Raw genomic sequence first — 57,671 nt, 5'->3', positions numbered from 1 at the left:
AATGGTTTTGTCTTGGTCACACGATGACGCCATATTTTCGAGTGATGACTTTAATACGTTTAGCTCTTCAATGCGAATAATGACGTCTGATAAATGCTTAGCTATTAACGTATTGATATTTGAACAGCTCTGATCTGGCCTCGAACGACTGTCCATTAGCGTTTTTACTTCCATGATAGACATATCTAATGAACGACACTGTTTGATAAACAGGAGTTGTTCAATAGTCCCCTTGTCGTAGACACGATAATTTCCACTTGAGCGCTTAAGCTCAGGCAAGAGCCCCTTCTTTTCATAAAAACGAATGGTCTGAATACTACAACCTGTCGTCTTTGCGACATCACCAATTTTCATTTTTTTCTCCTAACCGTTGACTCTATACCAAGTATAGACTTTATACTCATACTATTCATCAGTAAAGAGTGTGTTTCTAATGAGCGGATGTGGGTGCGAAGTTGAAATAAAAGACCAGTCTCAACGACAGGTTTTGTATTGGCTTTTGGGAATAAACGCGACAATGTTTGTTATAGAAATGGGGATCGGGTTGCTTGCTAATTCAACCGCATTAATAGCCGATTCACTTGATATGCTCGCCGACGCAGTTGTCTATGGTGTTGCCCTTTATGCTATTGGTAAATCGCTATTGCACAAAGCCAATGCGGCTAGAATTAGCGGCTTTTTTCAGATGGCACTGGGTGTGTTGATTATCATTGATATTGTAAGACGGTCAATTTACGGTAGCGAACCTGTATCGGGACTAATGATGGCTATGGGGGCAGTTGCACTGGTTGCTAATGTCATTTGTCTTGTGATCATACGCAAACAAAGAAATGAAGAAGTGCATATGCGGGCAAGCTGGATATTTTCAGCCAACGATGTTATTGCCAACTTAGGTGTTATCTCTGCTGGCGTTTTGGTGTTTTGGCTCGATTCTCGATGGCCTGATCTGGTTATCGGTGTGATAGTTTCGTGCGTTGTGTTGCGCGGGGCAAAAATGATCCTCGAAGATGCTGGAAATGAAAGACAGCGAGCGCTTAATGCGCAAAGTTGATAAGAACATGCCAATTTTTAATTGCACATCAAAACTGCGTAGGTTGGCATGGCTACTTATTACTTTGCTCATGTGTCAATCGGGCTTTTCGTTCGCCGCTCAATGCGATGACTACCCTGCGGAGGTATCGTCAGTCCCTGAACAATCAAAGTCGATAGGCACTTATGATGTTCCCGAAAAAAATGTAAATGCTGGTGATAATACGTCGAGTGAAGAGTCTAAGTGTTTCCATTGTGTGCTGTGTCAATGTGGACAGATTAAGTTTCTGGCACAGCACCCAATAAATGACGTATCTAAACCGTTATATACCAATCAATACAGTTATTCCCGCAACGTCACTGACGGCCTAGTCGAAGGCCTTTTGCGCCCACCTCAACATTAATCCATTCCCTCCTATATGTTTGCATGGGTGCTTTCCATGAATGTCGTTATCTTATGAACAAAAGGTTCTTTTATGAGTTCTTCACGCCCATTGGGCATAAAAAAAGCTAGCTCAGCGTATCTGAAATTGATATCTGCTGCACTGGTAACCATGAGTATATCTGTTCAATCTGCCAATGCGCAAAAGTCTTCAATCACGCTTGAAAATGCGCTCAAACGCACATTATCAAACAACCCAGATTTAGTTGTGTTCGAATTTAAATCTTCGGCTTTGGATGGTGAATCAAAAATGGCCAGCTTACGACCTGAAATGTCTGTTGGGGTTGAAGTTGAAAATGTGTTGGGAACAGGCGAAGTGTCTGGTATCAAAGATGCCGAATTGACACTGACCTTATCGTCGGTCATCGAGCTTGGAGATAAAGTCAGCGGCCGAATGAATGTGGTGAGTTCAAAAAAAGCACAACTGCTTACACAACGGCGCATTCGTACGCTGGACATCTTGGGTGAAACAACTCGACGATATATCAATGTCATTGTCCAACAAGCGTTGCACAAGACTGAGCAACGAGCTGAAATGCTGGCTCGCACAATGCTTCAGACAGTCTCTACACGGGTTGAAGCGGGGGCTTCTTCACCACTTGAGAAAAAACGTGCAGAGTCAGCGTTGTCGCAGGCGCGTTTGTCGTTATTGATAAGTGAACAAAAACTCAATGAGTATAAACGCGACCTGGCCATCATGTGGGGTGACACTAACGCTGCGTTTGCGGAAGTTGAAGGGACACTGTTATCGTTTCCAAATTCACTATCACTTGAACATATGCTTTCACAGCTTCAAAGCAATCCACACGTTCTGCTTTATGCTGATAACTATCGGGTACAAGAGGCCAGATTGAGAGTGGTTCAGGCCAGTCAGCAGTTCGACATTGCGTGGGAAGCCGGTATCCGAAGAATGCAGGGAATTGATGACACAGCGTTAGTCGCCAGTATTTCGGTGCCGTTAAATACCAAGCAGCGGAATCTAGGTGAATACGAACAACAGCGCGCATTGCTTGACAGTATAGACTATCAAAAACAAGCGAAAATTCGTGAACTCACTCGCCAATTAAATCAAGTCATTAGCGCAAAAGACCAAGCCTTGCTCACTGTTACGACCCTTCAAGACAATGTCGTCCCAACATTGGAATCTGCATTGAAATTGGCGCGGGATGGCTATGAAAGTGGTCGCTACAACTACATAGAGTGGGTGACAACGCAACAGCAACTCATAGATATGCAACGAACTATGATAAAAGCCGCAGGCTTAGTTCACCTTCGAAGCGCAGATCTAGAGGCACTTACGGGAATTCCCGTGTTTTCTGACTCTCCCTCGACGTCTGCTCAATCATCACAATGAATAGAGAAAAAATAATGAATAAATCACAATTTACATTAGTTACTAGCGCACGTGACTTGCTTGGCATGTTAGTCATGCTAGTTACTTTACTGTTTGCTTCTGTCGCCCTGGCTGATGATGACGATGAGGAAGCCGAAGAAAGACCCGAGTACGTAGTGTTATCTCAAGAACGGATGCTTGAACACGATATCGTGACTGCATCGGCCGCATCAGGAACATTATCGCTCACAACCAGAACCTTTGGGCGGATAGTTCATGATCCTGCGTCACTGAGTCATATTCGTGCCCGCTTCGACGGTGTTGTAAAACGTATCATGGTGAATATTGGAGATAAAGTAGAAAAAGGTGACACACTGGCAATCATTGAGTCAAACGAGAGTTTAAATCAATACTCAATCACCTCACCGATGTCTGGAAAAATCATAGCTAGACACGCCAATGATGGTGAGCTCACCAACGGTCAAGTACTGCTTTCTGTTGCTAATTACTCTCGCGCAATTGCTCAATTGGCTATTTTCCCCAAACAACGTACTCGTATTGCCGCTGATATGGAAGTCACTTTAAGGCTTGAGGAATTGCAGCAACAATCAAGTATAAGCCACATTACGTCCTCACCTGATGACAAACCTTATTCTATCGCGTTTGTGAACGTTGATAATGGCAGTGGTTATTGGCCTTTAGGCGCTATGGTAGAGGGTTATATTCAGATTGGGTTCCAAGAAGTCAATCTGGCTCTCCCCAAAAGTTCAATACAAGAGTTAGATGGGCAAACCATTGTTTTTGTCAAAGAAGGGGAGCGATTTTACCCCCGCCAAGTAAAGCTTGGGAACACGGACAACCGTTTAGTAGAGATTGTGAAGGGCGTTCAAATAGGCCAGCAAGTCGTTGTAGAAAATAGCTATCTACTAAAAGCTGATTTATTAAAAATGGAGGCGGGCGATGATGACTAATTACCTGCGCATTTATTGTCAAAAGCAAAGCCAAGTCCATAAAAACGGTGAGGTGAGAACATGATAGCACCAATACTCCGTCTATCCATTGAGCGACGTGGTGTCATGATGTTGTTCGCCTTGTTTGTCGCCTTTTTTGGTATGTACAGTTACAAACAATTGCCGATTGATGCTGTGCCTGATATCACCAACGTGCAAGTGCAGATAAATACCGCAACCCCAGGTTACTCGCCTTTGGAGACTGAACAACGCATAACGTTTATAGTTGAAACCTCGCTGGCCGGTTTGCCTAATTTATCGTATACCCGCTCGATATCACGCTATGGTTTGTCGCAAGTCACAGTCGTGTTTAAAGAGGGCACTGATTTATATTTCGCACGAAATCTCGTCAACGAGCGTCTCACCGCCATCGCGGCGCAATTGCCAACAGGGTTAACCCCTGAAATGGGCCCTATCTCCACAGGCTTGGGTGAAATTTACATGTACTCGTTAAGTGCTGAGCCTCAGGCGCGACAGGACAACGGTCAACCCTATGATGCTATGGCATTAAGGGAGATCCATGATTGGGTAATTAAGCCCCAATTGTCGCTTGTTGAGGGGGTGACCGAGGTTTATGCGATAGGCGGATTTGAAAAGCAATATCATGTGAATCCTAATCCAGTCGCAATGATAAACTTTGGGATAAGTACAGGTGACCTTCTCAGTGCGCTAGAACGCAACAATGCGAATCAAGGCGCTGGTTTTGTAGAACAAAATGGGCAACAAGTACTGATCAGATCGGAAGCCCAACTTAAGGGCATCGACGATATCGGCCAAGTGGTTGTTAAGATCATTGATGGCGTACCGGTAAAAATTCAAGACATCGCCCAAATCAACCTCGGTAAAGAGCTGCGCTCTGGAGCCGGCACGTTAAATGGCCAAGAAACAGTGATTGGCACGACAATGATGTTAGTGGGAGAAAACTCTCGTACGGTCGCCAAAGCTGTGGACAGTAAGCTCGAAACCATTAAAACAAGCTTACCCGAGGGCGTAATCCTTGAAGCGGTTTACGATAGGACAAGCCTCGTTGACAAAACCATCGACACAGTGCAGAAAAACCTCGTCGAGGGCGCTTTACTTGTCATCGTTGTGCTATTCGTTTTGCTTGGGAATGTGCGAGCTGCACTTATTACCGCCGCTGTAATACCCTTGGCAATGCTTGCCACGATATCGGGCATGGTCAAAACAGATGTGTCTGCTAACTTGATGAGTTTAGGCGCACTGGATTTTGGCTTGATTGTCGATGGCGCAGTTATCATTGTTGAAAACTGTATCAGACGATTATCCGAATCCCAGAAACAAAACGGCGCTACTCTACCGCTCAAAGAAAGGCTGAATGTTGTATATGAAGCCACTAATGAAGTCATACGCCCCAGTTTGTTTGGTGTATTGATCATTACCATTGTTTATATCCCCTTGTTCACGCTCACTGGCGTCGAAGGTAAAATGTTCCACCCCATGGCAGCGACCGTGATAATGGCTTTGCTTGCCGCAATGGTATTTTGTTTTACCGTAGTGCCTGCGGCGATAGCAATTTTCATGAGAGGTAAAATTAGCGAAAAAGAAAGCCCAATTATTAAAGGTGCAAAGGCAGTCTATCGTCCTGTTTTAACCGGAGCGCTGCGTTTTAGATGGCTAGTGGTAGTAGCAGCGAGTGCTTTGGTTGTCGGCAGTTTATGGATGGGCAGTAAATTAGGCTCCGAGTTTATTCCCCAGCTCAATGAAGGTGATATCTTAGTACAAGCGATACGCATCCCTGGGACTGGGGTAGAACAAGCAGTTGAAATGCAAAAAACTCTTGAAGCGAAACTTATGCAGTATGAGCAAGTTCAGACGGTATTCGGTCGCACGGGTACGGGTGAGGTCGCTACCGATCCTATGCCGCCCAACATTACTGATACGTTTGTTATTTTGAAGCCTAGGGAACAATGGCCCGATCCATCAATGACTAAAGCCGAGCTAGTCGAAACGTTTGAAGAGGACTTGTTTACCTTGCCCGGCAATAATTATGAATTTACCCAACCTATTCAAATGCGGTTTAATGAATTGATCAGTGGGGTAAGGGCAGATTTGGGCATAAAACTATTTGGGGATGACTTAGATACCCTCTTTGCATCTGCTTCTGACATTTTGTCCGTTATTTCAACGATTGAAGGGGCTGATGACGCGAGGCTTGAGCAGGTAGAAGGCATTCCAATCTTCACCGTCACACCAAAGCCTAATCAATTGGCACGCTTTGGTTTGGATATAGCCGACTTGCAGTTATGGCTCAATGCTGCGACAGGTGGAAAAACCGCTGGAATGATTTTTGAAGGCGACAGACGCTTTGAAATTGTCGTGCGATATGCCGACGACATTCGAAATGAACTCACTCAGCTTGAGAGCGTTCCCATAGTCACGCCCTCTGGTGAGCATGTACCAATAAGCGAATTAGCCACACTTGCATTTAAAGAAGTACCTAGCCAAATAAGCCGGGAGAATGGCAAACGTAGTATTGTTGTCACAGCAAATGTGCGTGACAGAGATATTGGCACTTTTGTTGAAGAAGCTCAGGCGAGAATTAATGATGAAGTAGATTTACCTGCTGGTTATTGGCTCGACTATGGTGGAACCTTTGAGCAGCTCGAAAGTGCGAGTCAACGATTGACGATTGTGGTACCGGTTACGTTGTTTGTGATTTTGACAATGCTGGTAATTGCGTTTGGTTCTATACGCGATGCGTTGATTATATTCACAGGTATCCCTTTGGCATTAACAGGCGGTGTAATGTCTCTTTGGTTAAGGGATATGCCTTTATCCATATCCGCGTCGGTAGGATTTATCGCGTTGTCTGGGATTGCCGTATTAAACGGATTGGTAATGCTGTCCTTCATCAAGCAACGTTTGCTAGAAACCGGAGAATTAGTGAATAGCATTGTTGAAGGGGCACTTATTCGTTTGCGTCCGGTATTAATGACAGCACTAGTGGCAAGCCTTGGGTTTGTGCCCATGGCGTTCAATACGGGCATAGGTGCAGAGGTGCAACAGCCTTTGGCCACGGTGGTCATCGGCGGGATAATATCGTCAACCTTGCTAACACTGGTAGTGCTGCCTGTACTCTATCGACTCGTGCATAGTAAAGGGGATCAGTAGTGTTCTTGGGCATTTATTCGTAAATGCCCAAGTTTTACCTGAACGATTTTTAGGTACCTATTGACTCTTTATAAGTGGTACATCATGTACACATATTGATTATTTACATGAGTAACATTGGCGCTTTTGCGCAAAAGCACCACGCTATACCTATCGACTTCACCCCATTTAGGCGCTGTATAGCGCGTCTAGCATTGAGTATTCACTTTTACATTCACTATTTCACCAGTTACGGATGAAGCTACGATAAAATCGCAGGCTTGAGCGCGCCAAGCCGACTCACTGGTTGTCATTTTAACGCGTAAAACCCCCTTAAATTAGGTAAAAAAGCGCCTGACCACATAATAAAAAAGTGAATTTTTTCACTTTTTCATCTCAGACTTTTAGCTGCTAAGACTCTATGAAATAGCCATATTGAGACACGGTGAATCCTTTTTTATGGGCATTAATTGATACGTTGGTATATTAAAAAGTGAATTTTTACACTTTTTTATCTCAGACTTTTAGTGTGCTAGCGTGTCGTAAATGGCCAGATTGAGACACTTTTCACTCGCATTTTTCACGATTAAAACTGTCTCAAATGTTAAAAATTAGACGTTTTTGTGTCTCATTCAAAAAGCTAGATCGCGCGCAAAGCCTTGCTGTGTAAGGGTTTGAGGGGAGGGGAGCGTTTTCTTCTAATAGCGGGAACTATTGGATGGGTTTTCTTTAAATTTCAATGGTTTATTTGGTTTGAGTCGTGTTTTATTACTGTTTAAAGTGAAGTGATTTGAGTGTAAGTGATTGATTTTAAATAGTTTGAGGTTGATTCAAGACCAGTTCGCGTCCTTGTTTAAAACGTATCCACACAGAGCGCTAAAATCGACACCTGATAGGCACTTATAAAGTTGATAATATCACGGGGTTTTATTGTTGCGACGCTTAGTTTGTTTTTTATTTATATTTCAATTGCTTACCTAGTTTGAGCCGTGTTTGATGATTATTTAAAGCAAGGTGATTTATAATCAAGCTTCTGATTTTATGTAACTTAATTATAAAAAAGGGCCAATTCTGTCCCCTGTTTGAAATGTGACTAATAAAGAGTGCTAAAACAGACGCACGAATAAATAAACCTAAAAGCACACTATTTAACGGTATTTGCGGCATTCTCGTTCTATAACGTGAAGCGTAATTTAGTATTTATACATACTTTAAATTATTTTTAAACACAATTTAAGCTCGACCACGCAGTGCAGAAATACAGCTTGCTAGAATTACAAATCCTAAAGACATTTTAAACGCCAATGAAATGGTACTCATTAATGCGGGGCTATTTTGCGCTGAAAAAGTACTGTCTCCAAGGTAATACTGCACAATTAAGTTGATTAAGCTCATACCAAATAAATTACCAATCGTGCGTGACAAATTCATTGAAGAAGATGCGACACCTAGCTCGCTTTTATCTACTGCGCCCATAATGGCATTGTTATTTGGGGTCGAAAATAAGCCAAAGCCAATGCCCAATAATAGCAGTGAGCCGCTAATATAAGTTGTGCTTGAGTTCACCGTTAGTAGAGAAAGTAGAAAAAAGCCAATCATAACAATGATACAGCCTAATGTGGCAAGTAAGCGTGGTTGTATTTTATCGGCAAATTTACCTGCCAGTGGCGCCATGATAGCCATTGAAACCGCTTGGAGTAACACTATTTTCCCAGCATGTGCGGGGCTTAATCCTTTAATGTATTGCAAATACAAACTTAACAAAAAGGCCAGTGAAAAGTTACTGGCATACATTAAAAATGACGTAGACAGTGAGAGGCTAAATACACGGCTTTCTAAAAACATTTGTACCCTAATGAGTGGCCGCCGGCTGCGACTTTGATGAACAATAAATAACATCAAAAAGGTGATTGAAAGTAATGTTAAAAGCCAGCCTGACATACGTGGTAAATCACTTAACCCTAATACTAAGCACAGTGCGAAAAGCGAGAAGATAACGGTGCCCCACCAGTCAAACGGTGATTTTTTATCGTTTTTCCACTCACCCTGTAAAAACAATTTAATGGTAATGAGCAGCATAAGTACCAGTGGGATCTGCGAGTAAAACACGGCGCGCCATCCCCACATTTCAGTAAGCCAACCACCCATTGCCGGGGCAGCACTGAGCCCTATATACACACATGCCGCAGAGGTGCCCAGTGCCATCCCTCGTTTATTATCAGGTGTGACAGAGGTTATGATGGCAACGCCGATACCAAAAATCATGGCGCCTGCGGCTCCTTGTATAAAGCGCCAAAAAAGCACCCACTCAATCGATGTTGCCAGCGCACACATAAGCGAGGCCAGCGCATTTAAGGCTAAACCAGAAGCATATACGCGTTTGCGGCCATAGTTGTCTGCTATTTTTCCGCACGGTAGCATAAACATGACGCTACTGAGTAAATACAAGGTGGGCATCCACGCGATCATTTTCGCGCTCGCATTTAAATCTTCAGCGAGATTTGGGATCGCTATGTTAACGCCTGCCATGCCAAGTGGCCCTATGATAGAGCCGCTACAAACGATAATAAGTGCAATGGTAGTCGAGGGAAGTTTAAACAAGAAGAGTCCTTTTATTTACTAGTCTTAAAAATGATACGTGTAGATATTTGCTTGTAAAGGCTTTGATGTCGTTGAGAGCGAAGCAATGACTTTAGGTCAGTATAATTGCGTGATTCCCCCAAACAGGTGATTATTTACCAGGTTGGCATACTTGCATCTGGCTCAGAGTATCATTCCAGAGAAAGCGACAGCGCTTATATGTGCTACGCATTATGACTAAAAAAGGGAGGAAGATCTTTATGATTTGAAAATTAAAATGTTCAATATTAAATGCTGTTTAATAAAAGTTTTCATTGTGGATAATTGAACGAAATGGCAGCTTTACACACTGTGTACTAAGACTTCATTTACCTATGGTTAATTTTTATTATTTAGCGATTTCCACGAATGTTTTTTCTCCTAAAATTTCGCGATATTTATTTGCGAGCGCATTTTTCGCATCATCATCGCCATGCACTATTTTTATATGGTTGGGCTTTTTACGCATGCCGGTTACAAATTTTATTAACCCATTTTGATCTGCGTGGGCGCTGTAGCCGCTTATAGTGTGTACTTTGGCGTTTATGATAATGCGAGTGTCGTTTACAAATACATAGCCGTTACGAGGGCCATAGGTTTGTATATCATGCCCTAATGTGCCGCGTCCTTGATAGCCTACAAACAGTATGTCGGTGGTTTTGTCACTTAAAAAACGCGCTAGGTAATTTACAATGCGCCCGCCGGTGCACATGCCGCTGGCGGCTAAAATAATGGCGGGGGTTTGGCGAGTGGCTAAGTAGTTAATAATGGCCACATGCTCTTTATGAGTGTCGATTGTGGTTAGGTTTTTAAAGTCGAGCGGGTGGCGGCCTTTGGCAACTTTGCGTTTGGCTTCAGCGTCCCATAAATGTTTAAAATTTCTGTACTGCTCAGTAAAATTTGCCGCCATGGGGGAGTCTAGTATTACGTGTATGCTGTGCCATGGTGAGTTTTTAGGTGCGCTGTGAATTAACTGCTCTAGTTCGTAAAGTAGCTCTTGAGTTCGACCTATACTAAACGCGGGCACGAGTACTACGCCGTTATCGGCAACCGCACCTTCGATTACTTTTTTTAATGTTTGAGTACGCTCTTTACGCCCTTGATGGTTTTTATCGCCATAGGTCGATTCAATGACTAGAGTGTCGGCTTTATACGGCGGCTTAGGTGTGGGTAATAGGGGAGTATAGGGCGCGCCTAGATCGCCAGAAAACACCACGCGATGCGTACTTTTACCTTGTGTGTTGTTAGGAGTGGTTTTAGTGCTTTTGTTCTCAAGAATGTCAATTTCAACATAGGCTGAACCTAAAATGTGCCCGGCTCGCTGAAACCGTGCTTTGGCTGTTTGGGTATTTTCAGCATTATTAACGCTTGGATTGATAGGTAAGTTAAACCAGGTTTTAAAATCAACCGCAACAATACGCTTGGCTAACAAGCTTAAACAGGCAGCAATTATTTTAGGATCGCGTGTTACCCCTACTTTTAATGCATCCTCTATCACCAGTGGTAATAAACTGGCCGACGCTTTAGTGGTGTAAATAGGCCCTTTAAATCCCGCAGCCAATAAATACGGTATGCGCCCCACATGATCAATATGGCAATGAGTAACAATTAATGCCGTAACATTAGTTATATCAAACCCAATAGCTAAATCAGTTTTTGAATCCTCCCCCTGAAATAGTCCACAATCAATGAGTATTGATGTGCTGTTATTTATCACTAGTTCATGGCACGAACCGGTAACGCCATTAACAGCCCCATGATGCAGTATTTTCATTGTTCGTCCATTTTCATTGTTCGTCCTTGTATGCTTAAAAAGGGCGGTGATCTACTTTTAGCCGTAACTTTCAATTAAAGATGAAAGCAGCTTTTAAGTGTTTTAACGTATTGTTTGTAACAGCTTAGTTTTAATTAGTTTAAATGCAAGGGTAGGTAATGGGTTGCGATTAGTTTTCAGTTAGAAATAAAAATAAGGGCAGAGTGTGTTGCTAGTGTGTTTTTTGCACTTTTCAATTTGCCTATAATTTAGCCTTAACTATACTTTTAGCTGATATAGAATATTTTAAATATTAGGGATGAATATGAAGGTAACAGTTGTAGGTACTGGTTATGTTGGTTTGTCGAACGCCATGTTACTAGCCCAGCATAACGAGGTTATAGCACTTGATATAGATGAGCAAAAAATAGCCCTTTTAAATAATAAGCAATCGCCGATAGTCGATTTTCATATAAGTGAATATTTACAACGAGATGATATAAGTTTTACTGCAACAACTAATAAAAGCATGGCGTACTGTAACGCTGACTTTATTATTATAGCGACCCCTACCGATTACGATACCCACACTCATAATTTTAATACCAGCTCTGTTGAGGCCGTGATAAACGACGCTTTGGCTTATAATCCTCACGCGGTAATAATTGTTAAATCGACAGTGCCAGTGCGTTTTACGCAGCGGATGAAAGCGCAGCTGGGCGTAGACAATATTATATTTTCTCCTGAATTTTTACGTGAAGGTAAGGCGCTTTACGATAACCTACACCCATCACGCATTGTGGTTGGTGAGCAAAGTGAGCGTGCTGCTGTATTTGCTAATTTACTTAAGCAAGGGGCGATTAAACAAGATATAGCAGTGTTGTTTACTGAGTCGACCGAAGCTGAAGCCATTAAATTATTTTCAAATACCTATCTTGCAATGCGGGTCGCATATTTTAACGAACTTGATACGTATGCCGAAGCGCATGGATTAAATAGTAAACAAATTATACAAGGGGTTGGACTTGACCCTCGCATTGGTAATCATTATAACAATCCATCGTTTGGCTATGGTGGCTATTGTTTGCCAAAAGATACCAAGCAGTTATTAGCAAATTATAAAGACATACCCAACAATATGATTTGCGCTATTGTTGATGCCAATACCACACGTAAAAATTTTATAGCGGATTCAATTATTAAACGAAATCCTAAAGTCGTTGGAATTTACAGGCTCGTTATGAAAACGGGATCTGATAACTTTAGAGCGTCTGCTATTCAAGGGATCATGAAGCGAATTGCAGCCAGTAATGTGCAAATGGTGGTGTATGAGCCAGAGCTTAAAGAAGATGTTTTTTATAACTCTCGCGTTATTAGAAACTTAAATGAATTTAAACAAATATCTGATGTAGTTGTTTCTAACCGTATGGTTGAAGAGTTGAGTGATATTACAGATAAAGTATACACACGCGATTTATTTGGTAGTGATTGAAAGTAAATAGCAGATAGCAGGTAGCAAGTGGTCAGGCAGAAATAAGAGTTGAAAGAGCCAGCTAAAGGTTCAAGGGCAGTGGTCAGGTTTTAGTCATAAATAAAGAGCAGAGTAGTGTTTGATAGTGTGACTTTATAGCATTTGATTACTACGATTTTAAATAAAAACACCGCGTTTAAATAAACGCGGTGTTTTTTTGAAGTCTGATTGCTGACCTCTAGTATCTGCTTACATTATACTTTTTGAAAAGCATCTTGTAGTGGTGGTACTACTTGCTTTTTACGGCTCAGTACGCCGTCTAGCCATACTTTTCCGTCTGCTGGTTTTTCACCATAAGCTTGCTCTACTAGGTTTGCGTCGTCTGATGCAATTAGCATTTCTGAGCCTTCTTTCATGATGTCGGTAAGCAGTAAAAATACTGAGTGGCGGTTACCTTCAGTTTTAAGCTTGGCAATATCGGTCGCTAAATCAGCTTTAATATCGTCAAATACTGCAAGGTCGATCACTTCTAGCTGGCCTATACCTACTAGGTTGCCGTTCATGTTAAAGTCTTTAAAGTCGCGCATAACCAGGTCGCGTATAGGCGTGTCGGCAACTGCCGATTTAACGCGAAACATCTCCATGCCGAGCTCTTTAGGATCGTCAATACCGGCTATTTCTGCTAGCGCTTCAACACATTTAATATCGGCAGTAGTGCACGTTGGCGATTTAAAAATAACGGTGTCGCTTAAAATAGCGCACATCATAATACCGGCGATGTTTTTAGGGATTTCTACATTGTAAAAATCGTACATCATTTTAATTATGGTGTTTGAACAACCTACAGGGCGGATCCAGCACTCTAGTGGTGCTGATGAGGTTAGGTCACCAAGCTTATGGTGATCTACCACGCCGACTATGCGAGCTTGGTCTATATCATCTGGTGCTTGGGTTTTTTCTGTGTGGTCAACAATATACACATCTTCGCCGGCGTAGCTAAGCTTTAGCTCTGGCGCTTCGAAGCCAAATTTATCAAGAATAAATTGAGTTTCTGGTGAAACTTCACCAAGACGCGTTGGAATGGCTGGTTCATTAATTTGGTTTTTTAAATAAGCGAGTGCAATTGCGCCGCATATTGAATCTGAATCTGGGATTTTATGGCCCACTACATACATTGACATTGATGAAACTCCTAAAAATTTGCGCGTATTCTAACAAAGTATAGTGGATTTAACATATAGACAGTGTAATTAAGTTTTGGTTACACTTTAAACTATTGAACTAATTAGGAACATCGAGCATGCAATTAAGCCGTAAAGGTTGGAACAACGTTATTATTTTTTCGATGTTGATTATGATCTTCTTTTTAAATGGTTGGCATAAAAATATTGGTGGTAATAATAACGAGCCGGTACTGCAACCAGTGTTACCAATACAAAGTTTTGTATTAACGTTGAGTTTTGTTGATCAAAAAATTGAACGTATAGGCACAAGTTGGCGTACAACCGCATTACAAACCGATGTGCCGCTTACTTGGCAAGGTACGGAGCAGCAGCTAGGCGAACTGGTTAACTTATGGCAAAGTGCTCAGCTTATGTCGGTTCATGAATCGGTGGTGTTTAATCCTAATGCGCCACTCTCGGTAGCTACCTTTGAACTGGCGGGCGAACCATTACCTTGGGTGTATTTACTTTACAAGGGCGATGGCCAGTATTATTTACTCGAAAAAAATAGCCAGCGTGTATTTGCGCTTGATTTAGCCGTAGTTAAACAGTTGTTTCCTAGCTCAACCCCGAGCGAACAATGATCTTTATAATAAGGTGAGTGTATAAATGCCTGAATTACCAGAGGTAGAAGTAAGCCGCATGGGCATAACCCCGCATGTTTTAAACCAATTTGTTACTAAGGTAAATATTCATAATGGCAGCATGCGTTGGCCGGTGCCTGACGATGTATATCAGTTAACGGGTTTAACCGTAACGGGCGTTGAGCGCCGTGCAAAGTATTTATTATTGCATTGTGAGTTAGGCGCTACTATTTTGCATTTAGGTATGTCGGGGAATTTACGCGTAGTAAGTGCTAACGAGCCACTTAAAAAACACGATCATATAGAATTTATTTTTGCTAACGGTAAAGCGCTGCGCTTAAACGATCCGCGCCGCTTTGGTTGTTGCCTATGGCAAGCGCCGGGCTCAGTTCATAAGTTACTGGCAAAGCTTGGGCCTGAGCCGCTTACGGACGAATTTTTTGCGAAACAGGTATATCAGCAATCACGCAATAAAAAAGTGCCGGTAAAACAATTTATAATGAATAACGCTATTGTCGTAGGGGTCGGTAATATTTACGCTAACGAATCATTATTTAAAGCGGGAATAGATCCTCGCCGCGAAGCCGGTAAAGTATCACTGAAAAGTTTTGAAGCGCTTATCCCTATAATTAAAGACACGCTAGCCGCAGCAATAACCCAAGGTGGCACTACCTTAAAAGATTTTGCCCAAAGCGATGGGAAACCGGGTTACTTTGCTCAGCAACTTTTAGTGTACGGTCGCAAAGGGCAACCTTGCTTGGTGTGTAAAAGCGAATTACAAGAAGTTAGGTTAGGGCAAAGAAGTACTGTGTTTTGTGGGAAGTGTCAGAAGTGAAGGGCAGCGAATAGTACTAAAGATTCTCATCTACCCTCTTTGTGCAAAATGCTTTTAAGTGATTAATTCACAAAGAGGGTGAGATCGTGATGTGGAGGGGGAACCTTACCCGCTGAAACCTCCGGTTTTAAAGCTCAAACGGAGCTACGCCTACGGCTTTCATTGTGTAGCCTACTTGGGCTATTTCGCCTGACCATGTTTGGGTGCTAATTACACCAGTCACTACTATGGCGTCGTATAGGCTGTCGATGGGGACTCCGCCTTTAATGGTTACATGTACTATTTGATTTGGCGGCGGCGGCGGTACGTGTATGCAGGCGCCAAAATAAGGAACCAGTAAAAATTCGGTAATTACTTCACTGTCGCCTTCAAGTGGTACTACAAAGCCCGGTAGGCTTACCGATTTACCATCAAGTGCTTTTACTACAGGTGCGTTTAGATCTGGTTGAACCCAGTTTTGTTCACTGCCTTCGTGGTTAGCTTGCGCTTGGGTGTTTATTTGCATATGACCTTGTGGAATTAGGTCTTCCCAAAAAATTTCTTTGGGTGGATTTGCACTACTAACAAAGCTGGTTAGTATTAAGCTTACCAAGGCGATGTATTGAAAAGTTGTTTTTAAAAACGTCATGATTGTCCTAGTTATATTTTTATACTCATGCCATCGCTGAGTGAGTAAAAGTAAGCGCGAGTAGCGGGAATTAAACCAATAATAAATCCTGCAATCATAATAACGCCTATAAGTGTGAGTTCATAGTAAGAGAGCATGGCAATATTAATGCTAATACCAGCGTGACTTTGTAAGTAACCTGCGCCAAAAAACATCAGCGCATAAAATAATACACACCCAACTATGCAGCCGAGTAAAGTGGTAAGCAGTGACTCTATGCTAATGAGAGTAAATAATTGCCATGGCCGAGCGCCTACTGAGCGTAATATGGCAAGCTCTCTGCGGCGCTGATTAAGGTTAGCTAGGAGCGTGGTTAACATGCCAAGCAAGCTAATAATGACTACCACAACAGAAAATAGCAGCAGTATTTTTTCAACAATAGCGAGCATTTCCCATAACTCTTTTAGTGTTACTGTGGGCATAATACCCAGCAGTGCTTCTTTTTTATATTGGTTTATATTGCGCCTAATTTGCAGCGTGTAAAGTGGTGAGTTAAAGCCCATTAAAAACGCAGTAATTTGTTTTGGGTGGCCAACTAAGTTGCTATGTTCCTCGTGCTCATGTTTGTCATGCTCTGCACTATGGCCACCATGGATTAAATCGATAGCGGCCAGCGGTATATGCAGCGTTTTATCTACTGGTGTGCCGGTGGCATTTAAAATACCGACCACTTTAAACGGGTTGTCATCATGATGATGAAAACTAGTGCTGCCCATACCATGAGATATAACAATGCTGTCGCCCAGTTTATAGTTTAATTTACTCGCTACCTCACTCCCCAGTACGACTTGGTTAATCGTGTTAAATGCGTGGCCTTGCTTAAAGCTCAGTGGCTGCTTTTTGCCAAACCGATAATAATTAAAGTAATCAAGGGTGGTGCCTAATACTGCTTGGCCTTTGTGGCTGTCGCCAAGGCTTATTGGAATGCTCCACTTTACGCCGCGTTGTCCGGTTATGTATTCATAACTTTGCCAACTCACACCATTGTTAGTGTGGCCTATTCTAAATACGGACGAGAGCAGCAATTGAATATCGCCAGTGCGCGCACCGACAATTAAATCGGTGCCCGAAATAGTATTACTAAAACTGCTTTTTGCGTCTATGCGTACCCGTTCAATGCTTAGCAGTAACATGACGCTAATGGCGATGGTAAGTAAGGTTAACAGCACGCTACTACGACGGTTTAATAGGCTTTTATAGGCGAGTTTAATTAAGATCATGATGCTGCCTGCAAATTAACTAAATCGATGCTGCGATTAAAAAGTGGTTGCAAACTTTCGTCGTGGCTAACAAATACTAAAGTACTGTTGGCGTGCTTAGCTTGCTCAAACAGCAGTTTTATAAAGCTTTGACGGTTGTTGGTGTCGAGCGCCGATGTGGGCTCGTCGGCAATAATTAACTCTGGGCTGCCAATAAATGCACGCGCGGCAGCCACACGTTGTTGCTGGCCAATGCTTAATTTACCCACATCTTGATGATGTAAATGTTGCGCTAACCCTAAGGCATTAAGCAATCTTGCGGACTCTGCGGTTAAGCAGTGTGATTGCAGCAGCGCCCGTTGTTGGCGCTGCTTTGAAAACTGGCAACCCAAGCTTACGTTTTCCAGCGGCGTTAAATAGGGGAGCAAATTAAAATTTTGAAAAATATAACCAATATGATCCGCTCTAAATACATCGCGTTGAGTATTACTTAGGGTGTTTAAGTTTTTATTCAAAATACTTACCTCACCGCTGGTGGCGGTATTAATACCCGCTAATAACGACAGTAAAGTAGACTTACCACAGCCACTTGGTCCATGTAAAAACACATGCTCGCCTTGCTTAATGTTCAGCTGGTTAATATTAAGTGTGGGGCTAACTGCATTTTTATGCCATTTAAATAACAGCTTAGAAAGTGTGATCATAACAACTTAATAGTTAAACATTTATAGTTGTGATGTTAAGCGATAATAAAAGGGAAAGGAAGGAGGGGCGCGTTCAGTGGTTATATTTCAGCGGCCAGTAGGGCTGGTACTAGGCAAGTGGTTGATGCGGAAACGATAACCTAAACACTAAACTTGGTTAATTCTTACCTAAAACCTGATACCTGACAGATAAAATCTGTCCTTTAGCCTATTGTTTAATTTACCAACCCCAGTAATTTAGTTTTTTACGCATTTTAAACTGTCTGATCAGATTGAGTGGTTTGCTTTTTAGTTTTTCATTACTAAGCAGTAGTTCATTGGTTGCGGCAAGTACTCTTTCGCTTGATTTACCATCGGCATACGGATGTAACTGTTGGCAATATTCCTCAATATTATTAATTAGTTCAGCTGGATAAGTAAAAGCATGTTCTATTGCGGCTTCAACCTCTTGTGCATTGGTGATATCAAGTAAATACTTTGCGGGAGCTTTATTGCAAAAAGTCACTACAGGTTTTCGCTGTACTAAAAACATCTGCAATATAGATGACGTATCGCACAGCATTACATCAGCTGCTTGAAGTAGAGGTAATACGTTGTCAGTTTCAACGAAGGTTAAATTTTCATTGCTGAGTGCTTTGTACTTAGTGATCCACTCTGTGGGCATTTTAGGATGAAACTGCATTAAAATGCGCCATTTACCGTGTTGGCTAAATTGCTTTATTTGTTCATATAATTTAGGCGCGAGCGATAGGCGCTTAGAAAAAGTAGAGCAAATTAATAATGTGGGGCGCGTGTCGCTGCTATCTTTGTAACGGTTAGTGTCTTCGGTAATAAAAAAACGATCCAACGGCGGCCAGCCTGTTTCGGTTACTTTAAAATAACCCAGCTGCTGTTCTAATGCTTTAAATGGCCCAGTAGTATTTGGGCCTTGTGTACAATACAGATCAAAACAGCCTCTGGCTTTAAAGTGGTCATTTTCGCCTTTTTTATTTAGCTTACCGGCATCAAAACCATGAAAAACAGCAACTTTTTTACCTGGGAAAAAAGTAGGTATTAAATTAGCTGGGGCAAAAGTCGCATCGGGCGACCACTGTTTTATTGCTTTAATTGAGTTAAGTTGTATTTCATCATCGGCTAAAAAGTCAGGATTAACGTCATTACCTTCTAAAAACCAACAAACTTCACCACCGTGAGCCAAAATTTGTGCTTGTAAAGGCCTTAAAATAGCATATGAGTAATTTTGAGAAATATACATTAAATATTTTTTATTTTTGCTGACGGCTAGGTAGTCCAATTTAACTCCTTAAGATTTTTGAACAGCTCAAGTTTACTCCATTGTTACTTGCAGATAAATAAAGTCGTTATATTTGTTTAGGCGTAAGATTGAGCTTTGCAGTTGGCTGCATTATTATATGCTCTCTTTAACCCCAATTCCATACTTTGCTCTTTGAGCATGCCTAACCCCGGAGATAGCATGACTAGCTATAAAGTTTTAGACGTAAACGATGATCTACCTATTCGTACCAAAGGTGACGTACACAGTGGTAAAGTACGCTCGGTTTATTGGCTAACCGACGCAGACAGCAAACGTTTAATTAACGAAAAGGGCTATAAAGTGCCGGCCGATACTGAGCTGGCAATTATGGTTATTTCCGATAGAATTTCGGCTTTTGATTGTATTTGGCAAGGTGAAAACGGTTTAAATGGCGTGCCAGGTAAAGGCATAGCGTTAAACTCGGTGGCTGCGCATTGGTTTAAGTTATTTGATGAGGCAGGCCTTGCGGGTAATCACATTGTTGATATTCCACATCCATATGTTTGGATTGTACGTAAAGCCAGTACGGTAAAAGTAGAAGCCATTGCCCGCCAATATATTACTGGCAGCATGTGGCGCGACTACGCTAAAGGCGTACGAAACTTTTGTGGTATTAATTTACCAGAAGGTTTAACAGCTAATCAAAAGCTCGATAAAGTATTAATTACCCCCTCTACCAAAGGCATTATTACTGGCGTGGCAGATATTCCCCCAGTTGATGATGTAAATATAACGCGTAGCAATATTACTAATAACCTAAGCGTATTTAACTTTAGAACGGCAGATGATGTAGCCCAATACGAAAAGTTATTAGTGGAAGGTTTTGAGCTAATAAGTGGCGAGCTGGCTAAGCTTGGGCAAATATTTGTAGATACCAAATTTGAATTTGGCTATGTAGAAGATATAAATGGCGCAGAGCAGCTTATTTATATTGATGAAGTAGGCACGCCTGATTCATCACGTATTTGGGATGAGGCATCTTATAAAGATGGCAAGATTGTTGAAAACTCAAAGGAAGGTTTTCGTCAGCTGTTAATTAATAACGTGCCAGAGAGCGACGTACTACTTAATAAAGACCGCATGGATGAGCGTGAGCAGCTAGCTAAAGATTACATTTTACCTGAGTCAGTAATGCTTGAAGTGTCAAATACCTACGTAGGCATTGCCAGTAAAATAGTGGGCAAAGAGATTGTTATTCCTGCTGATCCGCGTCAAGAAGTAATTGCTATTTTAGATGCCGATTATGGATTAATTATAAAATAACACGACTAAAGTGCTAAAAAATGAATGCTAAAATGTTTATTTTTAGTGACTGAACTATATTTCTTGCAATTGGTGCTCGTCTCTAATTAACTGAACTTAAAATTAATATTTGAGTATGGTTATGTTTGAACGAGCATTGCAATTTTTTGCAAAAAAACGTTATTTATTCGCTTTAAGTGTGCTTTTTAGCCACGCTGCTATTAGCGCAAATATTGATTTAGTAATAAAAGATCAACACGGTATGGTATTACCCAATGCCGTTGTTGAAATAGGCCAAGCAAACACTGCTTTTAAGCCTACAAATCCAAGTGTTAAAAAGCTCCCCGTTGCGGTAATAGATCAGGTAAATAAGCAGTTTTTACCTGAGCTACTTATTGTGCAGCAAGGGCAATTAGTTAACTTTCCTAATAGCGATAATATTCGCCATAACGTGTATTCGTTTTCAAGCGCTAAATCTTTTCAATTAAAACTCTACTCAGGGCAACCCAAAGAGCCAATTATTTTTGACACTCAAGGTGTTGTGGTACTAGGCTGTAATATTCATGATTCTATGGTGGGTTATATCTATGTGGCTAAGAGTGAGCAAGTTTATAAAACCGATAAAAACGGAGTTGTAAGTTTGCCTGTTACTACGCAGCCTTTGCAAATAAGTATTTGGCATGCGTTGCAAACTGCGCCTTTAGAAAATAAAAAAATGATGAATATAGAGCCACAAGCTATTTTACCTATAACCATAAATACTTCCTCGCCAGCACCACGTAACACCTTTGGCAGTCAGTTTAAGGGCGGTAATGACTAACAATTTGCGAAACCGTATAACCATTTTATGTGTAGGCTTGGTGTTATTAACCACTGTGGTTAGTTTGCTGAGCTTTTGGTGGTCTACAAGTAAGTTTCAAGAAGAAAAAGTCAATCAAGACATAAGCGTGGCACAAAATGTTTATAAACAATATTTAAACTCGAAAGAAAACCTACTATTAACTGCCGCTAAAGTACTCACCTCCGATTTTGGCTTTAAACAAGCGGTTGCCACGCGTGACGCTGCTACTATAAGCAGTGTTTTATACAATCATAGCCAGCGTATAAATGCCGAACTAATGCTGCTGTTAGATTTGTCGGGGCTGTTAATATCAACCAATGATGATGAGGACAACTTTACCGATAATCTGCAGCCTTTAATGAGTGAGTTATTAACTACCGCGGAGCGCTCTAGTTTTGTGGTATTAAATGGCCAGCTGTATCAGGTTATTTTACTGCCAGTTAAAACCCCGCGCACCATAGCTTACAGTTTGGTGGGTTTTAAAATAACCAGTAATGTAGCTTCAGAACTTAAAAGCCTAACCGGTATGGAAGTAAGCTTTATAGCGAACGCAGATAGCTTAGTAAAAACCTCACTGGTAGCCCCTCCAGCAAACTTTCGACCAGTTGATTATTTTAATAGCAAAACGACGTCGCGATTTTTTGGTGATTATTTAGTATATAAAAATCGCGATATTGAGCTACCTGCACTACAAGCTCACCCGGTAATAATTTTGCTCAGCGCCGATTTAACCCAAAGCTATCGCGATTTTGAACAGCTATTTATTACGCTGATTATACTTGCCATACTTACTTTAATTGTTGGGGTAGTAACCAGTAGTTTATTAGCAAATAATTTAACTACACCACTGTCGCAATTGGCCGTGGTGGCTAAGCAATTTGCAAAGGGTAATTATAATTTTGAATTTAAAGGCAGCAAACAAAGCTGTGAAATAACTACCCTTATGGATGCTTTTCATCACATGGGGAGTGATATAAATAAGCGTGAACAGCAAATTAGCTACCAAGCTCGCCATGATGCGCTAACCGGATTTTATAACCGCTCGGCTATGCTAGAAATGCTAGCTAAACAATTAAATAAAAGCACTGCACACACGTTAGTAGCTATCGATATTAAAGGCCTGCGACATATAAACGATAAGTTGGGGCCACGCATTGGTGATAAGTGCTTAAAAGCGGTGGCACATCGTATTCGTGAGTTTTCAGAGGAGTTGGGTGGGTTTCATGCGCGTATTGGTGGTGATGAATTTTTAACCGTATTTCCGGCGGGGGCAGTGAGCGAATTTAAACGCGGCATTATTGCTTTAATGGCGCAGCTCCAAGCGGGTTACACCATTCAAAACTTAAAAATAAATTTACGCTTTAGTGTGGGGGTGGTGCAATATCCGCTACACGGTGAACAAGCTGAGGATCTAATTCGTCGAGTACTTATAGCAGTAGAAAGCGCAACCAGCCATCATCAAAATATTCATTACTATCAACAAGGCGAAGACGAAGCGCATTTAGAGCGCTTAGTTATGCTTGATGAGCTTAAGCAAGCTATAAGCGATGATGACGGCCAGTTATTTATGACCTATCAGCCAAAACTAAATATGAAAATACAAAAGGTTGATAAGGTTGAGTCCTTAATTCGCTGGCAACGTAAAGATGGTAGTTGGGTGTCGCCTGAGGTGTTTATTGATTTAGCCGAACAGTCGGGATTAATTGTTGAGCTCACTGCCTGGGTGGTTAATACCGTTATTGCACAAGTTGCCGCTTGGCAGCAAAAAGGCATACATTTACAAGCGGCTATCAATGTATCGGCACAAGATATTGCGTTTGCGGGGTTTCATTCGTCATTAGTACGTACTTTAAAAAAGCATAAGGTTAACCCTGCGTTGATCACCATTGAGCTCACCGAGCGCGATATGATCGAAAATGAAGAAAAAGGCATAATTGCCCTCGAAAACTTAAAAGCTATTGGGGTAAAAATATCGCTTGATGATTATGGCGTAGGGCAAACATCGTTAGGGCGTTTAAAAATGCTGCCAATTGATGAGCTTAAATTAGATAAGTGCTTTATTTTAAAGCTTGATGAGTCGCAAAAAGATCAATTTATTGTGCAGTCGAGTATTACTTTAGGGCATCAATTAGGGTTTTCGGTAGTTGCCGAAGGAGTAGAAACTGTAGGAACCTTAACATTACTTAAGCAGATGCAATGCGATCACGCACAAGGTTATTATTTAAGTCGACCATTAAAAGCTGAGCTATTAGAGCAGTGGTTAGAGGAATACGATGGCGTACATTAAGTGTTTTATGGCGGGGGTATTACTCACAGCCAGTTTTATTACTGCTGCGAGTAGCGGTAAATTATTAGCTACTCCTGGGGTGTCTCAAGTTGAGGGCGCTGGTGGCGGTGGCCTTGTTCCGTGGGCGCAACTTGCTGGGTATGCCAGTGAGGATGAGGTTTCGGTTAATGGTTTTTGTAGCCGTGCAGATGTAACCGACTATACGTTAGATGTATGTGGCGCACAGCTTAATTTGTTTAATCGCGTTGAGCTTAGCTATGCGCAGCAAGAGTTTGATGTACCCGCGCTGAGTACGCAAATAGAGCAGTCGATAACTGGTGCTAAAGTTCGTTTATATGGCGACATTGTTTACAGTAGTTGGCCACAGGTAAGTTTAGGTATACAGCATAAGTCGTTAGACGATGGCACGGTTGCAAAGCTAGTGGGTGCAGAAAGCACCAGCGGCACCGACTTTTACTTAGCGGCAAGCAAGTTACACTTAGGTGCTATTGCAGGATACAACTGGTTTTGGAACGTGACCACCCGTTACAGCAAAGCCAACCAACTAGGGTTACTGGGTTATGGCGGTAATAATACCAGCAATAAATTGTTATTTGAGGCAAGCACAGCAATATTTTTAAGCCGTGAAGTAGCGTTAGGTGTTGAGTATCGTCAAAAAACAAATAACCTAGGATTAGGCGAGCAAGATTGGAAAGATGTGTTTGTAGCTTGGATGCCAAATAAACATATGAGCGTAACCGCCGCCTACTTAGATTTAGGCAGTATAGCTGGAGCAAGCGATCAAACCGGTTGGTATTTATCGGTGACAGGATATTGGTAATGAGAATTTTTATACTATTTTTATTGGCTACAAGTGTATTAGCTGGCTGTAGCAGCAAGCCTAAACAGAGTTTGTATCAGCAAATAAATGGTAATGCCGGCATAGAAAAACTAGTGGATAGCTTTATTTATCAAATTGGTAATGACAGGCAAGTGTTTCACTATTTTGAGCACAGTAACATTACTCATTTTCGCCAAGGCTTTATAAGCCACTTATGCGCGCTAACAAACGGCCCGTGTGAGTATAAAGGCGACTCTATGGTTGCTATTCATACCGGCATGAATATTAATGAAAAAGATTTTAATCATGTAGTCGATCTGCTAATTAATGCGATGGACGAGCAAAGTATACCCCATCCGGTACAAAATAAAATAATATCGAAAATGGCGCTGTTACGGAGCAATATTATTAAAATGTAATCGAACATTGCGAAAAATGAGATGGCGCTTTTATTATTTACCAATAATGCTAGAAAGATCTGCTGTTTTATACTGTCTTTGCCTATAAATACTCGATCTGTGGATTAAATTTCTGATGAATGTACTGTGGTTAGAGTGTTTACCGCCATTCATAGTTGATATTTCACTAATAAAACTTCGATCTTCGGCAATTGGGTAGGGTTTTATGCCAATCATATTTAGCCCTACTTCTGTGTGAAATTGTATATCGACATCTACAGGTCTAAAAAATGGCTTTCTTTGCAGTAGCTTTTTAGCGCCGCTTAATGTAATGATGTAGCCTTGAGTACCGTTAGGGGCTTTTTTATAGTTGCCTACTGTTAGATTATTTTCTAATATAGCACTGTCTATAAATGGAAAGTTTCGGTCATTTGATAGCTTTATTAAATCCCAATTATTTAATTTAATCGCTACATCAACAACATCTTTAAGTGAAGCCTTAATGGAGAGATCATCTTCTAATACGACACAAAAAGATATATTTTCATCAACTATTTTTTGCCAAATACGCATATGGCTAACATAGCATCCAATTTCACCCAATGTCAGATCGCGGTTGTAGCGTTTTTTATTTTTTTTCGGGCAATACCAGTTGAGGATCTCTTGCTCACTAAGATTTTTGCCAATGGTAGCTTCAAAGCGTTCAGCCGTTAAATGCAAGTTGGTTAGTTGCTTTTGAGTTGCTTCCCAACGCTCTTCACAGCCTTGCATGTTGATAATGTAAAAAGGGATTGACATAATTTTTACTCTATTTAGAAATATCAAAGCAGCTATTTTAGCATTTTTCTAATTTGTAACCAGCCTAAATTTTATTTATAAGCAGACTTTAACAAAATATAGTTATTGCATGCCTTCAAATTTGGTAAAAAATGAAAAATATAGTCAGCACACAATGGTTATATGCGCGTTTAGAGCAAGCTAAACTCGTTATTCTTGATGCAGGGATGTTGCGCGCATCCTTTATTGGGGAGTACTCTCCAATAGCTATGCTGCCTAACGCGCAGCGCTTTGATATTAAAAATGAACTAGCAGATCGCTCTAACCCATTACCTAATACTTTGCGTAGCGAAACGCAATTTACTCAAGTAATGCAAAAGGCAGGCGTTAACCACGATTCGTACATTGTTATTTATGAAGATGAGGGCTTGTTTAGCGCAGCTAGGGCATGGTGGATGCTAAAATCTATGGGCTTTGATAATGTAAAAGTGCTCAGTGGTGGGCTAAGTAAATGGCTTGAGAGTGGCTACCCGGTACAGCAAGGCTATAGCAAGGCAAAACATAATGGTAATTTTTTTGCACGTTATAAAGCGGGTTATTTTATTAATAAGCAACAGGTACAAAACGCAATTGATGATCCGGCCATAGTATTACTCGATGCGCGTGCACATAAACGCTTTACAGGCGAAGACCCTGAACCCCGTGCTGATATGCGCAGCGGCCATATTCCTAATAGCCTTTCATTACCTTATAGCGAATTATTGTGCAGTGGTGAGACTAAGTCACTTAGCGAAATACAGCAGCAATTTAAAGCCCTAGTCGGTAATGCAGAAAAACTACAATTTACATGTGGCGCGGGTATAACCGCCTGCATATTAGCGTTATTTGCTGATGAGTGCGGTTACGCTAACTTAAGTGTTTACGACGGTTCATGGAGTGAATGGGGAAGAAAATAAAGAGTAGATAAAGCCGCGGTGAGTTATTAGTAAAAACGATCCTGTAACAAACACCGCGCTAAACCTAAATACCGGCCCTGCGTGCAAATTCACTTCGCATTCATCTAATATCGCTTAAAAATATAAAGCCTACTTGCACAATGAGAAGCCAATGAGCAAACAAAAGCAATAGATTACACCATATTGCTCGTTGCCTTAACTCATAGCCCTTAGCCATAACTAATTACTCCTCTAAAGCGCAGCGTCTCTTATGCTCTTTGTGAATATTTCACTTAAACACTTTTTGCACAAGGAGAAGATAATGAGCGTAAATGAGAAGAGATCAGGCATTAATTAAACACTAAATTAGTTTAGCTTTTTAGCTGAACACTGCTCTTTCGTAGATGCGACGACTAACTTGAAAAACTCCGCTAACGACAAACACCAAACCTGTAGATGCGAATTTATTTCGTGCTTTTTAATTAAAAAAAGCGAGGTATAAAACCCCAACCAGCTACCCAAAACTTAAACCTCGTATCTACTTTATCGAGGTCGTATCAAAATCTAACACCTGCTATTACTTATACGGGCAATTTTTGCAGCCATTTTTACAGCATGTGCCACGCTTTAAAAAAAACCACTTACTAAATACCATATAGCTGTTTTGCATAGTGTAATCGAGCCCTTCAATCAGCTCTCCATTATTTTTAAATTGCTTAGCAAACGCGAGTTGTATTTTAATCGGCTGCGAGTAAAGGCTTTGTAAGTAAGTGTTTATTTTAGCCAGCGTACAGTTACGGCATAAACAGCTTGTAGCGTTAAGATCTAACGGTAAAATAGCGGGTAACTCGTTGCACCAACATGCTGATATGTCAGTCACATTACAGGTAAGAGCAGCATTACATTGGGGGCAGTTAATTTGGGTCATTATTTTACTTTTAAATCACGGTGAGCGCAGAATAACAATATTATGGATATACAAAAAGCATTAGCGCAGTTTATTACCTTCGGGCCAGAAAAAGACGAGGCTATTGCTGTTATTGTATCTGCGGCAGCAGCAAAACAGCCATTATTTACCCTAAGTACGTCAATCATACTAAATGTGTTTGAGCGTTGTTTACATAATGAAATAGTACTTGATGACTTGGAACTGTGGGCGAATGTGATTGAAGCGCGAGATGATATTGATTGCGCTGAGTGTGAAGGCGTTATTTATGCACTTAGTAACAGTGAGCAAATGGGCGAGCTTAATTATGAAAAGCTCGCCAAATTAGCCACGCTTTTACAAGAGTAAAAGCTTGGCTAATTTTTAGTCAAGTATTAAAGGTACGAGATCTCAGGTGTTGATAAAATACCGAACCGTAGGCGGGAGTTTACCTCGCGCATTTTATAAATTTAACAAGCGCGGCATAAAGCCCCGCCTTGTATCTACGGTTAACTTAAACACCGCGCTGGCTTAATTCTCGCCTAAAATCTGATACCTAAAACCTTGTATTTCTATTTATTACTTATGATATCCCAAGCAGGTTTCTACTTCGTTTTTTGAGCCTAAAATTACAGCTACGCGCTGGTGAATGGCATTAGGTTGTATGTCCATAATGCGCTCGGTGCCAGTTGAGGCAATCCCGCCAGCTTGCTCTACTAGCATGGCCATAGGGTTTGCTTCGTAAAGCAGACGTAGTTTATTTGGTTGGCTTGGGTTTTTGGTATCGGTTGGGTAGGTAAATAACCCGCCACGGCTTAATACGCGGTGTACATCGCCTACCATTGCAGCAATCCAGCGCATATTAAAGTTTCGAGCGCGTGGGCCAGTGTCGCCAGCTACAAGGTCGTTAATGTAGTTTTGCATAGCCGGTTGCCAATGGCGTTGGTTTGACGCATTAATAGCATATTCATTGGTATCTGCTGGTATTTTTGCAAAATCTTGAGTTAATAAAAAGGTGCCGTGAGTTTTATCTAGGGTGAAAAAGCGGGTGCCTTTACCTGTCGTTAGCGCCAATATAGTCGATGGACCATATAATACATAACCTGCCGCTACTTGATTAATACCCGGTTGCATAAAAATACTTTGGTCAGCAGGATCTGCGCCTTCAGGCGCTTTCATTACTGAAAAAATAGTACCTACTAACGAGTTTATGTCGGTGTTTGATGAGCCATCAAGTGGGTCAAACGCTACAATATATTCTGCATCAGGATTACCAGCAACTGTGTGGTCTTCTTCTTCAGAGGCGATGGCTTTTACGTAGCCCGATTCCAATAATATATCTTTAAGCAGTTGGTTGGTTAAAACATCAAGCTTCTTTTGAGTTTCGCCTTGAATATTCTCGTCAAGTGTTGAGCCTAATACACCCGATAATTCGCCTTGGCCAACACGAAATGAAATTTCTTTACATGCGGCTAAAATAGTTCTGATCAAAGAGATTAACTCTCTTGGGCAACCATCTTCAAGTAATACTGGAGGAAGTCTACGCATTCTATTTTCCTGATAACGTGATTAAACTAATCATAATGTGAGAGGGATTAGTTTGGAGCGCTGAAATTCGTCTTAAATAACTGTATTGTTTAAATTCCCCCCTATAATGGGGTTACCTAATCGTACTTAAAACGCCAATAACAAAGATAAGATTATGCAAAAAATAAAACTACTAGGTTACATTCTCTTTACTGTGTTGCTCACTATGATAACTCAAGCGCACGCAGCAATTAAGTCTATTGATGAATTTACTGGAAAGATGAATCATTTTCCGGGATATTTTTCATTTTTTTACGATACAGAAAACGGCAAGGTTTATTTAAAAGTAGATAAACTAGAGCAGCAATTTTTGCTACAGCAAAGCTTGCCAAATGGCTTGGGCTCTAACGATATAGGGCTCGATAGAGGGCAGCTTGGTAATACACACTTAGTGCAATTTGAGCGCTTTGGCGACAAAGTAATGCTACGTGCTGTAAATACTTACTATCGCGCAAATACCAGTAATAAAGCCGAGCAGCAAAGTATTAATGAAGCGTTTGCATCAAGTATATTAGCGGGCTTTAAAGTGGTTGCGCAAAATAAGCGGGCGCTATTAATCGATTACACTCCGTATTTACTTAGTGATGTACACGGTGTAAATCGAACCCTGGCAGCGACTAAACAAGGTAACTTTAATCTAGACGAATCGCGTAGTGCAGTTTATATGAGTCGCTCTAAAGCATTTATTAATAATACAGAGCTTGAAGCTGTGCTGACCTTTGCCGGTACTCAACCGGGTAAGTTTGTGCGTGAAATAAGCCCTGACGCTTATTCGTTAACTGTGCATATGCACCATTCACTAATTAAATTACCAGACGATAACTACACCCCGCGCAACTTCCATCCACAATCGGGTTTTTGGAGTATTGAGCATAAAAACTATGCTGCAGCACTTGGCGAGTCTATGTATGTGCGATATATACCACGCCATCGGTTAACTAAAAAAGATCCGAGTTTACCTATTAGCGAGCCCATTGAGCCGATTGTTTATTACCTTGATCCTGGGGTGCCGGAGCCGGTAAAAAGTGCATTGCTTGAAGGTGCACAGTGGTGGGATGAAGCGTTTAGTGCAGCGGGTTATAAAAATGCATTTATAATAAAAGTACTACCAACAAACGCTGATCCTATGGATATTCGCTACAACGTAGTGCAGTGGGTGCATCGTGCTACTCGTGGTTGGTCGTATGGCAGTTCGGTAATTGATCCGCGCACCGGCGAAATAATAAAAGGGCATGTAACGCTTGGTTCACTGCGCGTACGCCAAGATATTTTAATTGCAGAAGCGCTGGCTGCGCCTTACTTAAACGGCAATGAAATAGCAAAAACTCTACAAGCCATGGCGCTTGATCGTATTAGGCAGTTAAGTGCTCACGAAATTGGGCATACCTTGGGGATTTCTCATAACTTTGCCGCTTCAGTGGGCGATAGAGCCTCGGTAATGGATTATCCGCATCCGCTGCTTAGCTTTGATGAACAAGGCAAGCTTGATGTGTCACGCGGTTATGCTACGGGTATGGGTGTGTGGGATACACAAGTTATTAAATACGGCTACAGCGACTTTACTAATCAAAACGAAGCAGCAGCATTGGCGGCTATTTTAAAAGAAAACAACACTAAAGGGCTCGAGTTTATATCTGATAGCGACGCACGCGCTGCCGGTGGTGCGCATCCTACGGCTCATCTGTGGGATAACGGCGCAGCACCAAGCGAAGAGCTATTAAGAGTACTAGAAGTGCGTAAGCAAGCACTCGCACAATTTGGTATTCATAATATAAAAACGGGAGAGGCGTTATCGCAATTAGAAGAAAAACTGGTGCCCTTGTATTTATTTCACCGTTACCAAGTAGAGGCGGTGGCTAAATTAATTGCTGGGGTAAATTACGAGTACGAAGTACGCGGTGATAAACCTGTAAAAGGCGCGCAAGTGGTTGCTAAGCAAGCGCAACAACAAGCGGTTAAAGCTATTTTAACCACTCTTGAGGGCAGTAATTTAGTGTTGCCAGAGTCAATACTCGCACTTATTCCACCTAAAGCGTATGGTGAGTCTAGGACGCGTGAAAGTATAGTGGGGCGCACTGGTTTAACCCTTGATGCTATGGCCCTACCTGAAGTTGCCGTGCAGCATAGCTTATCGTTATTACTAAATGCACAGCGTTTAAATCGCCTTGCGCAACAACAAGCACGCAGTAATGATTTTTATAGTTTAGATGAGTTACTTTTACAGCTTTATAAGCAGGTTTTTGTGGCATTGCCATCCAATAACATGGTGGCAAAGATCACTCAGCGAGTGCAATTTTTAAGTGCTAAAACAATGGCTGATTTAGTGGCCAGCGATAACGTAAGTCCAGAAGTACAAGCACAACTGCGTTACTATTTAACTAAGCTAAAAGATGACTTTGAACAAAATTCACTACTAAGCAACACCAGTATAGGTGAAAGCGCGTTTAAACAATATTTAGCTGAACAAGTTAACCTGTTTTTAACCACAGGTAGCTGGCCAGATAACTTTAAAGCATTACCAATCCCGCCAGGTTCGCCAATTTAAAAGGATCGCTTTTAGCAATAAAGCAGCAGGAGGCTTTTAACTAAGAAATTAAAAAACACCGTGCTTAATTTAAACGCGGTGTTTTTTTGTATTACTCATTGCATAGGTTAAATACGCAGGGCTGTCTTTGTTATTGTGTTACTTTTGCTTGCATAAAGTTGTTTTTTTGTTAATCTACCCGCCTTCTGTTGTGGCTATTTTGAGGTGTTTATGGCGTTTTTATCTCGTTCGATATTGGCGTTGTCTGTAGCACTTTTAAGCAATAACGTATTTGCGCAAAAGCAGTGTGATGTAGAGCTTCGTCACGGTTTAATCATTACTGATGATATTATTCGCATTGTTGATAAAGGCCAAACCCGCGTACAAATTAATAATAATAACCAATTGTTTATCCGTGGCTATTGGATTGACTTAAGTGATGACGAAAGTAAAGTCCTTGAGCAGTTTAGCAGCGGTATTCGTCAAACTGTTCCTGAACTCGTTAACTTAGCCACCGATGGCGTTAATTTAGGGCTCAGTGCAATTGAGCATGTTGTTGAAGGCATGACAGATAAAGAATCAGAAGTGCTTAAAACGCAATTGCAGTACGTTGAACGTGCGCTAATGGATAAGTTTAAACGCGGCGATGATTTTTTCTTTATTGCGCCGCAATCACTTTCCAAAATAGACGACTTTTTCACTAAAGATATTAGCAAAAAAATTCACTCGGCAGTGCATGGCTCCCTCGGGGCTATTTTAATGTCGTTAGGCGATGCATTTAAATCGCGCGAAGGTAATATTGAAGATCGAATGAACGACATGAGCCAACGCATGGATATCATTTCATCAGAAATAGATAAATCACTCCAAGAAAAAGCCCGCCAACTCGAACTAAAAGCTGCAGAATACTGCGAATGTTTAAACGCCCTTGATGTGACTGAATCTCGCCTACAAGCCATAGTACCAGGCATGGTGAACTTTGACTTAGTGCAAATAAAGTCTTAAAAATTAAAAGCTGGCATTAGGTTTCAGGTGTCAGTAAGTAATTAGCCAAGCACGCATTTACAATTAGGCCTCGTAGTTGTGAACTACCCAGCGACTAAAAATCACTGGGTTTTCTCGCCAAGTTATCGATAAATTGCTTAGAACCTAGTGCCTAGCGTCTTCAACTTTTAACGCGCTAAAATATCACATATACGTTGGCATGCATTGCCGTCACCATAAGGGTTGTGAGCGCGACTCATTGTTTTATATGCAGCATCATCAGTTAACAACTCATTTAATGCTGCGGTGATCTTAGCTACATCGGTACCAACTAATTTCACTGTACCTGCTTCAACTGCCTCTGGGCGCTCTGTGGTATCACGCATAACTAATACAGGCTTACCTAAACTTGGTGCTTCTTCTTGAATGCCACCTGAGTCAGTTAAAATAATATGAGCACGATTCATCAAGTATACAAATGGCAGGTATTGTTGTGGCTCTATTAAATGTACGTTATCAACATCTTTTAAAATGCGCTTTACCGGCTCTTGTACATTCGGGTTTAAATGCACGGGATAAAGTATTTGCGTATTTGGATGAGTTTTTGCGGTTTGCGCTAATGCTTCGCAAATTCGCTCAAACCCGCCACCAAAACTTTCACGGCGATGGCCTGTAACCAATATAAGCTTTTTATTTTCATCAAGCATTGGGAATTGCGATGCGAGTGTATTGCTTAATTCTGCATCATTTTCAATTTGTTGTTTAACCATTAATAACGCATCAATTACTGTGTTACCCGTTACAGATATGTTTTCAGCCGCGTAGTTTTCTTTTAATAAGTTAGCTTTTGAATTTTCGGTGGGTGCTAAATGGTACTTTGTAAGTGAGCCGGTTAATTTACGATTACCTTCTTCTGGCCAGGGTGAGTAAATATTACCTGTACGCAAGCCTGCTTCGACATGACCTACTGCGATTTGCTCATAATAAGCCGCCAGACTTGCTGCAAAAGTAGTCGCGGTATCGCCATGAACAAGCACTACATCTGGCTTAAACTCTTTAAGTACGGGGGTTAACTCTAGCAGAATACGACTGGTTACTTCTGGTAATGTTTGGCCCGCTTTCATCAGGTTCAAATCGTAGTCAGGGGTTATTTTAAACAGCTCAAGTACTTGGTCTAGCATTTCACGATGCTGCGCCGTTACACAAACTTTAGCTTCAAAGCGACTATCGTTAGTTAATGCATGTACTAGCGGCGCCATTTTTATCGCTTCTGGGCGGGTGCCAAATACAGTTAATACTTTCACTGTTATATCCTTTTAATAAATTAGAGTCTCGAAGCTCTGTTATGCTCGTTATCTGTGTTAAAAGTGCTGTGTTTTTAGGCTGCCTTATCTTTCGTTACTAATACTTGATTGAAGCCTAAAAAGTTCCTTAGAGTTTAACCTCTTCAGCTGTTAACAAGCGATATTCACCCGCTGCTAGGTTTTCGTCTAGTTTAATATTGCCAATTTGTTCGCGGTGCAATTCAACCACTTTGTTGTCTACAGCGGCTAACATGCGCTTAACTTGGTGGTATTTACCTTCACAAATAGATAAACGTAAGCCGTAATTAGCGAGGCGCTCTGCTTTTGCCGGACGGGTTAGAGCTTTTTCGTTATGTAATTGTACCCCTTCGCGCAGTGCCTCTAACGATTCGTCAGTAATGGGCTCTTGGGTTTCTACTAAGTAGGTTTTAAATTTATTGTTTTTAGGAGACGTTATTTTATGCGACCAGTCGCCATCGTTGGTTAAGATAACTAAGCCAGTGGTGTCAATATCGAGGCGGCCTGCTACGTGAAAGTCGCTCATATTTGGCTCGTCAATTAAATCGAATACCGTTTTGTGTAGTTCATCACTATTGGCACTTACATAACCAACGGGTTTGTTTAACATGAAGTAGCGTTTACCTAAAAATACGAGTTGTTCACCTTGAAAAACTACTTCGTCTTGCTGCTTAATTTGAAAATCGAAAGCAGTGACCACTTCACCATTGACTAGTGCGGCTTGGCGTTTAATGCTGGCTCTGGCTTTTGAGCGTGGCAGCTCTGCTAAATGGCTAATAAATTTATCTAGGCGGCAAGGGAATTTCATTGGGGTTCACATTTTGAGTCGGCTACAATGGACGCGATTATAACGGATAGTGAAATACCATGACAGTGCAGGACACACAAATAATAAGCCTTTACCAAGCTAAGGTTGCATCGGGCGAGCTTAGCTTCGATGCTGCGCAAAATAATGCCGTACAGGCACTTAATTCGCTTAGTGAACAATTACAAATACACTATAGCTGGTGGCAAAAGTCGCCACTCATAAAAGGTGTGTATTTGTATGGACCGGTAGGGCGTGGTAAATCCATGTTAATGGATTTATTTTATAACAATGTTGCTATAAGTAAAAAGCAGCGGCTGCATTTTCATCACTTTATAGCGCAGGTGCACCAGCAGTTAGGGCAGTTACAAGGGCAAAAAGATCCGTTAATAATTATAGCTAAAAATTGGGCCAAAAATATTCGGGTGCTATGTTTTGATGAGTTTTTTGTTAGCGATATTGGCGACGCTATGATTATGGCCCGGCTGTTTGATGCATTATTTAAACAAGGTGTAGTGTTGGTGGCCACTTCAAACGCAAAACCAGAGCAGCTTTATTACAATGGCCTGCAGCGAGCACGATTTTTACCTACCATAGATTTAATTAATAATTATTGCGAGATAGTTAATGTAGCGGGAGAGGAGGATCATCGTTTTCGTTATGGTAAAAACAGTAGTCATTACTTTATTAATTTACCCAGTAATGACTTTAAAGCTAAATTTTTAACGCAGTACCCGCAAGCATCGCACTGTGGCAATATCACGGTACACGGTAGAGCGCTGCCTTATTTATTAAAAACAGCAAATGCCTTAATGATTGATTTTATGGCGTTGTGCTCTGGCCCACGAAGTGCTAACGATTACATGTTTTTAGCTCAGCAATTTTCTGTGTTATATGTGGCAAACGTGCCAAAAATGGGTGTAGGCGCAACCGGTAAAGTAATAGTGCACGGTATAGAGGACAGCTACCAGCGTGAAAAACAAACTCTAGACGAGCACTTTTTTGATGATGAAGCACGACGTTTTATTGCTTTGGTCGATGAGTTTTATGACTGCCATAAGTTACTGGTTATAAATGCACAGGCTGATATAGACACCTTGTATCAAGGTAAAAAACTAAGCTTTGAATATGCACGAACGCAATCGCGTATAGTCGAAATGCAAAATTGGTAAAAATAATAATCGTACTAGGAAGTAAATCAGGGCTAGGTTCTAGGTTAAACTCTAAACCTTAAACTCTGAGCTTAAATTTGAACACGTATATCTTTATTGAATTAAATAAATGACTTACTCCAACCATAATTAACATACCCCTATAAAAATAGGGACATATTAATTATAGGTATATGGTTTTTTACTTATACCCATTAGGGTTATTTGACTGCCAGCGCCAGGTGTCTTGCATCATAGTATCTATACCGCGCATCGCTTGCCAGCCTAATTCATTCAGGGCTTTTTCAGGAGCTGCGTAACAAGCGGCTATATCGCCAGGGCGACGTGGTGACACTTGATATGGTACTGCTTGATCACTGGCCTTAATAAAGGCGTTCACCATTTGCAGTACTGAATAACCGTTGCCTGTACCTAGGTTATAAACCAATGCGCCGGTGTTTGTGGCAATTTTATTCAGTGCTTTTAAATGCCCTAAAGCTAAGTCGACTACGTGAATGTAGTCGCGCACGCCGGTGCCATCTACAGTGTCGTAATCATCGCCAAATACGGCTAGTTGCTTGAGCTTGCCCACAGCAACTTGTGAAATATACGGTAATAAATTATTAGGGATCCCGTTCGGATCTTCACCAATTAACCCCGATTCATGCGCGCCTACTGGGTTAAAGTAGCGCAAAATAGCAAAGGCAAAGCGCTCGTCTGATTTTGCGATATCTTGCAACATCATTTCAACCATTAACTTTGATGTACCATAAGGGTTGGTGGTGCCACCAACAGGGAAGTCTTCTTTAATAGGTAGGCTTGCTGGGTCGCCATAAACGGTTGCTGATGAGCTAAATACTAACTTAAATACACCCGCATCGCGCATCGCATCAACGAGTGTTAATGTACCTTGTACGTTATTTTGATAATACTCAATTGGTTTTACAACCGATTCACCTACCGCTTTTAAGCCAGCAAAGTGAATTACGCTATCAATAGTATGCTTAGCAAATACTGAGTCTAAAAATGCTTTATCGAGAATATCACCTTGGTAAAAAGTTACTTCTTTACCGGTAATTTTTTTAACGCGTGTAAGTGACTCTGATGATGAATTGCTTAAATTATCAATAACAACAACATTACTGTTTTGTTGTAAAAGTTCTAAAACAGTGTGCGAGCCAATATAGCCTGCGCCACCGGTTACTAAAATAGTCATGAATGCTCCGTGGATACCTTTTATCAATAATGTTGATTGCACCATAAATTGCGTTATTTTACATGCATTATCTGCTTTAAATACGCTGTTATTTTAAAAAATCTAGATTTATATATTTGATTACATTTTGTACGCTTTAAATAACACTTATGTCACAAAATTAAGTTATAGTTAATAAACAGCTGTTAAAATGAACTCAGTTATTTAGGTGTTAATACTGAGCATGCCCTAATTGCAATAATGTAATATTTGGCGCACCTTTTTGGAGAGTGATATGAATTCAGTAAACAAAATCGCAATGTTAATGTGCTTTGCACTACCAGCACTTGCCCAGGCGGGTGAGTCGGCTATTAAATGGCATGATTTTAAAGACTATCGTGATGTACGCGAATCCAATCAAGGTAAAGCTTCGTACCATAAGCATATAGCGAGCAGCATTGAAGAGCATGTTGCTAAACTTGCAGAGCAACTGCCAAAAGACTGCAAACTTAGCCTAGAGATCACTGATGTCGATTTAGCTGGCGATGTACGCTATGGCGGTATTAATGAAATTAGGGTGGTTAAGCCTATTTATTTTCCGCAACTCAAACTTAATTATTCACTTACCAATGATAAAGGTGAGGTAATAAGTGCAGCAAGTGATGTAAAGCTCAAAGATATGGGCTTTATGGATAAAATTAAAATGGGCCGAGATGAGCCATTTAATTACGAAAAGCGCTTACTTACAGAGTGGTTTGGTGAGGAAATATTACCGAAATTAGATTAACTGAGCTTTACAAAAACGCCGCTAAATAGCGGCGTTTTTAATGCTTGTAGAATAATAAACTTTTTAACTAAAGTTTACGTTACTTAAAGGTAGCCAACAAAGTAAGTAATTGCTGTAACTTAATAACGGTGGTTTTAAGTTTTTCTTCATTAAAACCGTCACTAGATAAGCTCTCTACGTCGGCTGCTACATCAAGCACATATGGCTTAAAGCGTTTAGCTTCAAAGGTAAAACCTGAGTCAGCTGTAAAGAGTGCTTTAAATTTGCCGTGACCTTGCTGTTGTAACTCGTCGAGTTTTTTGTCAGCATCAAGCGCCTGTCGGTAAACAATTTTTAAGTTAGCGTTGAGTTGTTCAATAATAGAATCCATGGTTTTCCTAAAGCTTTGTATTGAGTTGCCGATAATTTATTATGTAGCATGCGTATACTGCATATGTTACTTGGATTATATTTAAAAGTCAGGTTTTTAGCACTGTGCCTTGTTCAAGTCCTTTTAAATAATTGCACAATAAACACTGATTAAAGGTGGATTAATTTTATGAATATAGCAGGTGGAAATTTACCGGTAATGCCAAGCTCAAGCCAAGGCGGCGAGGTGTTGAGCGCTGCATTGTCTAAAAAACAGCAACTAGCTGATGGCGCAGCTGCATTAGCACTGATTGAGGGTGCTGCGCAGTCATCCAGCGCGCAAACACCGACTCAGTCGGCGACTGCAACACTGGGTAATAACGTAAACATTTACGTTTAAATACGGCTTTAAATTAACTTAAGATCGATTGGCGTTTTACTTTTTTCACCGCCAATCTCTCTGACCAATTTAGGCACTAAAAAACCAGGTAGGGCTTCTAACAGCTCTGCCATTATTTTTATTGCTTGCTCCTCACTAATGTCAAAGTGGCTTGCCCCTTCTACCTTATCTAGCAAATGTAAATAATAGGGCAATACATCGGCATCAAATAACGCTTCACTTAAATTCACTTGTGCTGCAGTTGTATCGTTCACGTCTTTTAAAATAACCGCTTGATTAAATAGCACTACACCTACTTGTTTAAGCTTTTGCATTGCGGCTTTAAAGTCGTCGTCTATTTCGTTGGCATGGTTTATATGATTAACAAACACAATTTTTAATGGCGACCTTGCAAGTCTTTCGCATAACTCATCGGTAATGCGCGCCGGAATAACCACCGGCAGACGGGTATGAATTCGCATGCGTTTAATTTGTGGTAGTTGCTCAAGCTCATCTAAAAACCAACTAATGGCATCGTCTTTGGCCATGAGCGGATCGCCACCACTTAAAATCACTTCATTTATATTATTGTCGGATTTTATATAGCTAAGCGCATCTAGCAGGCTACGCTTATTAAGTTGGTTTTCTTGATACGGAAAATGGCGTCTAAAACAATAGCGGCAATTTACTGCACAACCGGTTTTAAACATTACTAAAACACGCGATTTATACTTGTGTAATAGCCCTGGCTGCTGGTTACTTTGCTCAAGCAGGGGATCTTTATTAAAACCACTTTTAGTTAAGAATTCTTGATGGCGCGGCATAACTTGTAATAATAATGGATCGTTTGCATCGCCTTTACGCATTTTTTTTATAAATGGTATTGGCACACGAACTGGGAACAAGCTACGAGCTTTTATGTCGTTATCATGGACTTGGCTCGATAAACCGACCATTTCTAGCAACACTTTTGGGCAGGTAACTACATTTGCTAATTCTTTTTGCCAGTTTTTATGCAAATTTGCTTCATTTCTTTGTATCATTGGCACGTAGATTACTCGAAAAAATATAAATAGAGGAAACGATGGCGAATTATAGCACCAACGAGTTCAAGGGCGGCCTAAAAATTATGATGGATGGCGAGCCTAGTAGTATCATAGAAAATGAAATGGTAAAACCTGGTAAAGGCCAAGCGTTTAACCGTGTTCGTATCCGTAAACTTATTTCAGGTAAAGTACTTGAAAAAACCTTTAAATCGGGTGAATCTGTTGAAGGTGCTGATGTAATGGATACTGATTTAGCGTATTTATACACAGACGGCGAATTTTGGCATTTCATGAATAACGAAACATTTGAGCAAATTGCTGCTGACGAAAAAGCGTTAGGCGATGCGGGTAAATGGTTAGTTGAAAATGACGTGTGTACAATTACATTATGGAACGGTAATCCTATTGTAGTAACACCACCTAACTTTGTTGAGCTTGAGATCACTGAAACTGATCCGGGCCTTAAAGGTGATACAGCCGGAACTGGCGGTAAACCTGCAACATTAAGTACTGGTGCTGTAGTACGTGTTCCACTATTTGTACAAATAGGCGAAGTTATTAAAGTAGACACCCGTAACGGTGAATACGTAAGCCGCGTTAAATAATTTTAAGCGTCGCTTTATAAAATCCTAGCTTAAAAGCTGGGATTTTTTTTGGAGAAAATATGTCAGTAAATCTTTGGGCTCCCAGTGCAAGTATTGCAACACTTAAGCAGCGAGCTGTTATTTTACGCAGTATTCGCGAGTTCTTTTATGCTCGCAATGTAATGGAAGTAGAAACCCCCAGTTTAAGCGGAGCCAGTGTAACCGATATACACTTAGTGAGTTTTAACACTCGATTTGTAGGCCCAGGGCACGCCAGCGGCCTTGAGCTATATTTACAAACCTCTCCAGAGTTTGCAATGAAGCGCTTGTTAGCGGCGGGCTCAGGGCCTATATTTCAGTTGTGTAAAGCATTTAGAAACGAAGAAGCTGGCAGCCATCATAATCCAGAGTTTACTATGCTGGAATGGTATAGACCGGGGTTTGACGAATTTGCATTAATGGCTGAAATAGATGAGCTAATGCAGCTTATTTTAGATGTTGCGCCGAGTGAACGGTTAACTTACCAACACGCATTTGAACAAGTACTTGGACTTGATCCACTCACTGCTAGTTTAGAGCAATTACAACAACTTGCCTGCGAGCAAGGGTTTGCTGATATAGCTAAAAATGAAACGCATAGAGATACTTTACTGCAGCTTTTATTTTGTATGAAAGTAGAGCCAACAATTGGCCAACATAAGCCGTGTTTTGTGTATCACTTTCCGGCATCGCAAGCAGCACTGGCACAAATTTGCGATCATGACAGTCGCGTAGCAGGGCGGTTTGAGCTGTATTATAAAAATATGGAATTAGCTAATGGCTTTAACGAGCTAACTAATGCGACAGAGCAAGCTAAGCGTTTTAATGACGATAATGAATATCGTAAACAAAATGGCTTAAAGCAAGTACCAATGGATAAGCATTTAATTGCTGCGCTTGAACATGGATTAGCGCCTTGTGCAGGGGTAGCGCTGGGCATAGACAGGCTAGTAATGCTAGCCACGCAAAAGAGTAATATAAAAGAAGTTATTGCGTTTGATGTGACAAGGGCTTAAAGCAACTTAACATGCAGGGGGGCTGTCAGTTAGTAACTAACCTCTCGCATGATCAGGCTCTACGACTAGCACATAAAAAACCGCGTTTATTGAAATAAACACGGTGTTTTTATAACAGAGCACTGACAACTAAAAGCTGTCAGTTTGATTTTATAAATTAAGTGTAAAGGTAACGCCAGCTACACGTGGCTCACCTAGTTGGGTGTAGGTATGATCAGCGTAACCATCAAGTGGGTTGTTGCCAAACTCAAAGCCGCGAGTAGGTACTGTTTCGTCAAACACGTTACGTGCCCAAGCGCGTACAGCCCAGCTATCGGCTTCATAACCTAAGCTTACATTCACTAAATTACTGTTTGGTGCTTGTGCATTATGGCTATCTGAGAAGTAATAATCGTCTTTGCCTTCAACGCCTACCATGGCATAAAGCTCGTTGGTAAGGTTGTAACGGGCACTCAGTGCGTATTGATATTTAGGTGACTGTGCTTGGTCGCGACCGTCTTGGTTTAAACCCGCTTTAGTTACAAATTTATTTATTTTAGTATTTAAATAACCAGCACTACCGCTAATAAGTAAATCGTCGGTTAGCTGGTAGCTACCTTCAAGTTCAAGACCATAGTTACTGCCAGAGCTCGCGTTATCTACATAACCGGTAAACTTCTGATCTTGTACTTGCCACGACTTTAATTGAATGTTGTCGCGGTGCATATAAAATGCAGCTAAACGCAGAACAAATTTGTCATCAAGGGATGATCCCTTAACACCAAACTCACCGCTCCATAAGTATTCTGGATCAAAACTGGTGTGTTGTTTAAAAAATTCAGCATCAAGGTTTAAGCCTTCATCTTTGGCTTTAGCGAGCGCTTCTGAGTTAATGCCGCCTGCTTTATAACCACGGGTAATGCTGGTGTAGATCATGGTGCGATCAATTACTTGGTACTCAAGCGCTATTTTTCCGCCAACCATAATGTCGTCGGTATCTTCAATAAAACCGTTATTATCGGTGTAATCACCTTGGTATTGCTCAACACGTAAGCCAGTAATTAAGGTGGTTTTAGGCCCAATAGGAGTTGCTAATTGGCCGTATACTGCCACGTTATTGGTTTCATACGTTGAGTTAAATGGGCTAGCTAACCAGGTGTATTGGCGCTCTAAATCTACGTCGCGGTTTTGATAGTAAAGACCTGCAACCCAGTTGCCGGTTTTGCTTTTAAATTGTAAATCGACCCCTTGATCATCGCGATCGCGGCTGTAAACATCAGTTGAGCTGTAACCATCAGGATGCAAACCGGCGGCGCAAAGTTGCGGTTTACTCGGATCGTTACATACCCAATCTTCATCAAAGCTATAAAATAATTCACTGTCGATCGCCGATAAACTTAAGTTTACGTCAAATAAATCAAAGCCCGTATACGTGTTATTTAGACCAATAGCGTAACTTAATTGGTTATCTTCACCGGGTTCATCGGCAACGCTGTTACGGCCGTTATCAAGTGCGAACGTGTCGTAACCGTTGTTAATATCTATATAGTGTAGATTTAATTCTGTGCGTAAATTGGCAGTTACTTGGCTGTTTAATTTAAAGCGTGCTACTTGCTCGTCTTGCCCTTGAGTTGGCTTATTTAGGTATAGGTTATCTACATAGCCGTCTGATTTTCTACGAAAGTAGCTAACACGAGCGCTGGTATCGTCGGTTAAACCTGTACTTGCAGCAAGACCTGCTTCGCGGCTGTTGTAAGTGCCTGCACCTACTTGTAGTTTTAAACTAGGATCGCTTGTTGCTTGCGCCGATTGCATTTGGATCATACCTGCCATACCGTCGGCACCAAAGCGTGTACCTTGTGGGCCACGGTAAATTTCTACTTGGTCAATATCAAATAATAATGCACTGCCACCAAGGCCTGAGTAGTTAATGCCATCAATAACTAAACCAACCGAAGGATTTATGGGGTCAACAAACTGTGAACGTAGTCCTACGCCACGAATTTGAATATAACGACCGCGAGAAGCTCCAGAAGCAAAATTAATATTGGCAGTACTCCCAAGCATTTCATCTAGGTAGGTTGCACCTCGTAAATTAACTTCATCTTCGCTAAATAAGCTGGCGCTAGCACTTAAGGTTTGAATGCTTTCTCGTTGAAAATCACCAGTAACAACAATGCGTTCTAGATCTGTATCGTCAGCGTTGGCGGTAACTGATGCACCAAACAGTGGTAATAATGCGGCGGTAATTAAAGACAAACGTAAGTTCATTAGGTTACTTAACTCCATTTTAGGGACTTGCATGGTAGCAATTATTTCAGTACATGTGCTATAAACGCGGCAATTATACGTTAAATAATTTGGATTACGAATATGACCTTTACAGTAGACTTTAAAGTGCGTGACTACGAATGCGACCTACAAGGCATTGTAAATAATAGTGTGTATTTTAATTACTTAGAGCATGCGCGCCATGAATTTTTGCATGCACATGGGGTTGATTTTGCTCAGCTTGCCAAAGATAAAATTAACCTGGTCGTGACGCGCAGCGAAATGGATTATAAACAGTCATTATTACCGGGTGATGAATTTTATGTAGCTGTAGAGCCACAACGTATTAGCCGACTTAAATTCGCTTTTAAGCAAACCCTGATCCGTAAACACGATGAGAAAATAATGCTTAATGCATTGGTAATCGGCACAGCTTTAAATGAAAAAGGTCGGCCATTTTTACCAGCGCAAATAGATAATTTATTTAAAACGGATTCTGCATAAAAAATCGCATGATTATCAAACGATATCAGAATAAAATTTACACTTTAAACATGTATTTTTAACGGATTAACTCGCTAAAAATTGTTATTATTACAGTAACTAGACAAATAATTAGTAATAACATGAAATTAGCAGCAATACCCATGCTTATAATCGGTTTATGTGTTGGTTGTGCATCAACGCAAACGGTTACCTCAGAGCAGCTTAAACATACTCAATGGCAGTTATCACGTATTGATGGCCTAGCTATTCCGCCTTCGTTTAATGCGTCGGTGGGTTTTATTGAAGCACTGCAAGTCAATGGTTTTGCTGGCTGCAATAAATTTTTTGGTGAAGGTGAGCTGGACGATAGTAGCTTAAAAGTTAACAAAATAGGGATGACCCGTAAGTCGTGTGGCCAACAACTTGATAAGTTTGAGCAGCAGTTACTACACGCACTGCAACAAGGCGCGCAGCTTAAAATGCAAGACCAGCAATTGGTAATGCAGGGCGAGAAAACATTTGTATTTATTGCGAAATAAAAAACGCCCTCTTGCAGGCGATTTTTAACTGGCGTACACTCAACGCTGATTTGCTAGATACTATTCGCAAATTAATAAATTACAAATACCAATTTGATACCCAAACAACTTAGCATTGCAGCTGCAGTTATAAGTAGCAAAGGTATATTTAATAATTGGTATTAATACTTGTCGGAGTGCCTAACTAAATAATTAGTTAAGGCTGAGATCGCGAAAGCGGGATCCGTGAACCTGATCAGGCTAATACCTGCGTAGGGAACAAGCTGCCTAAAATAGGACGCTTGTGCGTCTTTTTTTATGCGTACAAGTTATACCATCCGGTATTAAGTTCTGTTGGCTGCCAAGATTGGCTGTGACAGTAAACTGCTTAACCAATCTACGATCCAATGAGGCATTTTGCCTTCTCAATTCTTCGCACAAGACAACCCATAAACTATGAGGTAAGTCATGTCGAATACTGCAAAAAAATCATCGCGTCGTGAAACGCGAGCCGCTGCATCTGAATATATTTATAACTTAACGGGACAACCGTTTCCTAATTCGCACAAAGTGTATGTTGAGGGTACGCAAAACAACATTCGTGTAGGAATGCGTGAAATAACCCTAAGCGATACTTATATAGGCGGCAGTGATGAAAATCCAGTGTATGAGCCAAACGAACCGTTACGTGTTTACGACACATCAGGCCCGTATACCGATCCAAATTTTAAGCTTGATGTACGCCAAGGCTTAGCAAAGTTTCGTGAACAATGGATTGAAAGCCGCGGTGATACCGAGTTACTTGAATCAGTTACTTCACGTTTTACGCAACAACGTATGGCTGATGAAGGGCTTGATCATCTTCGTTTTGAGCATTTACCAAAAATACGCCGCGGTAAAGCGGGTAAAAATGTCACGCAAATGCATTACGCTCGCCAAGGCATTATTACCCCTGAAATGGAATACGTAGCGATACGCGAAAACATGGGGCGCAAAAAAATTCATGCTGAACTATTAGCCGCGCAGCATAAAGGCGAGTCGTTTGGGGCCAGTATTCCTGATTTTATTACGCCTGAATTTGTACGCGACGAAATTGCGCGTGGCCGCGCTATATTACCCAACAATATTAACCACCCCGAAACCGAACCTATGATTGTAGGGCGTAACTTTTTGGTAAAAGTAAACGCTAATATAGGTAATTCGTCGGTAAGCTCATCGATTGAAGAAGAAGTAGAAAAAATGGTGTGGTCTACTCGCTGGGGCGCCGATACCGTTATGGATTTATCAACTGGGCGTTATATTCATGAAACTCGCGAATGGGTAGTACGTAACTCGCCTGTACCTATTGGCACAGTTCCTATTTATCAAGCGCTGGAAAAAGTAAACGGCGTAGCGGAGGACTTAACCTGGGAGATTTTTCGCGATACGTTAATAGAGCAAGCTGAACAAGGCGTCGATTACTTTACTATTCATGCAGGTGTGCTACTGCGTTACGTACCAATGACCGCAAAACGAGTAACCGGTATTGTGTCGCGCGGTGGCTCTATTATGGCAAAGTGGTGTTTAGCGCACCATAAAGAAAACTTTTTATACACCCACTTTGAAGATATTTGCGAAATTTTAAAGCAATACGATATTTGTTTTTCGCTTGGCGATGGCCTGCGCCCAGGCTCGATTGCTGATGCCAACGATGAAGCTCAGTTTAGCGAATTGCGCACCCTAGGTGAGTTGACTAAGTTAGCCTGGAAACACGATGTACAAGTATTTATAGAAGGCCCCGGGCATGTGCCAATGCATATGATTAAGGCCAATATGGATGAGCAACTTAAACATTGCGACGAAGCACCGTTTTACACTTTAGGCCCGTTAACTACTGATATTGCACCTGGGTATGACCATATCACCTCAGGTATTGGTGCGGCTCAAATAGCATGGTACGGCTGCGCTATGCTGTGTTACGTAACACCTAAAGAGCATTTAGGTTTGCCAAATAAGGAAGACGTAAAAGAAGGTTTAATTACCTATAAAATTGCTGCCCATGCCGCCGATTTAGCAAAAGGTCACCCCGGTGCGCAAGAGCGTGATAATGCCCTATCAAAAGCGCGCTTTGAGTTTAGATGGCATGACCAATTTAATATTGGTTTAGACCCTGAGCGTGCCCGCGAATATCATGATGAAACACTCCCGCAAGAGTCGGGTAAAGTAGCGCATTTTTGCTCTATGTGTGGCCCTAAGTTTTGCTCAATGAAAATCAGTCAAGAAGTACGCGAATATGCAAAAGATTTAGAAGCGCGTGGCATTGACCCTGCTAATGCTGCAGATACGATTACAATAAAAATGATTGATGTAGAAGCACAAATGAAAGCTAAATCGGACGAGTTTAAAAAAACCGGATCAGAAATATATCATAAAGCGATATAAATCAGCTTAAGGTGTTGGGCTGCGGGCAGCGAGGGCTCGCAGCTAAAAGGAACTTTTATGTTTTACAATATAGCGGTAGTGGGGTTTGGTTTAACCGGTAGGTTGGCGGCGCTTGAGCTGAGTAAGCAACACCGAGTTACTGTATTTGAGGCAGATGATGAGCACTCTCAAAACAGCGCAGGCAAGGTGGCTGCGGCTATGCTTGCTCCTCTTGCTGAGTCGGTATTGTGCGAGGCTGATTTAGCTTTAATGGGGCTTGATTCTATAAAGCGTTGGCCTGGGATTATTGATGAGCTTGATAGTGAGGTTTTTTTTCAGCAGCAGGGCACATTAGTTGTCGCGCATCAGCAAGATAAAGGCGATTTACAAAGCTTTGCTCAGCGGCTAAAACCGTTAGCTAATTATACAGGGGAGTCGGTGAATTCCCAGCAAATTGAAATGTTAGAGCCTGAGCTTGCTAATCGTTTTAGTCAGGGGTTATTTTTACCCTGTGACGGGCAAATAGATAATCAGGCATTTTATCAAGCCAGCTTTACACAGCTCAATAAACGCAAAGTAAAGTTTGTATTTAATCAACGGGTAACGATTAACGATAATAAAATTAATAACCGAGAGTTTGATTATATTATTGATTGCCGAGGGCTTGGCGCAAAAGATGACAAGCCTCTGCGGGGCGTGCGTGGAGAAGTAGCTAGGTTATACGCGCCAGAGGTGAGTTTAACGCGACCCGTGCGCTTAATGCATCCGCGTTACCCCATTTATATAGCGCCTAAACCCAATAATGAATACGTAATTGGCGCGACTGAAATAGAGTCGCAAGATACAGGCCCAGCCACAGTGCGCTCTGCTTTAGAGTTACTTTCGGCAGCTTATACGGTGCACAGCGGTTTTGCCGAAGCGCGGCTATTAAATATTCAAACAGGATTACGCCCGGCATTTAGCGATAACCGCCCACAAGTAACACACGTTGGGCGAGTTATTAGCATTAATGGCTTATATCGTCATGGTTACATGTTAGCGCCAAGTTTAGTGGCAAATGCCCTTTTATGCATAGAGTGAAAATTAAATGAACATAACAATTAATGGTGAGTTAATAGCTATTAGCAGTAATAAGCTCATTAACTGTTTGCAAGATTTTGGTGGTGTTGCACCATTTGCGGTGGCGATTAATGGTGAGTTTATACCGCAAAGCCAGCATAGCGATTATCAATTAACTGAGGGTGATAGTATTGAGCTGCTCTCGCCGATTCAGGGTGGATAACAGCTATGCCAAATAATGACTATTTAACTATTTATGGTGAGCAAATAAAAAGCCGATTACTAATAGGCTCGGCGCTTTACCCGTCGCCTGCAGTGATGAATGAATCGATTGTTGCATCGGGCGCTGAAATAGTCACGGTGTCGCTTAGGCGTCAGCAAAGTGCGGCTGCGGGTGATGATTTTTGGCAATTAATAAAAAATACTGGGCTTAAAATTTTACCAAATACAGCAGGGTGTCATAGTGTTAAAGAGGCCATTACGCTTGCTAAAATGTGCCGTGAAGTGTTTGCTACCGATTGGATTAAGCTTGAACTGATAGGGGACGATTACAACTTGCAGCCCGATCCATTTGCACTGCTTGAGGCAACTAAAATACTGATTGATGATGGTTTTAAAGTACTGCCATATTGCACAGACGATTTAGTGCTGTGCCAGCGTTTAAATGCTTTAGGCTGTGAAGTATTAATGCCATGGGGTGCACCCATTGGTACAGGTAAAGGCTTGTTAAACAGTTATAATTTAAAAACAATCAGAGAGCGCTTACCAGAGACAACATTAATAGTGGATGCTGGTTTAGGTTTGCCCTCGCATGCCTGCCAAGCACTTGAACTAGGGTATGATGCAGTATTATTAAATTCGGCGATTGCTGGAGCGGGTTGCCCTATAACCATGAGCCGAGCATTTAAAGCCGCGGTAGAGGCTGGACGTTTTGCATATAACGCCAAAGCAATGCCTGAAAAAGACGTTGCAGCCCCTTCAACCCCGACTATGGGTATGCCATTTTGGCATCAAGAATAAGTGAGACGAATATGAATAACGTAGTATGGACGATTGCCGGCTCAGACTCAGGCGGTGGCGCAGGTATTCAAGCCGATATAAAAGCAATGCAAAGTTTTGGTGTGCATGGGTGCACTGCTATTACAGCACTGACTGCGCAAAATAGTTTAGGTGTTGAGGCAATTAATGCCGTATCTACCGATATTATTGAATCGCAGCTTTTGGCACTCGAAAAAGATATGAAAGCCAAAGTAATTAAAATAGGCATGCTGGCAAATGTGCAGCAAATTCAATTGATCAGTGAACATATAAGCCACTATAAAGCCAAATGGCCAGTGCCGCCTGTTATTGTTTACGACCCAGTAGCTATTGCTACTAGCGGCGATTTATTAACAGAGGAAGACACAGTTAGTGCGATTAAAGAATGCTTATTGCCGCTGGTGGATGTAATAACCCCAAATACGCACGAAACTCAGTTATTAACTGGCGTGTACTTAATTGGCCCCGCGGCAATAAAAGAAGCTGCCAATAAGTTATTAAGCTGGGGCGCAAAAGCCGTGGTTATAAAAGGCGGACATTGGGATTATCCAAGCGGCTACTGTATAGATTACTGCATAAATAATTTCACTCAAAAAGGCGAAGAATACTGGCTGGGAAATGAAAAAATTCAAACGCCACATAACCATGGTACAGGCTGCAGTATGGCCTCGGTTATTGCTGCTTGCTTAGCAAAAGACTACCCGTTAAAAGATGCGTTTATTTTAGCTAAAGCTTATATTAATCAAGGATTGAAAGTAGCGGTGCGCTACGGAGAAGGAATTGGCCCAGTAGCACAAACCTCATTTCCAACCAACTTAGCCGATTACCCCCAAGTAATAGAAGCGGGCAGTTGGTTAGGTGATGAACTCGATTTTGACGTTCCGCTTGATTTTAATATGGCTGCAGATTTTGCACCCTGCGAAAGTAAATCATTAGGTTTATACGCAGTGGTTGATAGTGTTGACTGGCTAGAAAAGTGCTTACAACAAGGCGTTAAAACTGTGCAGTTACGAGTTAAAAATAAAGATGATGCACAACTTGACGAATTAGTGGCAAAAGCGGTGGCACTGGGGGAGCAATATAATGCGCAGGTATTTATAAACGACTATTGGCAACTTGCAATTAAGCATGGTGCATATGGTGTGCATTTAGGCCAACAAGATCTAGAAAGCACTAATTTAGCGGCGATTAAAAATGCAGGACTTAGGCTGGGGCTTTCTACTCATGGCTTCTATGAAATGCTCCGCGCACATAATTACCGACCAAGTTATTTGGCATTTGGCGCTATTTATCCTACCACTACCAAAGATATGACAGGGCAAATACAGGGACTGGAAAAGTTATTTAAATTTGTCCCCTTGATGCAAAGCTACCCAACAGTGGCAATTGGCGGTATAGATTTAAAGCGCGCCAGCCAAGTTGCTAAAACAGGCGTTGGTAGTGTGGCTGTGGTACGTGCAATTAGCGAAGCCGATGATTATGTGCAGGCAATAAGTGCGTTGCAAGCGGCAATAAATTAAAGTGGGCCAGGTTAATAGCCAAATGAATGAACTTAGCGATAAAGAAATGCTGCGCTATAGTCGCCATATATTGCTTAAAGAAGTGGGACTTGCAGGGCAGTTAAAGCTTAAGTCGGCAAGTGTTGCAGTAGTAGGTGCGGGCGGCTTAGGCAGCCCCGCATTACTGTATTTAGCTGCTGCGGGTATTGGTAAGCTTATTTTAATTGATGATGATGCGGTTGAGCTTTCGAACTTACAGCGCCAAGTGCTTTATAAAGTAAATCACTTAGGGCAAAAAAAGGTGGTTGCAGCAGGTAAAGTGCTTGCAAGTCTTAATAACCAAATTACTGTAATTACTCACGCCGAAAAACTGACTCAAGATAATAGCGCAGCACTACTCAATAATGCGGATATTGTGTTGGATTGCAGTGATAACTTTACCACTCGCTACAGTGTTAATCGCTTTTGTGTACAGCATAAAACCCCGTTAATCTCGGGTGCGGCACTGGCAACAAAAGGGCAGCTGATTAGCTTAGACTTAAGAAATGCTAATAGCCCGTGTTATGGCTGTATTTTTCCACAAAGCGATATTGCGCCGCTTATCAATTGTGATAACGCCGGAGTAATTAGTCCGCTGTTAGGTATTATCGGCTCAATGCAGGCGCAGCTGACACTCAATATGCTATTAGGTCATTTTAGCGATAGTGTGTTTATGAGTATTAATGCACTCACTTTGCAGCAGCAACAATTTAAAGTGGTGAAAGATATCGACTGTAAGGAGTGTAGGTAAAGCCACGGTTTCAGGTGTTAGGTATCAGGCAGAGATCAGCCAAACTCGGTATTTAAGCAAACTGTAGGCGAGTTATTTTCCACCGCGATTGAATTTATAAACTCACTGAAAAATAAAAACCCCGCGTTTATTACCATAAACGCGGGTTTTTTTTACCTGATATCTATATCGATATCTATATCTTAATCATCAATTTTGGCAAACGGGGTGCCTAAGCGGGTCACTGTTTCAGGAAGTTGATCATCAAGAATATCCGCTTTGTCGTCGCCCCAAGCAAGTACCACGGTAGAGCCAAGTTTAAAGCGGCCCATTTCTTCACCTTTTTTGAGGCTAATAGCGTTTTCGCCCTTGGTTGGGTAGTTCCAGCTAAATACATCGCTACCAGCTGGTGGTGTTACTGTACCCGCCCAAATAGTTTCAATGCTGGCAACAATAGTTGCGCCAACCAGTACCATAGCAAGTGGACCTATTTCAGTTTCAAAAATAGCAACCACACGTTCGTTACGTGCAAACAAGTTAGGCACGTTTTGCGCAGTCAGCGGATTTACTGAAAATAAATCGCCTGGTACGTAAATCATTTTACTTAATGTGCCATTAATTGGCATATGAATACGGTGGTAGTCTTTTGGCGCTAAATAAATAGTTGCAAACTTACCGCCTAAAAATGGGGTTGTATCGTCTTTATTACCACCAAGTAGTGCTTGTAGGCTGTAATCGTGACCTTTAGCTTGAATTAGTTGGCCGTCAACAATATCGCCTAATTGGCTAATTGCGCCATCTACTGGATGAATAATAATATCGCTGTCTGCAACTATTGGGCGTGCGCCATCTTTTAACGGGCGGGTGAAAAACTCGTTAAAGCTTTCATAATAAGCAGGATCTGAGTGTTTAGCTTCACTCATATCTACTTTGTATTGCTTAATAAACAGTTTAATTAACGTGGTTGTTAACATACCCGCTTTAGCAGCGGCTAGTTTTCCTACTACGCGTGAAATAAAGTGTTTTGGCATTGCGTACTGCATTGCGATTTTAAATTTATCTAAACTCACTGGTTGTTTCCTAAATTATACGCGAGGCGCACGAGAGCCTGCACGGCCATCGGCCATTGTTTCTAAAATTCTGTGGTAGCTGTCAAAGCGCAATTGCGAAATTTTGCCATCAGCTACGGCTTCTTTAATTATACAGCCCGGATCGTTTAAATGTTTACAGTCTCTAAATCGACACCCGCCTATAAATTTTCTAAATTCTTTAAAGCACCAAGTTACACGATCAACTTCTAAGTGCCATAAACCAAATTCACGTATACCTGGTGAATCTATTAAGTTACCGCCGCTTGGTAAATGATGTAGGCGAGATACCGTGGTGGTATGTTGGCCTAAACCACTGTTTTCAGAAACTTCTTTAGTTAGAATTTCAGCATCTGGAAGTACGGTATTAACTAAAGTAGATTTACCTACGCCACTTTGACCAACAAAAATATTGTTTTTTCCAACGAGTACATCTTTTAATTCGTCAATGCCATCGGTACTTATATTACTAACCAATAAAACTTTGTAGTCGAGCTTGCGGTATACATCGAGTACTTTTTGTATTTCACTAAGACCTTGCGCATCTATTAAATCTATTTTATTTAGTACTAAAATAGGCTCTATACCCATATCTTCGCAGGCTATTAAATAACGGTCGATAATACTTGGGGTAAATTCGGGTAGTACTGCTGACACCATTAATATTTGGTCAATATTAGCAGCTATTACTTTTACACCGTCGTAAAAATCAGGGCGAGTAAGTTGTGAGCGACGCTCTTGCGTGGCTTCAATTACACCAGCTAAATCGCCTTCGCTTACTTTAGCGCGGCGAAACAGTACTTCATCCCCACACACTAAATTAGACACAGTGCGGCGTATATTACAGCGTAGTACTTCGCCGCTTTCAACTTCCACATCGGCATGTTGACCAAAACGACTGATCACAATAGCGCTTTCTACTTGGCCTAAATTATCGGTTTGCCATTCTTGCGCACCTTTTTTAGCAGGCCTTGCATCAGCACTGCTTATACGCTTTTGATGATTAGCCTTGATCTGACGAGACTGGCCTTTACTTAATTTTTTTTGTTTTGCCACAGGAGGCCTATAACCTTAGTTAAATGTCGACTTAGCTAAAAAATGCTTTAGCTCGACGTATGATGCTAATATGATATATCGAAATGCGCTGGATCTAAAGGAAAGCACCGCTTAGGTAATTATGAATATTAATAAATCAAACTTAATTTGGCTCGATCTTGAAATGACCGGACTCGAACCAGAGACCGATAAAATACTCGAAATTGCGACCGTTGTCACTGATGCTGATTTGAATATATTAGCTGAAGGGCCAACTATTGCCATTCATCAAAGTAATGAGTTGCTTGATAATATGGATGAGTGGTGTACCACTCAGCATGGAAAATCGGGTTTAACAGCACGCTGCAAGGCAAGTACTTACGACGAAGCATATGCGGTTGAGCAAACAATAGCCTTTTTAAAACAATGGGTACCTGCAGGTGCATCACCGATGTGTGGTAACTCAATAGGGCAAGATCGTCGCTTTATGAATAAATACATGCGCGAATTGGAAGACTTTTTTCACTATCGTAATCTAGATGTAAGCACAATTAAAGAGCTCGCGCGTCGCTGGAAACCAGAGGTACTTGCACAAGTGAATAAAAAAGGCTCACATCTTGCGCTAGACGATATTAAAGATTCGATTATGGAATTAAAGGTCTATAGAGAAAAATTCTTTAATTTATAAAAAACACTTGCAAACACACTGTATTATTGTAGAATCCTGCCCCGCTCAAGACGATAACCCACGCGGGGTTAGTGTGTTTGAGTTGTTTAAATATAAAGCAGTACTAGATCAGTTACTAGAATGTTGAACGCGANTAACCCACGCGGGGTTAGTGTGTTTGAGTTGTTTAAATATAAAGCAGTACTAGATCAGTTACTAGAATGTTGAACGCGACTTGTTGCGCACCAACGTAAAATAACTAAAGAAATAAAAATGCGGCACTAGCTCAGTTGGTAGAGCGCGACCTTGCCAAGGTCGAGGTCACGAGTTCGAGCCTCGTGTGCCGCTCCAATTTTTAACCAAAAGAAATTGAAGTTATTTATATAACTAGAAGTAAAAATGCGGTACTAGCTCAGTTGCTAGAATGTTGAACGCGACCTGTCGCGCACCAACAGACGAATTACTGACTACTTTATAATGCGGTACTAGCTCAGTTGGTAGTCAGTAATTCGTCCGTTGGTGCGCGACGAATTACTGACTACTTTATAATGCGGTACTAGCTCAGTTGGTAGAGCGCGACCTTGCCAAGGTCGAGGTCACGAGTTCGAGCCTCGTGTGCCGCTCCAATTTCTAACCAAAAGAAATTGCAGTGTTGAATAAAAATGCGGTACTAGTTCAGTTGCCAGAATGTTGAACGCGATTTGTCGCGCACCAACGGACGAATTACTGACTACTTTATAATGCGGTACTAGCTCAGTTGGTAGAGCGCGACCTTGCCAAGGTCGAGGTCACGAGTTCGAGCCTCGTGTACCGCTCCAATCTTTTATATCTATTAAAAATATCCCTAAATAAAAAGCCATAAAAAATTCTTATTTTAAATACAATCTTTCTCTATCTGATTTCATATGCAGTGAACTATCCAGCGACTGAAGAACACTAGGTTTTCTCGCTATGCATTCGATAAAAATTGCGTTAAAGCCTTTAGTAATTAGCAACGATAGTTACTCGCGAAGGGCAAGTTCTTTACCAATAAAGTGATGTGTTTTTACTGTGATAATTAATGGGTATGCGGCGGGAGTGAGGTTTAAGTTTTGATGAGGCGACTTGTTAAAACAACTCGCCCTGAATGGTTGCTACAATTCGCCTAGTACCACCGCTGTCTCGATGTTCACCTAAATAAACACCTTGCCATGTACCTAAAGCTAAATAGCCATTTGTAATAGGGATGCTTAACTCACAGCCTAAAATACTGGTTTTTATATGAGCTGGCATGTCGTCGTCACCTTCATAATCGTGACGATAATAGGGTTGGCACTGCGGAACAAATTCATTAAAGTGGCTCTCCATATCCATACGTACAGTAGGGTCGGCATTTTCATTAATGGTTAGGCTAGCTGAAGTGTGTTGAATAAATAAGTGCAGTAAACCCACTTTGTAATTTGTGAGTTCGGGGATTTGAATGAGTATTTCGTTATCAATTAAATGAAAACCTCGGATACGAGGTTTTAAAGTAATGACTTTTTGTTGCCAACTCATAACTTATCGAAACTCACTTCAATATTGGCGTTACCCGCATCGCAGGTAAATGGCATGAGTATTTTTTTACCTTGGCTTTTATGGGTAATTGTATGGTCTTTACCAGATACAACTATTGGAGTTGCCATATCAAAGTCGAAACCTTTTTGACCCAATAAGTTTTTAGCGCCACCTGTAACCATATTAGTAATTTCGCCTACCATATCGGTTACTTCTTCATTTATACTATCTGGACGTTCGCCAAGCATACGCTCCATGATAGTTAGTGCTAACTGCTCATCAAAAGTTATTGAAAAAGAGCCTCGTGTTTGCGGACCAACCATTCCGATCAGGCCTGATACATCACCACAAGCTTTCTCATCAGTTTTAATGCGTGGCCTACCTGGCTTTAATTGTGTTTGAGCCATTGTACTTAATACATTGATCAAAGAAGATAAAAAAGGGTTGATGAACTCTACATTCATATAATTTACTCTTAAATTGGTGCTAAAAAATAGCTATATAAAATGTTTATATCGCTACTAAAACTATGCAGCTCTACAAGACTCACACCTTCCATGTGCTTCTATTGTTTGCGCCGATACAACAAACCCACCTTCCGCAGCTAAACTATTTAGCTCATGCGAAATAACGGTTGAATGCAGTTCTTTAACAAAACCACAGGTATCGCAAATTAATAACTGTACAGGATGAATATGATCAAAATGATGGCACAACATAAATGCATTGGTGCTTTCAATTTTATGAATAAAACCAAGCTCAGCCAAAAAATCTAATGCACGGTATATCGTGGCAGGTTTAGCGCCAGTTTCTGTTACTTTTAATTGCTCGAGCAAATCATACGCGCCCACACCACCTTGCGCACTTGCAAGTAAACGAAATACCTTTTCACGGATAGGTGTAAATCGCGCACCACGGTTGTCACATACTTGTTTTGCTTTACTTACGAGTGATTCTATATTCATCGTTCTCTTATCCTTATGCTACCTTGATATAATATCACACTGTATTTAAGTTGCAGTGTTTAAATTAAACGCGTTTGTTAAAGCTATTCACTAAGGCGTGTTTATCTTTAGAGGTTAAATTAATAGTAGCGAGTTTGGTTTTAGGGAGGGCAGTACTTATTATATAGTGTCGCTATTTTCCATTAATAAGCTATAACGCTTGTTTGGATATTTGCTTGTAGTAAATGAGCAAGTAAATAATACCTATGTAGTAGCCTCAGTACTATATAGTAAAATAATGAAGGCCATTAGTTTTAAACTACATTAAAAGTACATTAGCTTTCTCTAATTTCTAATTACTCAGGTTATTACTTATAAAGAATTGCATGACTTTTAGTTTTGTTTACTATTTGTGCATGCTTAATATGCGTAGCGTAATAAGCACACTTTATATTACCCAAACAATCGAGTGGTGCTTAAATTATGCACTGCTCAATACCAGCTTAGAATGTAAAACCAAGTCGAGTTACCCAAAATACAGATGGTTTAGTATTGTTTTTAATCGTTTGGTTTAAATATCAAGCGAACAGCATTTTATTTTAAGTTTTCTTTAAAAAACGCTTGCGTAAAACTGGCTGCGCCCTATAATGCGACCCCACTGAGACGGCAGACAGCAACGCTTAGCGAGGCAAGAGTCAATCAGTGAGTCGAGTAAAACTTAAATTTAGATTTTTATAAAGTTTACATTTAAGTGTTGACAAAAAAATAGGAAAGCGTAATATGCGCAGCCCTAGCGAGATAAATTTTTACTTTATTGTCGCAACGTTCTTTAACAATATAAAGCAATCATCTGTGTGGGCACTCGTACAGATTGAGTTCTAACAGCCAAACTATTTACTCTTTATGGGTAATTAGCGAGGCAAACAAATTAGAGTCTCAATTGAAAACTGAGTGACCAACAGAATAGTTATTTTGGTAATTATTCGGCACAGTCAATTCAATATCGAAAGATATTAAAATAAATTCAGAATTCATTGAGCTGTCGAAAGACATAAAACTTTTTAATTGAAGAGTTTGATCATGGCTCAGATTGAA

At 41.1% G+C, this 57,671-nt stretch carries 52 protein-coding genes, 3 tRNA genes and 1 riboswitch (1 of these 56 running past the window's edge); of the genes, 33 read left to right on the top strand and 22 right to left on the bottom strand.

Annotation, left to right across the window (positions count from 1 at the left end; all coding sequences use genetic code 11):
* Positions 1-354: the 5' portion of a Cd(II)/Pb(II)-responsive transcriptional regulator gene (gene cadR / locus I6E78_RS14840; protein WP_024606396.1), read on the bottom strand. Its footprint begins 36 nt before the window's first position; 354 of the gene's 390 nt are visible here — the first part of the coding sequence; it begins with the start codon at positions 352-354; the stop codon falls past the left edge of the window.
* Between the two features lie 79 nt (positions 355-433).
* On the opposite strand from cadR, the gene I6E78_RS14835 reads away from it, so the two are divergent.
* The 4 genes from I6E78_RS14835 (at position 434) to I6E78_RS14820 (ending at position 6,946) form a co-directional block, all read left to right on the top strand.
* Positions 434-1,051 carry a cation transporter gene (locus I6E78_RS14835; RefSeq protein ID WP_010554767.1) on the top strand — a complete coding sequence of 206 codons (618 nt, stop codon included), beginning with the start codon at positions 434-436 and terminating at the stop codon, positions 1,049-1,051.
* 454 nt (positions 1,052-1,505) lie between these two features.
* The gene (locus tag I6E78_RS14830) at positions 1,506-2,825 is read left to right on the top strand and encodes a TolC family protein (RefSeq protein ID WP_051501955.1); all 1,320 of its coding nucleotides are present in this window, start codon (positions 1,506-1,508) and stop codon (positions 2,823-2,825) included.
* 14 nt (positions 2,826-2,839) lie between these two features.
* Positions 2,840-3,775 carry an efflux RND transporter periplasmic adaptor subunit gene (locus I6E78_RS14825; protein WP_036973832.1) on the top strand — a complete coding sequence of 312 codons (936 nt, stop codon included), beginning with the start codon at positions 2,840-2,842 and terminating at the stop codon, positions 3,773-3,775.
* Between the two features lie 60 nt (positions 3,776-3,835).
* Positions 3,836-6,946, top strand: coding sequence for an efflux RND transporter permease subunit (locus tag I6E78_RS14820; protein ID WP_197182801.1), 3,111 nt, complete (start codon positions 3,836-3,838; stop codon positions 6,944-6,946).
* Between the two features lie 1,212 nt (positions 6,947-8,158).
* Here the strand turns inward: I6E78_RS14820 and I6E78_RS14815 are convergent.
* Together I6E78_RS14815 and I6E78_RS14810 are read right to left on the bottom strand one after the other, a co-directional pair.
* The gene (locus I6E78_RS14815) at positions 8,159-9,526 is read right to left on the bottom strand and encodes an MFS transporter (protein WP_089367729.1); all 1,368 of its coding nucleotides are present in this window, start codon (positions 9,524-9,526) and stop codon (positions 8,159-8,161) included.
* Positions 9,527-9,893: 367 nt separating this feature from the next.
* Positions 9,894-11,261: an MBL fold metallo-hydrolase RNA specificity domain-containing protein gene (locus I6E78_RS14810; protein WP_370446737.1), complete on the bottom strand. Its 1,368-nt coding sequence runs from the start codon at positions 11,259-11,261 to the stop codon at positions 9,894-9,896.
* 361 nt (positions 11,262-11,622) lie between these two features.
* Here I6E78_RS14810 and I6E78_RS14805 point away from each other — a divergent pair, with 361 nt between their 5' ends.
* Positions 11,623-12,789 carry a nucleotide sugar dehydrogenase gene (locus tag I6E78_RS14805; protein WP_011327154.1) on the top strand — a complete coding sequence of 389 codons (1,167 nt, stop codon included), beginning with the start codon at positions 11,623-11,625 and terminating at the stop codon, positions 12,787-12,789.
* 233 nt (positions 12,790-13,022) lie between these two features.
* Here the strand turns inward: I6E78_RS14805 and I6E78_RS14800 are convergent, their stop codons facing one another.
* The gene (locus I6E78_RS14800) at positions 13,023-13,949 is read right to left on the bottom strand and encodes a manganese-dependent inorganic pyrophosphatase (protein ID WP_182684086.1); all 927 of its coding nucleotides are present in this window, start codon (positions 13,947-13,949) and stop codon (positions 13,023-13,025) included.
* Between the two features lie 119 nt (positions 13,950-14,068).
* Between I6E78_RS14800 and I6E78_RS14795 the strand changes: the two genes are divergently transcribed.
* Both I6E78_RS14795 and mutM read left to right on the top strand, forming a co-directional pair.
* Positions 14,069-14,575 carry a hypothetical protein gene (locus tag I6E78_RS14795; protein ID WP_197182800.1) on the top strand — a complete coding sequence of 169 codons (507 nt, stop codon included), beginning with the start codon at positions 14,069-14,071 and terminating at the stop codon, positions 14,573-14,575.
* Between the two features lie 25 nt (positions 14,576-14,600).
* Entirely contained in the window at positions 14,601-15,410 is an 810-nt protein-coding gene (gene mutM, locus I6E78_RS14790; protein ID WP_197182799.1) for a bifunctional DNA-formamidopyrimidine glycosylase/DNA-(apurinic or apyrimidinic site) lyase, read from the top strand.
* Positions 15,411-15,537: 127 nt separating this feature from the next.
* Here mutM and I6E78_RS14785 read toward each other — a convergent pair whose 3' ends face one another.
* The 4 genes from I6E78_RS14785 to I6E78_RS14770 form a co-directional block, all read right to left on the bottom strand.
* Positions 15,538-16,038 carry a DUF3299 domain-containing protein gene (locus I6E78_RS14785; protein WP_011327159.1) on the bottom strand — a complete coding sequence of 167 codons (501 nt, stop codon included), beginning with the start codon at positions 16,036-16,038 and terminating at the stop codon, positions 15,538-15,540.
* An 11-nt stretch (positions 16,039-16,049) separates the two neighbouring features.
* Positions 16,050-17,297, bottom strand: coding sequence for an ABC transporter permease (locus tag I6E78_RS14780; protein WP_192532536.1), 1,248 nt, complete (start codon positions 17,295-17,297; stop codon positions 16,050-16,052).
* Positions 17,294-17,980: an ABC transporter ATP-binding protein gene (locus I6E78_RS14775; RefSeq protein ID WP_197182798.1), complete on the bottom strand. Its 687-nt coding sequence runs from the start codon at positions 17,978-17,980 to the stop codon at positions 17,294-17,296. The genes I6E78_RS14780 and I6E78_RS14775 overlap by 4 nt, the downstream gene beginning before the upstream one ends.
* Positions 17,981-18,200: 220 nt before the next feature.
* The gene (locus I6E78_RS14770; protein WP_197182810.1) at positions 18,201-19,235 is read right to left on the bottom strand and encodes a CDP-glycerol glycerophosphotransferase family protein; all 1,035 of its coding nucleotides are present in this window, start codon (positions 19,233-19,235) and stop codon (positions 18,201-18,203) included.
* A gap of 219 nt (positions 19,236-19,454) precedes the next feature.
* Here I6E78_RS14770 and I6E78_RS14765 point away from each other — a divergent pair, with 219 nt between their 5' ends.
* From I6E78_RS14765 to I6E78_RS14745, 5 genes are all read left to right on the top strand, one after another.
* Positions 19,455-20,558 carry a phosphoribosylaminoimidazolesuccinocarboxamide synthase gene (locus tag I6E78_RS14765; RefSeq protein WP_197182797.1) on the top strand — a complete coding sequence of 368 codons (1,104 nt, stop codon included), beginning with the start codon at positions 19,455-19,457 and terminating at the stop codon, positions 20,556-20,558.
* Positions 20,559-20,679: 121 nt separating this feature from the next.
* Positions 20,680-21,357 carry a methylamine utilization protein gene (locus tag I6E78_RS14760; RefSeq protein ID WP_089367737.1) on the top strand — a complete coding sequence of 226 codons (678 nt, stop codon included), beginning with the start codon at positions 20,680-20,682 and terminating at the stop codon, positions 21,355-21,357.
* On the top strand, positions 21,350-23,665 hold the full coding sequence (locus I6E78_RS14755; RefSeq protein WP_197182796.1) for a bifunctional diguanylate cyclase/phosphodiesterase: 2,316 nt from the start codon (positions 21,350-21,352) through the stop codon (positions 23,663-23,665). Before I6E78_RS14760 ends, I6E78_RS14755 begins: the two co-directional genes overlap by 8 nt.
* Positions 23,652-24,485 carry a DUF3034 family protein gene (locus I6E78_RS14750; RefSeq protein WP_197182795.1) on the top strand — a complete coding sequence of 278 codons (834 nt, stop codon included), beginning with the start codon at positions 23,652-23,654 and terminating at the stop codon, positions 24,483-24,485. The genes I6E78_RS14755 and I6E78_RS14750 overlap by 14 nt, the downstream gene beginning before the upstream one ends.
* Entirely contained in the window at positions 24,485-24,904 is a 420-nt protein-coding gene (locus tag I6E78_RS14745) for a group I truncated hemoglobin (protein WP_197182794.1), read from the top strand. Before I6E78_RS14750 ends, I6E78_RS14745 begins: the two co-directional genes overlap by 1 nt.
* A 33-nt stretch (positions 24,905-24,937) precedes the next feature.
* Here the strand turns inward: I6E78_RS14745 and I6E78_RS14740 are convergent, their stop codons facing one another.
* Entirely contained in the window at positions 24,938-25,681 is a 744-nt protein-coding gene (locus I6E78_RS14740) for a glycosyltransferase family 25 protein (RefSeq protein WP_089367740.1), read from the bottom strand.
* A gap of 131 nt (positions 25,682-25,812) precedes the next feature.
* On the opposite strand from I6E78_RS14740, the gene I6E78_RS14735 reads away from it, so the two are divergent.
* Positions 25,813-26,616 (top strand): sulfurtransferase, encoded by an 804-nt coding sequence (locus tag I6E78_RS14735; protein WP_197182793.1) that lies wholly within the window; start codon positions 25,813-25,815, stop codon positions 26,614-26,616.
* Positions 26,617-27,172: 556 nt separating this feature from the next.
* Here the strand turns inward: I6E78_RS14735 and I6E78_RS14730 are convergent.
* Positions 27,173-27,523 (bottom strand): cysteine-rich CWC family protein, encoded by a 351-nt coding sequence (locus I6E78_RS14730; RefSeq protein ID WP_089367742.1) that lies wholly within the window; start codon positions 27,521-27,523, stop codon positions 27,173-27,175.
* 42 nt (positions 27,524-27,565) lie between these two features.
* Between I6E78_RS14730 and I6E78_RS14725 the strand changes: the two genes are divergently transcribed.
* Positions 27,566-27,889, top strand: a complete 324-nt coding sequence (locus tag I6E78_RS14725; protein ID WP_197182792.1) for a hypothetical protein — start codon at positions 27,566-27,568, stop codon at positions 27,887-27,889.
* Positions 27,890-28,099: 210 nt separating this feature from the next.
* Here I6E78_RS14725 and I6E78_RS14720 read toward each other — a convergent pair whose 3' ends face one another.
* On the bottom strand, positions 28,100-29,068 hold the full coding sequence (locus tag I6E78_RS14720; protein ID WP_197182791.1) for a class 1 fructose-bisphosphatase: 969 nt from the start codon (positions 29,066-29,068) through the stop codon (positions 28,100-28,102).
* Positions 29,069-29,222: 154 nt separating this feature from the next.
* Here I6E78_RS14720 and I6E78_RS14715 point away from each other — a divergent pair, with 154 nt between their 5' ends.
* Entirely contained in the window at positions 29,223-31,652 is a 2,430-nt protein-coding gene (locus tag I6E78_RS14715) for a zinc-dependent metalloprotease (RefSeq protein WP_197182790.1), read from the top strand.
* Between the two features lie 210 nt (positions 31,653-31,862).
* Complete coding sequence (locus I6E78_RS14710; RefSeq protein ID WP_011327175.1) at positions 31,863-32,636, top strand: YggN family protein; 774 nt, start codon at positions 31,863-31,865, stop codon at positions 32,634-32,636.
* A 167-nt stretch (positions 32,637-32,803) separates the two neighbouring features.
* On the opposite strand, the gene wecB is transcribed toward I6E78_RS14710, so the two are convergent.
* Positions 32,804-33,919 carry a non-hydrolyzing UDP-N-acetylglucosamine 2-epimerase gene (gene wecB / locus I6E78_RS14705; RefSeq protein ID WP_089367747.1) on the bottom strand — a complete coding sequence of 372 codons (1,116 nt, stop codon included), beginning with the start codon at positions 33,917-33,919 and terminating at the stop codon, positions 32,804-32,806.
* Positions 33,920-34,046: 127 nt separating this feature from the next.
* Positions 34,047-34,745 carry a 16S rRNA pseudouridine(516) synthase RsuA gene (gene rsuA, locus I6E78_RS14700; protein ID WP_182684099.1) on the bottom strand — a complete coding sequence of 233 codons (699 nt, stop codon included), beginning with the start codon at positions 34,743-34,745 and terminating at the stop codon, positions 34,047-34,049.
* Positions 34,746-34,804: 59 nt separating this feature from the next.
* On the opposite strand from rsuA, the gene zapE reads away from it, so the two are divergent.
* Positions 34,805-35,914, top strand: a complete 1,110-nt coding sequence (gene zapE, locus I6E78_RS14695) for a cell division protein ZapE (RefSeq protein WP_197182789.1) — start codon at positions 34,805-34,807, stop codon at positions 35,912-35,914.
* 181 nt (positions 35,915-36,095) lie between these two features.
* On the opposite strand, the gene galE is transcribed toward zapE, so the two are convergent.
* Positions 36,096-37,109 carry a UDP-glucose 4-epimerase GalE gene (galE, locus tag I6E78_RS14690; protein WP_058372565.1) on the bottom strand — a complete coding sequence of 338 codons (1,014 nt, stop codon included), beginning with the start codon at positions 37,107-37,109 and terminating at the stop codon, positions 36,096-36,098.
* 274 nt (positions 37,110-37,383) lie between these two features.
* Between galE and I6E78_RS14685 the strand changes: the two genes are divergently transcribed.
* Positions 37,384-37,875 (top strand): DUF3016 domain-containing protein, encoded by a 492-nt coding sequence (locus tag I6E78_RS14685; RefSeq protein ID WP_197182788.1) that lies wholly within the window; start codon positions 37,384-37,386, stop codon positions 37,873-37,875.
* Positions 37,876-37,954: 79 nt separating this feature from the next.
* On the opposite strand, the gene I6E78_RS14680 is transcribed toward I6E78_RS14685, so the two are convergent.
* A complete protein-coding gene (locus I6E78_RS14680; protein WP_011327181.1) occupies positions 37,955-38,245 on the bottom strand; it encodes a hypothetical protein in 291 nt (96 codons plus the stop codon).
* A 168-nt stretch (positions 38,246-38,413) separates the two neighbouring features.
* Here I6E78_RS14680 and I6E78_RS14675 point away from each other — a divergent pair, with 168 nt between their 5' ends.
* A complete protein-coding gene (locus I6E78_RS14675; RefSeq protein ID WP_197182787.1) occupies positions 38,414-38,623 on the top strand; it encodes a hypothetical protein in 210 nt (69 codons plus the stop codon).
* Positions 38,624-38,631: 8 nt separating this feature from the next.
* Here I6E78_RS14675 and epmB read toward each other — a convergent pair whose 3' ends face one another.
* The gene (gene epmB, locus I6E78_RS14670; RefSeq protein ID WP_041454337.1) at positions 38,632-39,645 is read right to left on the bottom strand and encodes an EF-P beta-lysylation protein EpmB; all 1,014 of its coding nucleotides are present in this window, start codon (positions 39,643-39,645) and stop codon (positions 38,632-38,634) included.
* Positions 39,646-39,686: 41 nt separating this feature from the next.
* On the opposite strand from epmB, the gene efp reads away from it, so the two are divergent.
* Both efp and epmA read left to right on the top strand, forming a co-directional pair.
* Positions 39,687-40,253, top strand: a complete 567-nt coding sequence (gene efp / locus I6E78_RS14665) for an elongation factor P (RefSeq protein WP_011327184.1) — start codon at positions 39,687-39,689, stop codon at positions 40,251-40,253.
* Between the two features lie 59 nt (positions 40,254-40,312).
* Entirely contained in the window at positions 40,313-41,287 is a 975-nt protein-coding gene (epmA, locus tag I6E78_RS14660) for an elongation factor P--(R)-beta-lysine ligase (protein WP_011327185.1), read from the top strand.
* A gap of 150 nt (positions 41,288-41,437) precedes the next feature.
* Here epmA and I6E78_RS14655 read toward each other — a convergent pair whose 3' ends face one another.
* On the bottom strand, positions 41,438-43,537 hold the full coding sequence (locus I6E78_RS14655; protein ID WP_197182809.1) for a TonB-dependent receptor: 2,100 nt from the start codon (positions 43,535-43,537) through the stop codon (positions 41,438-41,440).
* 102 nt (positions 43,538-43,639) lie between these two features.
* Between I6E78_RS14655 and I6E78_RS14650 the strand changes: the two genes are divergently transcribed.
* The 8 genes from I6E78_RS14650 to I6E78_RS14615 all read left to right on the top strand — a co-directional run bounded on the left by I6E78_RS14650 (position 43,640) and on the right by I6E78_RS14615 (position 51,327).
* A complete protein-coding gene (locus tag I6E78_RS14650; RefSeq protein WP_197182786.1) occupies positions 43,640-44,041 on the top strand; it encodes an acyl-CoA thioesterase in 402 nt (133 codons plus the stop codon).
* A 122-nt stretch (positions 44,042-44,163) separates the two neighbouring features.
* Entirely contained in the window at positions 44,164-44,562 is a 399-nt protein-coding gene (locus I6E78_RS14645; protein WP_331459146.1) for an META domain-containing protein, read from the top strand.
* Between the two features lie 162 nt (positions 44,563-44,724).
* Positions 44,725-44,837: riboswitch (TPP riboswitch) on the top strand.
* Between the two features lie 172 nt (positions 44,838-45,009).
* Positions 45,010-46,962 carry a phosphomethylpyrimidine synthase ThiC gene (thiC, locus tag I6E78_RS14640; protein ID WP_011327189.1) on the top strand — a complete coding sequence of 651 codons (1,953 nt, stop codon included), beginning with the start codon at positions 45,010-45,012 and terminating at the stop codon, positions 46,960-46,962.
* A 57-nt stretch (positions 46,963-47,019) separates the two neighbouring features.
* Complete coding sequence (locus I6E78_RS14635) at positions 47,020-48,021, top strand: FAD-dependent oxidoreductase (protein ID WP_182678895.1); 1,002 nt, start codon at positions 47,020-47,022, stop codon at positions 48,019-48,021.
* A gap of 7 nt (positions 48,022-48,028) precedes the next feature.
* Positions 48,029-48,223 carry a sulfur carrier protein ThiS gene (gene thiS, locus I6E78_RS14630; protein ID WP_011327191.1) on the top strand — a complete coding sequence of 65 codons (195 nt, stop codon included), beginning with the start codon at positions 48,029-48,031 and terminating at the stop codon, positions 48,221-48,223.
* Positions 48,224-48,228: 5 nt separating this feature from the next.
* Complete coding sequence (locus I6E78_RS14625; protein WP_197182785.1) at positions 48,229-49,020, top strand: thiazole synthase; 792 nt, start codon at positions 48,229-48,231, stop codon at positions 49,018-49,020.
* 11 nt (positions 49,021-49,031) lie between these two features.
* Positions 49,032-50,558, top strand: coding sequence for a thiamine phosphate synthase (gene thiE, locus I6E78_RS14620; RefSeq protein WP_179807831.1), 1,527 nt, complete (start codon positions 49,032-49,034; stop codon positions 50,556-50,558).
* 22 nt (positions 50,559-50,580) lie between these two features.
* On the top strand, positions 50,581-51,327 hold the full coding sequence (locus I6E78_RS14615) for a HesA/MoeB/ThiF family protein (protein ID WP_193038896.1): 747 nt from the start codon (positions 50,581-50,583) through the stop codon (positions 51,325-51,327).
* Between the two features lie 182 nt (positions 51,328-51,509).
* Here I6E78_RS14615 and asd read toward each other — a convergent pair whose 3' ends face one another.
* Positions 51,510-52,376, bottom strand: a complete 867-nt coding sequence (gene asd / locus I6E78_RS14610; protein ID WP_193038895.1) for an archaetidylserine decarboxylase — start codon at positions 52,374-52,376, stop codon at positions 51,510-51,512.
* Positions 52,377-52,391: 15 nt separating this feature from the next.
* Positions 52,392-53,450 carry a small ribosomal subunit biogenesis GTPase RsgA gene (gene rsgA / locus I6E78_RS14605; protein WP_193038894.1) on the bottom strand — a complete coding sequence of 353 codons (1,059 nt, stop codon included), beginning with the start codon at positions 53,448-53,450 and terminating at the stop codon, positions 52,392-52,394.
* Positions 53,451-53,571: 121 nt separating this feature from the next.
* Here rsgA and orn point away from each other — a divergent pair, with 121 nt between their 5' ends.
* The 4 genes from orn to I6E78_RS14585 all read left to right on the top strand — a co-directional run bounded on the left by orn (position 53,572) and on the right by I6E78_RS14585 (position 54,914).
* On the top strand, positions 53,572-54,117 hold the full coding sequence (gene orn / locus I6E78_RS14600) for an oligoribonuclease (protein WP_011327197.1): 546 nt from the start codon (positions 53,572-53,574) through the stop codon (positions 54,115-54,117).
* Between the two features lie 254 nt (positions 54,118-54,371).
* Positions 54,372-54,447 (top strand) — tRNA-Gly (locus I6E78_RS14595).
* 199 nt (positions 54,448-54,646) lie between these two features.
* Positions 54,647-54,722: transfer RNA gene (locus I6E78_RS14590), tRNA-Gly, on the top strand.
* A gap of 116 nt (positions 54,723-54,838) precedes the next feature.
* Positions 54,839-54,914: transfer RNA gene (locus I6E78_RS14585), tRNA-Gly, on the top strand.
* A 289-nt stretch (positions 54,915-55,203) separates the two neighbouring features.
* Here the strand turns inward: I6E78_RS14585 and I6E78_RS14580 are convergent.
* The 3 genes from I6E78_RS14580 to I6E78_RS14570 form a co-directional block, all read right to left on the bottom strand.
* A complete protein-coding gene (locus tag I6E78_RS14580) occupies positions 55,204-55,632 on the bottom strand; it encodes a secondary thiamine-phosphate synthase enzyme YjbQ (RefSeq protein WP_089367755.1) in 429 nt (142 codons plus the stop codon).
* Positions 55,629-56,096: a chemotaxis protein CheX gene (locus I6E78_RS14575; RefSeq protein ID WP_197182784.1), complete on the bottom strand. Its 468-nt coding sequence runs from the start codon at positions 56,094-56,096 to the stop codon at positions 55,629-55,631. The genes I6E78_RS14580 and I6E78_RS14575 overlap by 4 nt, the downstream gene beginning before the upstream one ends.
* 63 nt (positions 56,097-56,159) lie before the next feature.
* Complete coding sequence (locus I6E78_RS14570) at positions 56,160-56,597, bottom strand: transcriptional repressor (RefSeq protein WP_011327201.1); 438 nt, start codon at positions 56,595-56,597, stop codon at positions 56,160-56,162.
* Between the last annotated feature and the right edge of the window lie 1,074 nt (positions 56,598-57,671).

It is taken from the genome of Pseudoalteromonas sp. NZS127, from assembly GCF_015864805.1.
In the GTDB taxonomy this organism is placed as follows: Bacteria; Pseudomonadota; Gammaproteobacteria; order Enterobacterales; family Alteromonadaceae; genus Pseudoalteromonas; species Pseudoalteromonas nigrifaciens.
The sequence above is the reverse complement of the archived record's forward strand: the minus strand, read 5'-3'. Positions and strand labels throughout refer to the sequence as shown.

Excerpts from the sequence above, each read along its gene's own strand:
- I6E78_RS14835 (WP_010554767.1), top strand. The coding sequence starts at position 434 with ATGAGCGGATGTGGGTGCGAAGTTGAAATAAAAGACCAGTCTCAACGA.
- I6E78_RS14830 (WP_051501955.1), top strand. The coding sequence starts at position 1,506 with ATGAGTTCTTCACGCCCATTGGGCATAAAAAAAGCTAGCTCAGCGTAT.
- I6E78_RS14825 (WP_036973832.1), top strand. The coding sequence starts at position 2,840 with ATGAATAAATCACAATTTACATTAGTTACTAGCGCACGTGACTTGCTT.
- I6E78_RS14820 (WP_197182801.1), top strand. The coding sequence starts at position 3,836 with ATGATAGCACCAATACTCCGTCTATCCATTGAGCGACGTGGTGTCATG.
- I6E78_RS14805 (WP_011327154.1), top strand. The coding sequence starts at position 11,623 with ATGAAGGTAACAGTTGTAGGTACTGGTTATGTTGGTTTGTCGAACGCC.
- I6E78_RS14800 (WP_182684086.1), bottom strand. The coding sequence starts at position 13,949 with ATGTCAATGTATGTAGTGGGCCATAAAATCCCAGATTCAGATTCAATA.
- I6E78_RS14795 (WP_197182800.1), top strand. The coding sequence starts at position 14,069 with ATGCAATTAAGCCGTAAAGGTTGGAACAACGTTATTATTTTTTCGATG.
- mutM (WP_197182799.1), top strand. The coding sequence starts at position 14,601 with ATGCCTGAATTACCAGAGGTAGAAGTAAGCCGCATGGGCATAACCCCG.
- I6E78_RS14785 (WP_011327159.1), bottom strand. The coding sequence starts at position 16,038 with ATGACGTTTTTAAAAACAACTTTTCAATACATCGCCTTGGTAAGCTTA.
- I6E78_RS14780 (WP_192532536.1), bottom strand. The coding sequence starts at position 17,297 with ATGATCTTAATTAAACTCGCCTATAAAAGCCTATTAAACCGTCGTAGT.
- I6E78_RS14775 (WP_197182798.1), bottom strand. The coding sequence starts at position 17,980 with ATGATCACACTTTCTAAGCTGTTATTTAAATGGCATAAAAATGCAGTT.
- I6E78_RS14770 (WP_197182810.1), bottom strand. The coding sequence starts at position 19,235 with ATGTATATTTCTCAAAATTACTCATATGCTATTTTAAGGCCTTTACAA.
- I6E78_RS14765 (WP_197182797.1), top strand. The coding sequence starts at position 19,455 with ATGACTAGCTATAAAGTTTTAGACGTAAACGATGATCTACCTATTCGT.
- I6E78_RS14760 (WP_089367737.1), top strand. The coding sequence starts at position 20,680 with ATGTTTGAACGAGCATTGCAATTTTTTGCAAAAAAACGTTATTTATTC.
- I6E78_RS14755 (WP_197182796.1), top strand. The coding sequence starts at position 21,350 with ATGACTAACAATTTGCGAAACCGTATAACCATTTTATGTGTAGGCTTG.
- I6E78_RS14750 (WP_197182795.1), top strand. The coding sequence starts at position 23,652 with ATGGCGTACATTAAGTGTTTTATGGCGGGGGTATTACTCACAGCCAGT.
- I6E78_RS14745 (WP_197182794.1), top strand. The coding sequence starts at position 24,485 with ATGAGAATTTTTATACTATTTTTATTGGCTACAAGTGTATTAGCTGGC.
- I6E78_RS14740 (WP_089367740.1), bottom strand. The coding sequence starts at position 25,681 with ATGTCAATCCCTTTTTACATTATCAACATGCAAGGCTGTGAAGAGCGT.
- I6E78_RS14735 (WP_197182793.1), top strand. The coding sequence starts at position 25,813 with ATGAAAAATATAGTCAGCACACAATGGTTATATGCGCGTTTAGAGCAA.
- I6E78_RS14730 (WP_089367742.1), bottom strand. The coding sequence starts at position 27,523 with ATGACCCAAATTAACTGCCCCCAATGTAATGCTGCTCTTACCTGTAAT.
- I6E78_RS14725 (WP_197182792.1), top strand. The coding sequence starts at position 27,566 with ATGGATATACAAAAAGCATTAGCGCAGTTTATTACCTTCGGGCCAGAA.
- I6E78_RS14720 (WP_197182791.1), bottom strand. The coding sequence starts at position 29,068 with ATGCGTAGACTTCCTCCAGTATTACTTGAAGATGGTTGCCCAAGAGAG.
- I6E78_RS14715 (WP_197182790.1), top strand. The coding sequence starts at position 29,223 with ATGCAAAAAATAAAACTACTAGGTTACATTCTCTTTACTGTGTTGCTC.
- I6E78_RS14710 (WP_011327175.1), top strand. The coding sequence starts at position 31,863 with ATGGCGTTTTTATCTCGTTCGATATTGGCGTTGTCTGTAGCACTTTTA.
- rsuA (WP_182684099.1), bottom strand. The coding sequence starts at position 34,745 with ATGAAATTCCCTTGCCGCCTAGATAAATTTATTAGCCATTTAGCAGAG.
- zapE (WP_197182789.1), top strand. The coding sequence starts at position 34,805 with ATGACAGTGCAGGACACACAAATAATAAGCCTTTACCAAGCTAAGGTT.
- galE (WP_058372565.1), bottom strand. The coding sequence starts at position 37,109 with ATGACTATTTTAGTAACCGGTGGCGCAGGCTATATTGGCTCGCACACT.
- I6E78_RS14685 (WP_197182788.1), top strand. The coding sequence starts at position 37,384 with ATGAATTCAGTAAACAAAATCGCAATGTTAATGTGCTTTGCACTACCA.
- I6E78_RS14680 (WP_011327181.1), bottom strand. The coding sequence starts at position 38,245 with ATGGATTCTATTATTGAACAACTCAACGCTAACTTAAAAATTGTTTAC.
- I6E78_RS14675 (WP_197182787.1), top strand. The coding sequence starts at position 38,414 with ATGAATATAGCAGGTGGAAATTTACCGGTAATGCCAAGCTCAAGCCAA.
- epmB (WP_041454337.1), bottom strand. The coding sequence starts at position 39,645 with ATGATACAAAGAAATGAAGCAAATTTGCATAAAAACTGGCAAAAAGAA.
- efp (WP_011327184.1), top strand. The coding sequence starts at position 39,687 with ATGGCGAATTATAGCACCAACGAGTTCAAGGGCGGCCTAAAAATTATG.
- epmA (WP_011327185.1), top strand. The coding sequence starts at position 40,313 with ATGTCAGTAAATCTTTGGGCTCCCAGTGCAAGTATTGCAACACTTAAG.
- I6E78_RS14655 (WP_197182809.1), bottom strand. The coding sequence starts at position 43,537 with ATGAACTTACGTTTGTCTTTAATTACCGCCGCATTATTACCACTGTTT.
- I6E78_RS14650 (WP_197182786.1), top strand. The coding sequence starts at position 43,640 with ATGACCTTTACAGTAGACTTTAAAGTGCGTGACTACGAATGCGACCTA.
- I6E78_RS14645 (WP_331459146.1), top strand. The coding sequence starts at position 44,164 with ATGAAATTAGCAGCAATACCCATGCTTATAATCGGTTTATGTGTTGGT.
- thiC (WP_011327189.1), top strand. The coding sequence starts at position 45,010 with ATGTCGAATACTGCAAAAAAATCATCGCGTCGTGAAACGCGAGCCGCT.
- I6E78_RS14635 (WP_182678895.1), top strand. The coding sequence starts at position 47,020 with ATGTTTTACAATATAGCGGTAGTGGGGTTTGGTTTAACCGGTAGGTTG.
- thiS (WP_011327191.1), top strand. The coding sequence starts at position 48,029 with ATGAACATAACAATTAATGGTGAGTTAATAGCTATTAGCAGTAATAAG.
- I6E78_RS14625 (WP_197182785.1), top strand. The coding sequence starts at position 48,229 with ATGCCAAATAATGACTATTTAACTATTTATGGTGAGCAAATAAAAAGC.
- thiE (WP_179807831.1), top strand. The coding sequence starts at position 49,032 with ATGAATAACGTAGTATGGACGATTGCCGGCTCAGACTCAGGCGGTGGC.
- I6E78_RS14615 (WP_193038896.1), top strand. The coding sequence starts at position 50,581 with ATGAATGAACTTAGCGATAAAGAAATGCTGCGCTATAGTCGCCATATA.
- orn (WP_011327197.1), top strand. The coding sequence starts at position 53,572 with ATGAATATTAATAAATCAAACTTAATTTGGCTCGATCTTGAAATGACC.
- I6E78_RS14580 (WP_089367755.1), bottom strand. The coding sequence starts at position 55,632 with ATGAGTTGGCAACAAAAAGTCATTACTTTAAAACCTCGTATCCGAGGT.
- I6E78_RS14575 (WP_197182784.1), bottom strand. The coding sequence starts at position 56,096 with ATGAATGTAGAGTTCATCAACCCTTTTTTATCTTCTTTGATCAATGTA.
- I6E78_RS14570 (WP_011327201.1), bottom strand. The coding sequence starts at position 56,597 with ATGAATATAGAATCACTCGTAAGTAAAGCAAAACAAGTATGTGACAAC.